The 55,674-nt window shown below is 44.8% G+C and carries 61 protein-coding genes, 1 other RNA gene and 3 pseudogenes (2 of these 65 cut by a window edge); 43 read left to right on the top strand and 22 right to left on the bottom strand.

What is annotated here, in order from left to right:
- A protein-coding gene (locus tag ICW23_RS05360) for a phosphatase PAP2 family protein (RefSeq protein WP_095241682.1) crosses the window boundary here: on the top strand, positions 1-353 show its 3' portion. The gene continues 259 nt to the left of window position 1, outside the view; 353 of the gene's 612 nt are visible here — the last part of the coding sequence; its start codon lies off the left edge, out of view; it ends in the stop codon at positions 351-353.
- 59 nt (positions 354-412) lie between these two features.
- Positions 413-733, top strand: coding sequence for a YodL domain-containing protein (locus tag ICW23_RS05355; RefSeq protein WP_003153700.1), 321 nt, complete (start codon positions 413-415; stop codon positions 731-733).
- A gap of 40 nt (positions 734-773) precedes the next feature.
- Here the strand turns inward: ICW23_RS05355 and ICW23_RS05350 are convergent, their stop codons facing one another.
- Positions 774-899: a hypothetical protein gene (locus ICW23_RS05350; protein WP_003153701.1), complete on the bottom strand. Its 126-nt coding sequence runs from the start codon at positions 897-899 to the stop codon at positions 774-776.
- Between the two features lie 136 nt (positions 900-1,035).
- On the opposite strand from ICW23_RS05350, the gene deoD reads away from it, so the two are divergent.
- The gene (gene deoD / locus ICW23_RS05345; protein WP_047474591.1) at positions 1,036-1,734 is read left to right on the top strand and encodes a purine-nucleoside phosphorylase; all 699 of its coding nucleotides are present in this window, start codon (positions 1,036-1,038) and stop codon (positions 1,732-1,734) included.
- 83 nt (positions 1,735-1,817) lie between these two features.
- Positions 1,818-2,636, top strand: coding sequence for a M15 family metallopeptidase (locus tag ICW23_RS05340; protein ID WP_045926154.1), 819 nt, complete (start codon positions 1,818-1,820; stop codon positions 2,634-2,636).
- A gap of 47 nt (positions 2,637-2,683) precedes the next feature.
- Here the strand turns inward: ICW23_RS05340 and ICW23_RS05335 are convergent, their stop codons facing one another.
- A complete protein-coding gene (locus ICW23_RS05335) occupies positions 2,684-2,938 on the bottom strand; it encodes a hypothetical protein (protein WP_016936634.1) in 255 nt (84 codons plus the stop codon).
- Between the two features lie 92 nt (positions 2,939-3,030).
- Positions 3,031-3,732: a class I SAM-dependent methyltransferase gene (locus tag ICW23_RS05330; protein ID WP_045926155.1), complete on the bottom strand. Its 702-nt coding sequence runs from the start codon at positions 3,730-3,732 to the stop codon at positions 3,031-3,033.
- Between the two features lie 146 nt (positions 3,733-3,878).
- On the opposite strand from ICW23_RS05330, the gene ctpA reads away from it, so the two are divergent.
- Positions 3,879-5,285: a carboxy-terminal processing protease CtpA gene (gene ctpA / locus ICW23_RS05325; protein ID WP_045926156.1), complete on the top strand. Its 1,407-nt coding sequence runs from the start codon at positions 3,879-3,881 to the stop codon at positions 5,283-5,285.
- A 54-nt stretch (positions 5,286-5,339) separates the two neighbouring features.
- Here ctpA and ICW23_RS05320 read toward each other — a convergent pair whose 3' ends face one another.
- Positions 5,340-6,065 (bottom strand): GntR family transcriptional regulator, encoded by a 726-nt coding sequence (locus ICW23_RS05320; protein ID WP_016936631.1) that lies wholly within the window; start codon positions 6,063-6,065, stop codon positions 5,340-5,342.
- Between the two features lie 241 nt (positions 6,066-6,306).
- On the opposite strand from ICW23_RS05320, the gene bglA reads away from it, so the two are divergent.
- Entirely contained in the window at positions 6,307-7,749 is a 1,443-nt protein-coding gene (gene bglA, locus ICW23_RS05315) for a 6-phospho-beta-glucosidase BglA (RefSeq protein ID WP_188154207.1), read from the top strand.
- A 100-nt stretch (positions 7,750-7,849) separates the two neighbouring features.
- A complete protein-coding gene (locus ICW23_RS05310) occupies positions 7,850-9,331 on the top strand; it encodes a glycoside hydrolase family 30 protein (protein WP_188154206.1) in 1,482 nt (493 codons plus the stop codon).
- Positions 9,332-9,365: 34 nt separating this feature from the next.
- Here ICW23_RS05310 and ICW23_RS05305 read toward each other — a convergent pair whose 3' ends face one another.
- Together ICW23_RS05305 and ICW23_RS05300 are read right to left on the bottom strand one after the other, a co-directional pair.
- A complete protein-coding gene (locus ICW23_RS05305) occupies positions 9,366-10,856 on the bottom strand; it encodes a sodium:solute symporter family protein (protein WP_049628638.1) in 1,491 nt (496 codons plus the stop codon).
- Complete coding sequence (locus ICW23_RS05300; RefSeq protein ID WP_003153716.1) at positions 10,856-11,056, bottom strand: DUF3311 domain-containing protein; 201 nt, start codon at positions 11,054-11,056, stop codon at positions 10,856-10,858. Before ICW23_RS05300 ends, ICW23_RS05305 begins: the two co-directional genes overlap by 1 nt.
- A gap of 185 nt (positions 11,057-11,241) precedes the next feature.
- Here ICW23_RS05300 and ICW23_RS05295 point away from each other — a divergent pair, with 185 nt between their 5' ends.
- Both ICW23_RS05295 and ICW23_RS05290 read left to right on the top strand, forming a co-directional pair.
- On the top strand, positions 11,242-12,165 hold the full coding sequence (locus ICW23_RS05295) for a ring-cleaving dioxygenase (protein WP_188154150.1): 924 nt from the start codon (positions 11,242-11,244) through the stop codon (positions 12,163-12,165).
- Positions 12,166-12,167: 2 nt separating this feature from the next.
- Positions 12,168-12,770, top strand: coding sequence for an alpha/beta hydrolase (locus ICW23_RS05290; protein ID WP_029575225.1), 603 nt, complete (start codon positions 12,168-12,170; stop codon positions 12,768-12,770).
- A 44-nt stretch (positions 12,771-12,814) separates the two neighbouring features.
- Here ICW23_RS05290 and ICW23_RS05285 read toward each other — a convergent pair whose 3' ends face one another.
- The gene (locus ICW23_RS05285; RefSeq protein ID WP_016936624.1) at positions 12,815-13,423 is read right to left on the bottom strand and encodes a nitroreductase family protein; all 609 of its coding nucleotides are present in this window, start codon (positions 13,421-13,423) and stop codon (positions 12,815-12,817) included.
- Positions 13,424-13,552: 129 nt separating this feature from the next.
- Between ICW23_RS05285 and yodB the strand changes: the two genes are divergently transcribed.
- Complete coding sequence (yodB, locus tag ICW23_RS05280; protein WP_016936623.1) at positions 13,553-13,897, top strand: transcriptional regulator YodB; 345 nt, start codon at positions 13,553-13,555, stop codon at positions 13,895-13,897.
- A gap of 38 nt (positions 13,898-13,935) precedes the next feature.
- On the opposite strand, the pseudogene ICW23_RS18900 reads toward yodB, so the two are convergent.
- Positions 13,936-14,271, bottom strand: a pseudogene (locus ICW23_RS18900) (hypothetical protein); the annotation flags it as partial.
- A gap of 103 nt (positions 14,272-14,374) precedes the next feature.
- Between ICW23_RS18900 and ICW23_RS05275 the strand changes: the two are divergent.
- Positions 14,375-14,611 (top strand): hypothetical protein, encoded by a 237-nt coding sequence (locus tag ICW23_RS05275; protein WP_049628635.1) that lies wholly within the window; start codon positions 14,375-14,377, stop codon positions 14,609-14,611.
- Between the two features lie 34 nt (positions 14,612-14,645).
- Here ICW23_RS05275 and ICW23_RS05270 read toward each other — a convergent pair whose 3' ends face one another.
- Positions 14,646-15,110: a hypothetical protein gene (locus tag ICW23_RS05270; protein WP_016936621.1), complete on the bottom strand. Its 465-nt coding sequence runs from the start codon at positions 15,108-15,110 to the stop codon at positions 14,646-14,648.
- Positions 15,111-15,207: 97 nt separating this feature from the next.
- Between ICW23_RS05270 and rarD the strand changes: the two genes are divergently transcribed.
- The 4 genes from rarD (at position 15,208) to bshB2 (ending at position 17,480) form a co-directional block, all read left to right on the top strand.
- The gene (rarD, locus tag ICW23_RS05265; protein ID WP_095241680.1) at positions 15,208-16,104 is read left to right on the top strand and encodes an EamA family transporter RarD; all 897 of its coding nucleotides are present in this window, start codon (positions 15,208-15,210) and stop codon (positions 16,102-16,104) included.
- Positions 16,105-16,171: 67 nt separating this feature from the next.
- Positions 16,172-16,450, top strand: a complete 279-nt coding sequence (locus ICW23_RS05260) for a hypothetical protein (protein ID WP_049628634.1) — start codon at positions 16,172-16,174, stop codon at positions 16,448-16,450.
- Positions 16,447-16,797, top strand: a complete 351-nt coding sequence (locus tag ICW23_RS05255; RefSeq protein ID WP_016936618.1) for a YojF family protein — start codon at positions 16,447-16,449, stop codon at positions 16,795-16,797. The genes ICW23_RS05260 and ICW23_RS05255 overlap by 4 nt, the downstream gene beginning before the upstream one ends.
- Before the next feature lie 17 nt (positions 16,798-16,814).
- A complete protein-coding gene (gene bshB2 / locus ICW23_RS05250) occupies positions 16,815-17,480 on the top strand; it encodes a bacillithiol biosynthesis deacetylase BshB2 (protein WP_015417637.1) in 666 nt (221 codons plus the stop codon).
- 38 nt (positions 17,481-17,518) lie between these two features.
- On the opposite strand, the gene ICW23_RS05245 is transcribed toward bshB2, so the two are convergent.
- Both ICW23_RS05245 and ICW23_RS05240 read right to left on the bottom strand, forming a co-directional pair.
- On the bottom strand, positions 17,519-18,355 hold the full coding sequence (locus tag ICW23_RS05245) for an STAS domain-containing protein (RefSeq protein WP_016936617.1): 837 nt from the start codon (positions 18,353-18,355) through the stop codon (positions 17,519-17,521).
- Between the two features lie 13 nt (positions 18,356-18,368).
- Positions 18,369-19,730 (bottom strand): MATE family efflux transporter, encoded by a 1,362-nt coding sequence (locus ICW23_RS05240; protein WP_188154149.1) that lies wholly within the window; start codon positions 19,728-19,730, stop codon positions 18,369-18,371.
- Between the two features lie 277 nt (positions 19,731-20,007).
- Here ICW23_RS05240 and cdaS point away from each other — a divergent pair.
- The 9 genes and pseudogenes from cdaS to ICW23_RS05195 all read left to right on the top strand — a co-directional run bounded on the left by cdaS (position 20,008) and on the right by ICW23_RS05195 (position 32,238).
- A pseudogene (cdaS, locus tag ICW23_RS05235) lies at positions 20,008-20,632 on the top strand (sporulation-specific diadenylate cyclase CdaS).
- Positions 20,633-20,750: 118 nt separating this feature from the next.
- Positions 20,751-21,962, top strand: coding sequence for a macrolide family glycosyltransferase (locus tag ICW23_RS05230; RefSeq protein ID WP_188154148.1), 1,212 nt, complete (start codon positions 20,751-20,753; stop codon positions 21,960-21,962).
- A gap of 323 nt (positions 21,963-22,285) precedes the next feature.
- Positions 22,286-23,527, top strand: a complete 1,242-nt coding sequence (locus ICW23_RS05225; protein WP_188154147.1) for a C40 family peptidase — start codon at positions 22,286-22,288, stop codon at positions 23,525-23,527.
- Positions 23,528-23,607: 80 nt separating this feature from the next.
- Entirely contained in the window at positions 23,608-24,198 is a 591-nt protein-coding gene (locus tag ICW23_RS05220) for a superoxide dismutase family protein (RefSeq protein ID WP_188154146.1), read from the top strand.
- Positions 24,199-24,275: 77 nt separating this feature from the next.
- Positions 24,276-25,166, top strand: a complete 891-nt coding sequence (locus ICW23_RS05215) for an AAA family ATPase (protein WP_016936610.1) — start codon at positions 24,276-24,278, stop codon at positions 25,164-25,166.
- A gap of 10 nt (positions 25,167-25,176) precedes the next feature.
- Positions 25,177-27,093: a vWA domain-containing protein gene (locus ICW23_RS05210; protein ID WP_188154145.1), complete on the top strand. Its 1,917-nt coding sequence runs from the start codon at positions 25,177-25,179 to the stop codon at positions 27,091-27,093.
- A gap of 227 nt (positions 27,094-27,320) precedes the next feature.
- A complete protein-coding gene (gene sucA / locus ICW23_RS05205) occupies positions 27,321-30,155 on the top strand; it encodes a 2-oxoglutarate dehydrogenase E1 component (protein ID WP_188154144.1) in 2,835 nt (944 codons plus the stop codon).
- A 15-nt stretch (positions 30,156-30,170) separates the two neighbouring features.
- The gene (gene odhB / locus ICW23_RS05200) at positions 30,171-31,418 is read left to right on the top strand and encodes a 2-oxoglutarate dehydrogenase complex dihydrolipoyllysine-residue succinyltransferase (protein ID WP_016936607.1); all 1,248 of its coding nucleotides are present in this window, start codon (positions 30,171-30,173) and stop codon (positions 31,416-31,418) included.
- A gap of 73 nt (positions 31,419-31,491) precedes the next feature.
- On the top strand, positions 31,492-32,238 hold the full coding sequence (locus ICW23_RS05195; RefSeq protein ID WP_016936606.1) for an MBL fold metallo-hydrolase: 747 nt from the start codon (positions 31,492-31,494) through the stop codon (positions 32,236-32,238).
- A 27-nt stretch (positions 32,239-32,265) separates the two neighbouring features.
- Here ICW23_RS05195 and ICW23_RS05190 read toward each other — a convergent pair whose 3' ends face one another.
- Positions 32,266-33,237 carry a bile acid:sodium symporter family transporter gene (locus tag ICW23_RS05190; protein ID WP_016936605.1) on the bottom strand — a complete coding sequence of 324 codons (972 nt, stop codon included), beginning with the start codon at positions 33,235-33,237 and terminating at the stop codon, positions 32,266-32,268.
- 204 nt (positions 33,238-33,441) lie between these two features.
- Here ICW23_RS05190 and ICW23_RS05185 point away from each other — a divergent pair, with 204 nt between their 5' ends.
- Positions 33,442-34,779 carry a sodium-dependent transporter gene (locus tag ICW23_RS05185; protein ID WP_064778100.1) on the top strand — a complete coding sequence of 446 codons (1,338 nt, stop codon included), beginning with the start codon at positions 33,442-33,444 and terminating at the stop codon, positions 34,777-34,779.
- Positions 34,780-34,818: 39 nt separating this feature from the next.
- Here ICW23_RS05185 and ICW23_RS05180 read toward each other — a convergent pair whose 3' ends face one another.
- From ICW23_RS05180 to ICW23_RS05170, 3 genes are all read right to left on the bottom strand, one after another.
- The gene (locus ICW23_RS05180; RefSeq protein WP_016936603.1) at positions 34,819-35,664 is read right to left on the bottom strand and encodes a superoxide dismutase; all 846 of its coding nucleotides are present in this window, start codon (positions 35,662-35,664) and stop codon (positions 34,819-34,821) included.
- Positions 35,661-37,544: a terpene cyclase/mutase family protein gene (locus ICW23_RS05175; RefSeq protein WP_095241670.1), complete on the bottom strand. Its 1,884-nt coding sequence runs from the start codon at positions 37,542-37,544 to the stop codon at positions 35,661-35,663. Before ICW23_RS05175 ends, ICW23_RS05180 begins: the two co-directional genes overlap by 4 nt.
- 95 nt (positions 37,545-37,639) lie before the next feature.
- The gene (locus ICW23_RS05170; RefSeq protein WP_099745019.1) at positions 37,640-39,127 is read right to left on the bottom strand and encodes an aldehyde dehydrogenase family protein; all 1,488 of its coding nucleotides are present in this window, start codon (positions 39,125-39,127) and stop codon (positions 37,640-37,642) included.
- A gap of 182 nt (positions 39,128-39,309) precedes the next feature.
- Here ICW23_RS05170 and ICW23_RS05165 point away from each other — a divergent pair, with 182 nt between their 5' ends.
- Both ICW23_RS05165 and ICW23_RS05160 read left to right on the top strand, forming a co-directional pair.
- Positions 39,310-39,513 (top strand): DUF6501 family protein, encoded by a 204-nt coding sequence (locus ICW23_RS05165; RefSeq protein ID WP_007407979.1) that lies wholly within the window; start codon positions 39,310-39,312, stop codon positions 39,511-39,513.
- Positions 39,514-39,894: 381 nt separating this feature from the next.
- Positions 39,895-40,239: a PH domain-containing protein gene (locus tag ICW23_RS05160; protein WP_003153783.1), complete on the top strand. Its 345-nt coding sequence runs from the start codon at positions 39,895-39,897 to the stop codon at positions 40,237-40,239.
- 44 nt (positions 40,240-40,283) lie between these two features.
- Here the strand turns inward: ICW23_RS05160 and ICW23_RS05155 are convergent, their stop codons facing one another.
- Together ICW23_RS05155 and ICW23_RS05150 are read right to left on the bottom strand one after the other, a co-directional pair.
- Positions 40,284-40,517: a hypothetical protein gene (locus tag ICW23_RS05155; protein WP_003153785.1), complete on the bottom strand. Its 234-nt coding sequence runs from the start codon at positions 40,515-40,517 to the stop codon at positions 40,284-40,286.
- Entirely contained in the window at positions 40,514-40,786 is a 273-nt protein-coding gene (locus ICW23_RS05150) for a hypothetical protein (protein ID WP_016936599.1), read from the bottom strand. The genes ICW23_RS05155 and ICW23_RS05150 overlap by 4 nt, the downstream gene beginning before the upstream one ends.
- Positions 40,787-40,859: 73 nt before the next feature.
- Here ICW23_RS05150 and ICW23_RS05145 point away from each other — a divergent pair, with 73 nt between their 5' ends.
- On the top strand, positions 40,860-41,342 hold the full coding sequence (locus ICW23_RS05145) for an Hsp20/alpha crystallin family protein (RefSeq protein ID WP_016936598.1): 483 nt from the start codon (positions 40,860-40,862) through the stop codon (positions 41,340-41,342).
- Here ICW23_RS05145 and ICW23_RS05140 read toward each other — a convergent pair.
- The gene (locus ICW23_RS05140; protein WP_188154143.1) at positions 41,329-41,562 is read right to left on the bottom strand and encodes a hypothetical protein; all 234 of its coding nucleotides are present in this window, start codon (positions 41,560-41,562) and stop codon (positions 41,329-41,331) included. The two genes, ICW23_RS05145 and ICW23_RS05140, sit on opposite strands and share 14 nt — an antisense overlap.
- Positions 41,563-41,654: 92 nt before the next feature.
- Here ICW23_RS05140 and ICW23_RS05135 point away from each other — a divergent pair, with 92 nt between their 5' ends.
- The 7 genes and pseudogenes from ICW23_RS05135 to ICW23_RS05105 all read left to right on the top strand — a co-directional run bounded on the left by ICW23_RS05135 (position 41,655) and on the right by ICW23_RS05105 (position 47,335).
- Complete coding sequence (locus ICW23_RS05135; RefSeq protein WP_045926174.1) at positions 41,655-42,035, top strand: hypothetical protein; 381 nt, start codon at positions 41,655-41,657, stop codon at positions 42,033-42,035.
- Between the two features lie 88 nt (positions 42,036-42,123).
- Entirely contained in the window at positions 42,124-42,615 is a 492-nt protein-coding gene (locus ICW23_RS05130) for a TraR/DksA family transcriptional regulator (RefSeq protein ID WP_188154142.1), read from the top strand.
- A gap of 145 nt (positions 42,616-42,760) precedes the next feature.
- On the top strand, positions 42,761-43,387 hold the full coding sequence (locus ICW23_RS05125) for an FMN-dependent NADH-azoreductase (RefSeq protein ID WP_003153791.1): 627 nt from the start codon (positions 42,761-42,763) through the stop codon (positions 43,385-43,387).
- A gap of 224 nt (positions 43,388-43,611) precedes the next feature.
- Positions 43,612-43,797, top strand: a non-coding RNA gene (gene ssrS / locus ICW23_RS05120) — 6S RNA.
- Positions 43,798-43,899: 102 nt separating this feature from the next.
- On the top strand, positions 43,900-45,678 hold the full coding sequence (gene recQ, locus ICW23_RS05115; RefSeq protein ID WP_188154141.1) for a DNA helicase RecQ: 1,779 nt from the start codon (positions 43,900-43,902) through the stop codon (positions 45,676-45,678).
- A gap of 235 nt (positions 45,679-45,913) precedes the next feature.
- Positions 45,914-46,780, top strand: a complete 867-nt coding sequence (locus ICW23_RS05110) for a 3D domain-containing protein (RefSeq protein ID WP_188154140.1) — start codon at positions 45,914-45,916, stop codon at positions 46,778-46,780.
- A 162-nt stretch (positions 46,781-46,942) separates the two neighbouring features.
- A pseudogene (locus ICW23_RS05105) lies at positions 46,943-47,335 on the top strand (hypothetical protein).
- Positions 47,336-47,366: 31 nt separating this feature from the next.
- On the opposite strand, the gene ICW23_RS05100 reads toward ICW23_RS05105, so the two are convergent.
- Together ICW23_RS05100 and ICW23_RS05095 are read right to left on the bottom strand one after the other, a co-directional pair.
- A complete protein-coding gene (locus ICW23_RS05100) occupies positions 47,367-48,344 on the bottom strand; it encodes a S66 family peptidase (RefSeq protein WP_188154138.1) in 978 nt (325 codons plus the stop codon).
- A 66-nt stretch (positions 48,345-48,410) separates the two neighbouring features.
- The gene (locus ICW23_RS05095; RefSeq protein ID WP_395941011.1) at positions 48,411-48,914 is read right to left on the bottom strand and encodes a hypothetical protein; all 504 of its coding nucleotides are present in this window, start codon (positions 48,912-48,914) and stop codon (positions 48,411-48,413) included.
- A gap of 189 nt (positions 48,915-49,103) precedes the next feature.
- Here ICW23_RS05095 and ICW23_RS05090 point away from each other — a divergent pair, with 189 nt between their 5' ends.
- Entirely contained in the window at positions 49,104-49,886 is a 783-nt protein-coding gene (locus ICW23_RS05090) for a VLRF1 family aeRF1-type release factor (protein ID WP_016936590.1), read from the top strand.
- Positions 49,887-50,030: 144 nt separating this feature from the next.
- On the top strand, positions 50,031-50,570 hold the full coding sequence (locus ICW23_RS05085; RefSeq protein ID WP_016936589.1) for a DUF420 domain-containing protein: 540 nt from the start codon (positions 50,031-50,033) through the stop codon (positions 50,568-50,570).
- 63 nt (positions 50,571-50,633) lie between these two features.
- Here the strand turns inward: ICW23_RS05085 and ICW23_RS05080 are convergent, their stop codons facing one another.
- Positions 50,634-51,299 carry a lysozyme family protein gene (locus ICW23_RS05080; RefSeq protein WP_016936588.1) on the bottom strand — a complete coding sequence of 222 codons (666 nt, stop codon included), beginning with the start codon at positions 51,297-51,299 and terminating at the stop codon, positions 50,634-50,636.
- 218 nt (positions 51,300-51,517) lie between these two features.
- Between ICW23_RS05080 and czrA the strand changes: the two genes are divergently transcribed.
- Positions 51,518-51,823, top strand: coding sequence for a Zn(II)-responsive metalloregulatory transcriptional repressor CzrA (gene czrA, locus ICW23_RS05075; protein ID WP_173363131.1), 306 nt, complete (start codon positions 51,518-51,520; stop codon positions 51,821-51,823).
- Between the two features lie 28 nt (positions 51,824-51,851).
- On the opposite strand, the gene ICW23_RS05070 is transcribed toward czrA, so the two are convergent.
- A complete protein-coding gene (locus ICW23_RS05070) occupies positions 51,852-52,373 on the bottom strand; it encodes a CcdC protein domain-containing protein (protein ID WP_016936586.1) in 522 nt (173 codons plus the stop codon).
- 224 nt (positions 52,374-52,597) lie between these two features.
- On the opposite strand from ICW23_RS05070, the gene ICW23_RS05065 reads away from it, so the two are divergent.
- The 5 genes from ICW23_RS05065 to ICW23_RS05045 all read left to right on the top strand — a co-directional run.
- The gene (locus tag ICW23_RS05065; protein ID WP_188154137.1) at positions 52,598-53,317 is read left to right on the top strand and encodes an MBL fold metallo-hydrolase; all 720 of its coding nucleotides are present in this window, start codon (positions 52,598-52,600) and stop codon (positions 53,315-53,317) included.
- On the top strand, positions 53,317-53,883 hold the full coding sequence (locus ICW23_RS05060) for a TetR/AcrR family transcriptional regulator (protein ID WP_188154136.1): 567 nt from the start codon (positions 53,317-53,319) through the stop codon (positions 53,881-53,883). The genes ICW23_RS05065 and ICW23_RS05060 overlap by 1 nt, the downstream gene beginning before the upstream one ends.
- A gap of 50 nt (positions 53,884-53,933) precedes the next feature.
- Complete coding sequence (locus tag ICW23_RS05055; protein ID WP_188154135.1) at positions 53,934-54,644, top strand: AraC family transcriptional regulator; 711 nt, start codon at positions 53,934-53,936, stop codon at positions 54,642-54,644.
- A 68-nt stretch (positions 54,645-54,712) separates the two neighbouring features.
- The gene (csaA, locus tag ICW23_RS05050; RefSeq protein WP_060962577.1) at positions 54,713-55,045 is read left to right on the top strand and encodes a chaperone CsaA; all 333 of its coding nucleotides are present in this window, start codon (positions 54,713-54,715) and stop codon (positions 55,043-55,045) included.
- A 331-nt stretch (positions 55,046-55,376) separates the two neighbouring features.
- Positions 55,377-55,674, top strand: the start of a protein-coding gene (locus tag ICW23_RS05045) for a T7SS effector LXG polymorphic toxin (RefSeq protein WP_188154134.1). The gene runs 1,505 nt beyond the window's last position; the window shows 298 of its 1,803 coding nt (coding positions 1-298); it begins with the start codon at positions 55,377-55,379; its stop codon lies beyond the right edge, outside the window.

The following is a 55,674-nucleotide window of genomic DNA, read 5'->3' as shown; positions in this document are numbered from 1 at the left end:
TTGAACGAATAATAAACATAAAAATAAAAGAATTGATCGAAAGAGCCAGACCCGCTTTTGAGCCGCTCGTCCATGAAACCTCATACAGCTTTCCGAGCGGCCACTCCATGAATTCGGCAGTGATGTATCCCGTCATCGCCTACTTTTTAATCAAGCACGTTTCTTTCTTCACGAAAAGAAAGCGGGCCGTCTCCGTTTTTACCGGAGTTCTCGTCATCCTGATCGGGCTCAGCAGAATTTATTTAGGCGCGCATTTTCCGACGGATGTTCTTGCCGGATTCAGTCTCGGACTTTGCCTCGTCTCTCTATTTGCACTCTTTGACGAAAAGTATCACCCATTTCGACAAAAATAGAGACAGGAAAAATGAGAAAAAACGCTAATACTATTAAGAAATAAGAGGGAGGGATCTTGATGCTGTTATCGCTGCCCGTGTTTAAAAAAAAGACTTGTGCCTATGATGTGACGATTTTTCAAACACCCCGCTACGGCGAGAAAAAGGGATACAGGGTCGTCTATCGGACAGAGCTGGCCGCTGACAATCATCAAGACGCACTGGAAAGGGCATTTTCTGTTTTTAATGTGCCTGATACGGTTCCAAACGACTACCAAGCCAGATTCATAGCGACCGGCGATGTCATACTCATAGACGAAGGAAGAAAAGGAAAGACCTATTACAGGCTTAATCCTGCGGGATGGAGCAAAATCAACCGTTTGCTCGTCCAGCCGAGGTAAGACGGAGCCGGCTGAATTTTCAGCCGGCTTCCGTTTTGTTTTAAGGCTTCCGTTTAGCAGCGGAATGCTCTTTTCCATGCGCTTCATCAGCCGCAATCACGTCTGAAACGGGTACGTGATTGTTCTTTTTCTGGCCGGTCACCCGGTTGCGCTGTTTTTTGCCCATTTATGCTCACTCCTTTTCCTTAGGCTGTCATCCCGCATATTCTGCCCAAGATCGCTCTGATCAATGCTGATGATTGTCTCTTACCGTTATTCAGTGTACAATGGGTGGGAGTTTGAATAGGCAGGAGGAAATGGAAATGAGTGTACATATAAACGCAGAAAAAGGTCAGATTGCGGATACAGTGCTTTTGCCGGGAGATCCGCTGAGAGCGAAATTTATTGCGGAAACTTACCTTGAAAATGTGGAATGCTATAATGAAGTCAGAGGAATGTACGGATTTACGGGTACATATAACGGTAAAAAAATATCAGTGCAAGGCACCGGCATGGGTGTTCCGTCTATCTCTATATATGTGAATGAACTGATTCAAAGCTATGATGTTCAAAACCTGATCAGAGTCGGTTCATGCGGAGCCATCCGTAATGACGTGAAGGTGCGCGACGTGATTTTGGCTATGACGTCTTCAACCGATTCACAGATGAACCGAGTCGCTTTCGGAAGTGTGGATTATGCGCCTTGCGCAGATTTCGACCTTCTTCATAAAGCGTACCAGGAAGCGCAAAAAAATAACCTTCCTGTAGCCGTCGGAAGCGTATTCACCGCCGATCAGTTTTACAATGAAGACTCGCAAATTGAAAAGCTTGCGAGATACGGCGTCCTCGGCGTAGAAATGGAAACGACTGCTTTATATACGCTTGCCGCAAAATACGGCAAAAAAGCGCTGTCTATCCTGACTGTAAGCGATCACGTGTTAACGGGAGAAGAGACAACGGCAGAAGAGCGTCAAACGACTTTTCATGATATGATAAAACTGGCGCTGCATACTGTATCGTAAACTTGAGATGAGGGTCATGCTGATAAAAGCAGCCCTCTTCTTTATGCACCGCTCTGATTCAAAAAAAGAAAGGTAAGGGTAAAATGAAGAAATCCACTAAATGGTTCTCGCTTGCTGCTGCTCTCAGCGTAACCGCAATCGTGGGCACCGGCTGCAGCATTTCAGGCGGCGACAGCCATAAGGACACAAAAACAACGGCTCAAACAAAACAATCAGATGACACATCAAGCAAAAAAACAACGAAGACAGAAGACAGCGATTTTGTATTGGAGAGCAAATATTTTAATGACATTAAAGAAGTGAACGGGCTTGAAACCATTCAAAACCCGACAAATACACTTGCGCTCGTGAATAAGACATACACGCTGCCGGGAGATTATAAACCGGAGGATCTCGTCATCCCGAAAGTTGAATTTTCTTTCACTGAGAAAATTGAGAAACGATATATCCGCAAACCTGCCGCCGATGCTTTGGCGGAATTGTTCAACGCGGGGAAAAAAGAAGGCTATGACCTGGTTGCGGTTTCAGGATACCGCTCTTATGACAGACAAAAAGTGATTTTCGATAATGAAGTCAGTCTGAAAGGTGAAAAGAAAGCGAAAGAAGCAGTCGCATACCCCGGGCAAAGCGAACACCAGACGGGGCTTGCCATGGATATTTCCAGCAAAAGCAACGGATATGAGCTGAATGAAGCGTTCGGAAACACGGCTGACGGCAAATGGGTGAAAGACCATGCGTATGAATACGGCTTTATCATCCGCTATCCTAAAGGCAAAGAAAATGTAACAAAGTATGAGTATGAACCATGGCATTTGCGTTATGTAGGCAAAAAAGCGGCAAAAGCCATCCATGACCATCAGTTAACTCTTGAAGAATATTTTAATGAAGTAAAGAAAGTATAATAAGAAAAAGCCCGCTTTTAAAAAATAAATGTAGCGGGCTTTCTTTATTACCAGAAGAGCAAACCTCCAAGCGCAAATCCGGTAATTAAACCAAGGCCGATACCGTAGGCTGCTCCCCAGCCTCCCCAGCCTCCTCCCCAATAACCGAATCCGTACCCTCTGTGACGGCCGCCGACAGGGGCGATATACACTTTACTTTTTGTCACCCGTACGATTCTTCCGACGTGGACTCTGCCGTTTCGTTCTGTAATTCTTGCTACTTTGCCATGGTGCTGCCGGCAAAGATGATAATAGTTTTGCATCTTTTCTCCTCCTATCCAACCTATCTTTCTATGTCAGCTTATGATAGAGTGCGTAAAAAAGGTTGGACGAAAACAGGAGGACAATCGCCGTTTTACTTGTAAGCGACAAAAGCGCAGTGCCCCATATATTCACCGTACTTCTGCATAAGATCGTAATGAGCCGTCAGCGTATCGTAGTGAACCGGCTGGATAACGGGCGATAAATCCATTTCTGTAGTCGGTTCCTGCGCATTGTTTTCATAGAAAGCGGGAATGAAATCCGCTTTTTGAAAGCCTTGCTGAAGCAATATCTGCTTCCATGCCGCTTCATCCTGCAATACGGTAAAACCGTAGAAGTCTTTTAACTGCGTGACAGCGTTTTCCGGCAGGGGTTTTTTCAAAGCTGCCTCAATGCCGATCAGCATGCCCCCTGGTTTAAGGACCCGCAGTATTTCAGACAGCGATGAATCAAGCTTTGAAAAGGTGAGAACTGATTCAGAGAGAACGGCAGAAAACTGATTTTCAGTAAACGGAAGCCGCTCAAGCTCCGCCAAATAGCTTTGAATGGTTAAGCCTTCAGCGGCAAATCGCTTTGCTGCCTTTTCAAGCATAAGGGGATCCTTATCAACACAGGTGACGGGATACAGCAGGTGGCTGAGATAAGCGGCCGTCTGTCCCGTTCCGCAGCCGGCGTCAAGGATCGGCTCGCCAGAAGGAGGAGCCGCTTTTGCGAGAACGGCTTTAGAAAAAGCGAGTCCGCCGGGGTGAGCCCCTCCGACTCCGAATAAGGACAGCATTTCTAAATATTTGCTCAAAGTCCGAATCCTCCTTTCTTCCTCAGCATATGTTGGGAGAAAAGCATAGGTTTGGGTAAACGGGAAAGAAGGGCGCCTCACGTTTGAAGTTGACGAATGAGCGTTCGTCTATGATAATAATGTAAGAATAAAAAGGTGGTGTTTTCTTGAAGCGGCAATTTAAACTGTTTTTTATCATATTGATCACTGCGGTCGCAGCCTCGGCGCTTACGCTGTTTATTACGGGCAATACGACCATTTTCGGACAAGGCTCGGCTGCTTTGACGAACAGCAAATTTGAGAAATTCAATAAAGCCTATGAGCAGATTAAAAGTGATTACTATCAAAAAACAGATGACAGCAAATTAGTAGACGGAGCGATAAAAGGCATGATCAGTTCCCTGGATGATCCGTATTCTTCTTATATGGACCCTCAGGAAGGAAAGTCATTTGAAGAAACAATTTCCGCTTCGTTTGAAGGTATCGGCGCACAAGTGGAAGAAAAGGACGGCAGCATTCTGATCGTATCGCCGATCAAAGGGTCTCCTGCGGAAAAAGCGGGGATTAAACCGAATGATCAGATCTTGAAGGTTGACGGCAAAAGCGTCAAAGGCCTGAATGTAAACGAAGCCGTCGCGTTAATCCGCGGCAAAAAGGGGACAAGCGTCAAGCTTGTGCTGCACAGAGCGGGTGTCGGCGATCTGAACCTGTCGATCAAACGTGACACCATTCCGGTTGAAACGGTGTACTCTGAAATGAAAAAAGGGGACATCGGCGAAATCCAAATCACATCTTTCTCCGAATCGACGGCAAAAGAGCTGAATTCAGCCATTGACAAACTCGAAAAACAAGGAGCGAAAGGATACATTCTGGATTTAAGAGGCAACCCGGGCGGCCTGATGGATGAAGCCATCAAAATGAGCAACATGTTTATCGATAAAGGGAAAAATATTATGCAGGTCGAATACAAAGACGGCACGAAAGAGGTCATGAAAGCAACGAAAGAGCGAAAAGTGACAAAACCGACAGTCGTCCTCGTCAATGACGGCACCGCGAGCGCCGCGGAAATCATGTCAGCTGCGCTGCATGAATCATCGGGCATTCCGCTGGTCGGAGAGAAAACGTTCGGAAAAGGGACCGTTCAGACGGCAAAAGATTACAGCGACGGTTCAACCGTTAAACTGACAATCGCAAAATGGCTGACAGCGGACGGAGAATGGATTCATAAAAAAGGCATCAAACCGCAATATCAGGTTAAGCTGCCTGATTATGCGAACCTGCCGTTTTTAGATGCGAAAAAAACGTACAAATACGGGGATTCCGGAACGGACGTCACCAATGCGCAAAAAATGCTGAAAGCGCTGGGATACAGCGTGAATGTAAACGGCACATATGACAAAGCATTTGAACAAGCCGTCAAACAATTTCAGGCAAAAGAGAAACTGAAAGAAACAGGCATTTTAACAGGAGACACAACGGCAAAATTGATGACAGATCTGCAAAAACAGCTTGCAGACAACGATACACAAATGAAAAAAGCCGTTGAAACATTAAATCAGAACATGAAGAAGTAAAAAAACACCCAGTGCGTCTGTCACGCATTGGGTGTTTTCTGTTTGTAATCCTGCTTACGTCGTTTCCTGTTCAAAAAGGTAGCTGTTCGCCTGAATGAAAAACTGCGATTGTTCATAGTGATAGGTGACTTTTGAAAAGTCGAACGGCTGGCCGTTGGTTAAATGAAAAATCGTTTCAACGCAAAGTTTAGGCGCTCCTGTAAACAGTCCTAAGTACTCCGCTTCTTCTTCATTTAACATTCCCGCATACAAATATAGATCTGAAAAACCGCGCTTCAATCCGAGACCTTCCCTAATATAATCAAATATTGATTCTGATACGATCTCTTTATTCAAATACGGAATAATCGATTTGTTGTAAAATGACTCCTCGATACATAATGTCTTCCCGTCAATATACCGGATACGTTTGACATAATACACCTCGCCGTCAGACGGCATATTCAGATTTTGTGCAGCCTCAGGTGTGGGCTTTCTCACTTCCAGCGCCAATAATTTGGAGGTGACATTAAAATCTTCAAGAGATTCTTTAAATCCCTGATTGGAAAGCAGGCTGATATACCCTTTTCTTTTATTCCGCCTGACAAAAATGCCGCTTCCTCTGACTTGAAACACAATTCCCTTTTTTTCTAATAGATCCAAGGACTTTGTGATCGTGCTTTTGCTCACGTTAAACTGGGTCATTAAGGTTTGCAGCACAGGTAGTTTATCCCCTTGCTGAAGCTGATGCTCTTCTATGTATTTTTCAATATCCATCGCGATTTGCTGGTATTTTAACATATACATTCCTCATTCATTTATTGTCCCGCTTCTTTCAGAATTATAGCATAATCGTTTTGAAAAGCCATTTTGTGAAATAAATATGATTGTTTATGCATTGATAAATTGTACCGGTACAATTATAATGTTTATGTATAATAAAAAAACTGACTTTTCATGTAAATGCAAAGCATTCTTCCAATCTTGCAAAGCGGATCTATTCGGCGTAACAAGCGGCGGTCAAAAAAGGAGGACATGAATGATGGTAACATTGCCAAAAGACTTTTTATGGGGAGGCGCTCTAGCCGCCCATCAATTTGAAGGGGGCTGGAATAAAGGCGGCAAAGGGCCGAGTGTAGTGGACGTTATGACGGCGGGCGCGCATGGTGTGCCCCGGAAAATAACTGATACAATTGAAGAGCGGGAATTTTACCCGAATCATGAAGCCATAGATTTTTATCATCGTTATAAAGAGGACATCGCATTATTCAGCGAGCTGGGACTGAAATGTTTAAGAACCTCTATCGGCTGGAGCAGAATTTTTCCTAAAGGTGATGAAACGGAGCCTAACGAGGAAGGATTGGCTTTTTACGACCGGGTGTTTGATGAATTGCTGAAGTATGGGATTGAACCGGTGATTACGTTGTCGCATTTTGAGATGCCGCTGCATTTGGCGAGGGAATACGGGGGTTTCAGAAGCAGAAAAACAATCGGCTTTTTTGTAAAGTTCGCTGAAGTGTGTTTTGAACGCTATAAACATAAAGTGAAGTATTGGATGACGTTTAACGAAATCAACAACAAGATGGATGTGAATAATCCGATCTTTTTATGGACGAACTCAGGTGTCGCCGTCAAAGAAAACGAAAACGCAAAAGAAGTCATGTACCAGGCTGGCCACCACGAATTGCTGGCAAGTGCATTGGCTGTTTCAAAGGGAAAGGAAATCAACCCCGATTTCAGGATCGGAGCGATGGTATCACATGTCCCGATTTATCCTTACTCATCCAATCCGGAAAATGTGATGCTGGCTGAGGAAACGATGAGGCAGCGCTTTTTCTTCCCGGATGTGCAGGTTCGCGGATATTATCCGAGTTATGCGTTAAAAGAGTTTGAAAGAGAGGGCTACCGGATCCGCTTTGAAGACGGTGATGAAGAGATTTTGAAAAACGGCAGGGTGGATTATCTCGGATTCAGTTATTACATGTCCACTACCGTAAAAAGTGACGTGATAAACGATAATACCGGGGATGTCGTAAACGGAGGATTGCCAAACGGTGTGGAAAATCCCTATATTAAAGCGAGTGATTGGGGATGGGCGATTGATCCGACCGGTTTACGGTACACATTAAACCGCTTATACGACCGCTACCAGATTCCGTTATTTATCGTGGAAAACGGATTCGGCGCTATTGACACGTTAGAAGAGGACGGTTCAATCCATGACGCAGCGAGAATTGAATATTTAGCGTCACATATAAAAGCTTTGGAAAAAGCGGTCACATATGATGGTGTGGATGTAATGGGGTATACACCATGGGGAATTATCGATATCGTATCATTTACAACCGGTGAAATGAAAAAACGCTACGGTATGATTTATGTTGATCGGGATAATGAAGGCAATGGGTCAATGAAGCGATTCAAGAAAGACTCATTTGAATGGTATAAAAAAGTGATTGAAACAAACGGCTCATATGTATTCTAAAGGTGTATGTTAAAAGAGAAGGCTTCTCAAACTGTGTGAAGCCTTCTCTTTATCAGTATATTTGAAAGCGCATTCATAAACCAGGAAGGGAATGATGATAATGTTTTTTAAAAAAGGTCTGTCCATTACGGTTGCTTTTCTTTTGCTTTCCTTTCTATTTTCAAGCAGCTTGGAAAAAAACGAAGCACATGCGGCTGATCGGAAGGCTCCGGACAAAAATAAAGTCAGGGTTTGGTACAGCTCGGAAAAAGATCCGGCTTCCCGTACGTGGTATGACGGGCCAAAAGAAGTGAATTATGCCTTAGACGAACAAACACCCCTGACATTGACAAAAAAGAAGCCTTCTGACTCCGCTGCCGTGTATATTGATCCATCGCACCGTTATCAAAGTGTGTTAGGCATAGGATCATCTTTGGAAGAATCGACCATCCATAATTTATCGAAAATGTCTCCCGGAAAAAGAAAAGAAGTGTTAAAAAAACTGGTTGATCCCAATGAAGGCATCGGCATGGACGTCATGCGCATAACGATAGGGACATCAGATTTTACGGCACAGGAATTTTACACATATGATGATATGCATGAGGGCCAAAAAGATCCACAACTCAAAAATTTCTCGATTCAAAAGGATATTGATTTACACATTACATCAACAATCAAAGAAGCGTTGGCGATCAATCCGAAGCTGAAAATCATTGCCTCACCGTGGAGCCCGCCGGCATGGATGAAAACGAATGAAAACCTCAAGAGGGGAAAGCTGAAAGATCAATATATCGGTGAGCTGGCCGTTTACTTCCGCAAATTTATTGAAGCATATGAAAAGCAGGGAATCCCGATTTATGCGATGACCCTTCAAAATGAACCTTTGCTGGAAATCGATTATCCGAGCATGTACATGCCGCCGTCTCAGCAGCGCAAACTGGCGATAGCCGTGAAAAAGGAATTGAAAAAACACGTAATTGACACGAAAATTTGGATTTATGATCACAATGCAAGCGAGGCGTGGAACTATATTCCGCCGATTTTAGATGATAAAAAAGGAAATCAGGCGGCAGACGGCATTGCTTTCCATGATTATGACGGAGACCTTTCCGTTATGTCGGAAATCGGAAGAAGGTACCCCGATAAATCCATTCACTTAACGGAGCGGTCCGTCTGGGGGACGGCAGGGGCGGACCGGATCGCGCAGTATTTCCGCAATGGCGCGTCCAGCTACAATGCGTGGGTGACGATGCTCGACAGTCAAATCAAGACGCACCATTGGATAGGCACCCCGGACCCGACGCTGTTTATTCAGGATGCTAAAAATCCTGACCGCTATTGGAATATCCCGATCTATCATATGACGGGCAATTTTTCAAAATTTGTCGAGCGCGGAGCCAAACGGATAGAAAGTAATTACGGCTCCAAAAACACCGTCACGAATGTCTCGTTCCTTAATCCTGATCAATCTATTGTGACAGTCGTCATCAACCAGTCATCCGCCGACCAAAAATTCCACGTTGTTTCAGGGAATCGGCAGTTTGAAGCCGTCATCCCGGCAAAAACCGTCGCCACCTACAAATGGCAGCACAAAAAGTAAAAAAGCCGGCACATTGATGTGCCGGCTTTTTTTGTTAAGCGCCTTTTTGATTCAGTTTATCAGAGGGCGCTTTTTTGAATAAGCCGTCTTTGACGGCGTTTGAAGCCGCTTTTTTTACAAAAAACGGGTTAAGGATAATAACGGCTGCCATGTTAGCGGTCAAACCCCAAAAGCCTTCATATATACCGTGGGCGGATTGGGTGATATTTACGGTGAATGTCACGATAAGACCGACGAGAAGGCCGATAATTGTCGCTTCTTTCGTTTGATTTTTCCAAAACAGACTGACGGCGATCGCCGGAAAGATCTGCACCATGCCGGAAACGCCGAGAAGCTGAAGCGTAACGAGCGCAGTCGGGAACAGCATGCCGAATAAAAGCGCGAGCCCGATGACGACAAATACCATTGAACGGGTGATCATCGTCAGCTTGTTTGGTGACACATTCGGGTGAATCAAATCCCGATATAAGTTATTCGCAAATAAGTTTGATGCTCCGATCGCCATAATAGAGCAGGGAATCAAAGAAGCAAGAGCGATCGTGGAATAAGCAAAGCCTTGGGCGACCCCGCCGTATGACGTTTGAATCAGCTTCAATAAAGCGAGCCGCGGATTAGTATCTTCCGGCAGGACAAGAAATGCGATAAAGCCGAGAAAAATAACAAGAATTAAAACAATATTATAAAGCGGAAGAAACATGCTGTTTTTGCGGACGGCATCCGCGCTTTTTGCCGTGAATACACCAGTTGCCGCATGCGCCCACATAAAGAGCGCCAAGGCAGATACGATGGAAGCGGTGATAAACCAAGGAATTCCTTTCGGCCCCGAGTCTGGGATCGTCAGCATTTGCGGCGCTTTTTCCGCCAAGGTGTGAATCATCGGTGTCCACCCGTGAAAATGGATCAGCGGGAGCGACACGACCATAAACAGCATAATCACCCACACCAGAATGTCTTTAATAATTGCCGTAAACGTCGGTCCTTTAATTCCGCTGAAAAAGGTATACAGCGCTACAAGAATAAAGGAGATGATAACGACCATATTAACATTAATGACACCCGTTCCGGCCACCTGAAGCGTATCCTGAATGCCGCTCAGCTGGAGACAGATATAAGGAATGAGCATAAGAACGCCGACAATGGCGACAAGACTGGCCAAAAGCTTACTGTCAAAGCGCTCACGGGCGTAATCGGCAAGCGTCGTTAATTTATGGATTTTTGCCACTTTCCACAGCTTCGGCAGAAAGAAATAAGCAATAAAATACGCCAAAACAGAATACGGAATTGCAAAAAAAGCTACGCTTCCCCCTGTGTAGGCGGTGCTTGTCAAGCCTAAAAACGTATAAGCCGTATAGAGGTCCGCGCCGACTAAAAACCAGACGAGCAGCCCGCCGAACCGTCTGCCCCCGACAGACCATTCTTCAACAGAAGTGCGTGATGATTTGTCTCTCCCGGCTATAAAGCCGATGCAGACAACGGTTAAAACGATGACGGCTGTAATGATCAATGCTGTTATATTTGCGGGCATCAGTCCAGTCCTCCTTGTTTCTTCTGCAGTCTATAAATAAGAAACGAACATAATGGAGTGACTGCGATCCATAAAAGCAGCCAGAAATGAAAAAACGGCAGCCCGATGATGATCGGATGAACCCGATTAGCGACTGACAAAAGGGCCAGCTGGCTGAAAGGGATTAAAATAAGAACGAAAATTAGTGCTTTTCTGACCATTTACTTTCCTCCTGAAACCTGATAATGCTCCTTATCATAGCAGTTGTCAGATAAGATCACAAGGTATTTTTCAGAAAAAAAAGAATTCTATTACTTTTTTAACCGAAACACTTTAGTTGCAACTTCATTCATAGTAAATTAGAATAGTTAATATCTCGAAGTCAAGATATTTAGGAGTGAATACAATGAATACTCAAGGATTGCACCATGTTACCGCATTTGCGAAAGATCCTGCTGAAAATCTGCGGTTTTATACTGAAGTATTGGGCTTGCGGCTCGTTAAAAAAACCGTTAATTTTGATGACCCGGCCACATATCATTTTTATTTCGGCAACCAAAACGGAGAACCCGGCACGATTATTACATTTTTCCCTTTCCAGGGCAGCCGCCCGGGCACCGTGGGAAAAGGGCAGGCCGGAAGAATTTATTTCTCTGTGCCGAAAGGAGCACTCGCGTTTTGGCAGCGCCGGCTTGAAGAAAACGGCATACCTGTAAAAGAGCAGACTATGCTTTCTGAACAAGTGCTTCTCTTTGATGATACAGAAGACCTGCCGCTTGCCATAATGGAAGATGAAAGAAGCGGACAGAGTGAATGGGCTGCTTCGGGCATTACTGAAAAAGAAGCGATTACAGGCATGAGAGGTGTTCTTCTGTACTCGTACCGTCCTGAAGCGACCATTCAATTTCTAATGGAACGCTTCGGCTATTCAAAGACAGGGGAAGAAAATCAGATTGTCAGACTGCAATCGGAGGCACGGATCGGACATATCATTGATGTTGACCTTGCACCGAAAGAAGCAGGTGTCGGCGGTTACGGGACAGTTCATCATGTCGCTTTCCGCACCACTAAAAAAGAGCAGGCGGAATGGAAGAAGATTCTTAATGATTCTCATCTTGCTTCATCTGACATTCTTGACAGATCTTACTTTACATCAATCTATTTCAGAGAAAGCGGCGGCATTTTATTTGAAATGGCAACCGATGAACCGGGATTTATGACGGATGAATCCTTTGAAAATCTCGGTACAGAGCTGAAACTTCCGGAATGGCTGGAAGAGCACCGCGGTCAAATAACCGCTATTCTTCCCAAAATGGAGAAAGGAGAATGATGATGAAACATGTATTTGAACAAGGAACGTCAGAAAATGTTTTGTTGCTTTTGCACGGAACGGGGGGAAATGAACACGATCTTCTGTCGCTCGGACGTTTTATCGATCCGAAAGCAAGCTTGCTCGGCGTCAGAGGATCAGTGCTTGAAAACGGCATGCCCCGTTTTTTTAAGCGGCTGAAAGAAGGCGTATTTGACGAGAAAGATTTAATTGAACGGACGGAAGAATTAAAGAATTTTATTGATGAAGCGGCGCAAATGTACGGATTCAGCAGAGAAAATGTGATTGCTGCCGGCTATTCAAACGGCGCCAACATTGCGGCAAGTCTTTTGTTTCATTATAAAGACGTACTGAAAGGGGCGGTTCTTCATCATCCGATGGTGCCGATTCGCGGAGTGAAGCTCCCTGATATGGCAGGGCTGCCTGTTTTTATCGGTGCAGGGAAGCGGGATCCGCTTTGTACAAAAGAAGAATCGGAGGAGCTTTATCAATATCTGACTGCTGCTGGTGCATCCGTTTCTCTTGTTTGGCAGGAGGGCGGCCATCAGCTCACACAGCAGGAAGCCGAGCAGGCACGAACCTGGTACAGTGAGCGATTCCTATAAAAAAACCCTTAGTCCGTTTAAGCGGACTAAGGGTTTTTTTCATCTTACAGCCAAGTTGACACTTGTGATACAGGGATCCGGTTGCTTTTGTGCGCAGGCTTAACGGCTTTACCGATTGAAATCAGCATGACGGGAACAAAACGTTCGCTCACGTCGAATTCCTTCACGAATTGCTCTTTATTAAATCCGCCGATCGCGCAAGTATCATAGCCTTTAGCTTTTGCAGCAATCATCAGCTGCATCGCCGCTAAAGAAGCGTTTAAAAATGCTGAATCACGGGCAAACTGTTCATTTTGGTATGCACCGTTAATCTGGCTTAACAGCGTCTGTTTGATCTCTTCTGTAATATTGCCTTGCTCAGCCAGTTCAGCATAAACGTCTTCACCATTTTCGTTTGCTTTCAAGTCGCCTAATACGGCAATGACAGCTGAAGAGTCAATAATCTGTTTTTGATTAAAGGCAACCGGAAGCAGGGCAGCTTTTGCCTCATCACTGTGGAATACTTGGAAATGCCAATGCTGAAGGTTCCAGGCGGAAGGGGCTTGCGTTGTAATGTCCAGAAGTTCTGTTAATTCCTCTTTTGTAATCACCGCATCTTTATCGTATTCTTTAACGGATGCGCGTTCTTTCAAAACGTCTAATACGGATGTCATCTTGTTTCCTCCTTCGGATAAACGTGTTATTATAATAGAAAAGTTAGAAGCTTACTAAATGTAACTTGAGAACTAATTTTAATGGATTACAGAAAACTTGTCAATTCATAGATGAAGGGATGAACTCACATGGGATATACAATGTGTCCTAAAATGGAATCCGCTTTTTCTCTTTTGGGAAAGCGCTGGAACGGCCTCATTATCCATGTACTGATAGACGGGCCGAAACGTTTTAAAGATATGACCGAAACCATACCGACGATCAGCCAAAAAATGCTCGCGGAGCGGCTCAAAGAGCTGGAACAAAATGAGATCGTCGAGCGCCAGGTGCTGCCTGAAACGCCTGTCAAAGTCATTTATAAGCTGACTGATAAAGGCATGGCCCTGCAAGCCGTTTTTCAGGAAATGCAAAAATGGGCAGACAGTTTTTGCGAGCCCGGGGGACCTGTCAAAGACGAATCATGTCATGAATAACAAAGGCTGCCCAAGGCAGCCTTTTCTTAATGAAATAGTCAATATTTGTCAAAATCATTGATGTCAAAATTGCTCAGATCGAGATTTAAGCCTTTTAATTGCCTCAATAAAGCATCGAATGTAAGGGAATGACTATTTTTACATTCCGCCGGAACATCATCTGGAGAAAATCGTTTCATCCCTCTTTCAATCCACTGTTTCCGGTACAATTGAAATGCCGCTTCAAGTAAATGATCAGGCGTTACAATAAACCCTAATCTTACATCATGGTCTTCACTGTAGCCGAACTCAAACCCGCAGCAGGAGCAAATATCAAATGTTTTATGATATACGCCATTGCAAACAGGACTTTCCTCTAATCCTTTAAATCCGCATTACAACTCACTAACCAACATCCATCACTTTTATCTATCGCCCAATCAATTTCCGCACTTTATGAATACCTTTAAGAATAAGCAGACATAAAGGAGGAAAAACATGTACCCTCGTCATGCGTTGTATCGCGGGAATTTCGGACCTGCCGGATTTCCGGTGAGAAGTCCTTTTTTGTTCGGCGCTCCTTTATTCGGCGGATTTTTAGGCGGTCTTCTAGGAGGCGTGATTGCCACAGGTTTTACGAGACCCCGGTATCCGTACGGTTTCGCCGGTTACGGATACGGAGGCCCATATGGCGGTTTCGGGCCGGGAGTCGGCGGTTACCCGCCATTTTATTAAAGAAAAAACGGCCTGCATCACGCGGGCCGTTTTTTTATCTTAAAATCTCCACTTCCGATAAATTGTAGTCTTCCAGTTTTGAAAACATGACTTCAATCATCCCGTCTTTATAGACTGCCTTTGTTCCTTTCCGTTTGACGAGGCTCGGAAGAACAATTTCTTTTTTTCCTTCCGCCAGACTGCTGTTCTCTACCACGAGGCTGTGTGACGTATGCTTAATCCTAATCCGGTCGAGTTCATCCTGCTCAGCGGGAATTTTCGCAAAAACATGATCGGATGTTTCAAACAGGTCAATTTCCGGCTTGGGCGGTTCTGCTTCGACCGGCTCGGCCTTTTGGGACATCGGGTCGCGAAAAGGGAACTGCCCGGCATAACCGGCGCCGAATACACTTTCCATTACTCGGTTGACATATGTCTCGACATCTTTCGGATCTGCATTTTTAAACGTTTCTTTAGAGAACTGATTTTGGAAGGGAAAATATCTGTTCCAATCAAACACGGCATCTCACCCTTTCTTAACGGACAACATAGTATATGCCCGCCGTAACCTTCCCGTGATATAATATAATCTGTTTACAGAAAGGAAGGGGAAGGCCGTGCAAGGGAATACCGTAAGAAAAGGGATCATTTATACCGCTTGTTCATTTGCCATGTGGGGGCTGTTTCCGGTCTATTGGAAGCTGCTTGAACATATACCCGCATTGGACATTTTAGCTCACAGAATTATATGGTCGTTTGTTTTCATGTGTGTGCTTTTAACTGTGCTTAAAAAGTGGAAAACCGGATGGCGTGAACTGTGTCTTTTAAAATCTGAAGGGGGCCTGCTGGCGCTTTTTTTCGCTTCTGTTTTAATATCCATTAATTGGTTTGTGTACATATGGGCAGTTAACCACGGCTTTTTGCTTGAAGCAAGTCTCGGTTACTATATTAATCCGCTCGTTTCCGTTCTTTTGGGCATCCTATTTTTTAAAGAAAAGCTGAACAGACTGCAAATAGCAGCTGTTTCGATTGCCGGAGCGGCCGTGATCATATCGGCGTTTCAGTATGGCGCAGTTCCTTATATCGCGTTGCTGCTTGCGTTCAGTTTCGGCCTGTACGGCCTCTGCAAAAAAAGAACCCGCATGTCCAGCACAATCGGACTGACTTTGGAAACGCTCCTGATTACTCCGGCTGCTCTTATTTATTTAGGTTATGCGGCTGACGGGAGCACTTCCGGGTCCTTGGGTGCAGAAACATGGGCGCTCCTTTTTTTCGCAGGCGTATTTACAGCCCTGCCGCTGTTACTGTTTGCAGAAGGGGCAAAGCGACTGCCGCTGTATCAAGTCGGCATTTTGCAATATATATCGCCCACCATTACCCTTATGCTCGGCGTATTTGTATATCATGAGCCGTTTTCCGGGCAAAAAGCGTTTACCTTCATTTGTATATGGGCAGCATTGCTCTTGTTTACCTTTTCACAGATAAAATGGAAACGGCCGTTAAAAAGCCGCTAAGCCTTTCGCTTTCCAGTGATAGCTTAAATTATGTATAATCATTACGAGTATGTAAAGGAGCTGTACAATGGGCACTGATAAACACATCGTAAAAGCCTATCAGGCGCTGTGGAACAATCGCACACTCCCGGCTTCAACCCTTGAAGAAGCGGAGAAGGCAATTGATCTGGAACTGCTTGATCAAAGAACACATCCGAGGCTCCGAAAGACGCCCGAGGAAAAATTTGCTCTGGCGGTGCAGCGAATTGTAGATTCCCGGCTGCAGCCGATTGAGAAATATGAATTGGTTGAACTACATACGAAGCGATTGCAATTTTTAAAAGAAGAAAGAGGGGAGCAGCTATGAAAGCGATCATAAAAGAAGATGTGCAAACTTCTTTAGAACGATTTGCCGATCGTCCTGTATATATCCATTTGGAAACAACGACCGGTTCTTATTCAGCGCATCTGAATGAGAAAAACATGACGGTTGTAGCCTATATACGCAATGCAAAAGTGACGTACCATCAGGCGAAAATCAAAGGGAACGGCCCGTACCGCGTCGGTTTGAAAACTGAAGAGGGCTGGATTTATGCAGAAGGCCTGACTGAATATACAGTAGATGACGAAGACCGTCTGTTAATGGCAGGGCATCTGCCGGGCGGAAAATTGGCGATTTCGCTTCAAATCAGCGAAAAGCCGTTTACAGTTTAAAGAAAAGGGTGAAAATCATGAAAGAACACGTACTCGTCATCCTGCCTCACCCTGATGATGAATCATACGGAGTGGCAGGGCTGATTGCTTTACACAGACAAAAAGATATTCCCGTTACGTATGCATGCGCAACGCTTGGAGAAATGGGCAGAAACATGGGGGATCCCTTTTTCGCAAACCGTGAAACATTGCCGCTGTTAAGAAAGCAAGAGCTGATAGACGCATGTAAAGCAATGGACATCACTGACCTGAGAATGCTCGGGCTTCGTGATAAAACACTTGAATTTGAAGATGACGAGTGGCTTGCGGATATGATGGAAGAGATTATCGACGATGTAAAACCGAGTCTGATTGTCACATTCTATCCGGGACACGGTGTCCATCCGGATCATGATGCATGCGGCGAAGCGGTCATCAGAGCGCTTTACAGAAAGAAAAAAGAGGACCGCCCGCGCACGCTTTGCATGGCCATCACCCGCAACAGGGAGGAAGCCGTCGGCAAGCCTGATGTCATTCTTGATATTAAAGAGGTCGCCGATATTAAAATGAATGCCTTAAAAGCGCATCGCACTCAAACAGAAGGTATGCTGAGAGAGCTGGAAGAAAAAATAAAAAATAACGAGCCGGTTCTCCAAACCTGGTTTGAAGAAGAAGTGTATTGGACATATCCGTGGAAAGACTGATAAAAAAAGGGATAAGGCGTTTCAGCCTTATCCTTTTTTTATGTCAGATCGGAAGCGATCGCTTCTGCAAGCGAAGACCGTATTGATAAATTTGAAAAACTCAGGCCGAGCTGCACCGCGGTTTGGGCGATTTCAGGCCGGATTCCGGATAATGTCGCTTTCACGCCGAGCATTCCGAGTGATTCAATTAAAGTGAAAAGCTGTTGGGCAACCATCGTATCAATCATGGCCACGCCTGATAAATCAATGTACAGCTGCGTGATCCGTTTCTCAGAACATTGGTGCAGCGTATTTTCTAAGATCATTTTGGCTCTTGCCGTGTCAATATCCCCGATCAGCGGCAGCAGTCCGACATTGTCAAAAAGCACTATGACAGGCGAACTCAGCTCGGTGATCAACTCCTTTTGCGCTTCAAGCTGAATGTGTGTGTTTTTATACATCTCTTCTATGAAAATATGAATGACCACATCAAATGATTTAATCAGCGTGTGGAATATATCTTCAGCATCTTCTTCTGTGACGGTGTCTGAATGCAGTTTGGTAAACTGCTTTACATGGCCGACATACAAATCACGAACTCTGATAAACTCGCGAATGATGTAATGGATCGGAGTTTTTAAATGTTCTTTATCCTGTGCAGCTTCGAACGCCCACTTCTCCAATGCCGCTGTATAAACTTCCTTCTTTTCAGAAAAAATCCGATTGATTTGATAATTAAACGTCAGATTTTGTTTTTTCAGGTTCGTGATTACCGCCGGGTCAGAAGAAGCATAAACAGAATCAGGATCCGTATCATGAAGGGTATCAAACCATGTCTGACTGATTTCCTCCGCCCGTTCGGTTAAATAATCGTACAGCAGTTTATGTGTTGGCATTTCTGTTCCTCCTCTATGAAATCATCATTTTTTTCACATCACGCTTTTGCAGCTTGAGCAGTCTGAAGAATAATCCGACAGCACCTGCGGCGAGTCCCACAATTAAACCGATCCAGTAGCCGTATGCCCCGAGGCTCGTATAAGTGCCGACTGCGTAACCGAGAGGAAGCCCGATGATCCAATACGAAACAAAAGCCGCACCGAGTGTATAATTGACATCCTTATATCCTCTCAGAGCGCCTTGTATCGGAGCTGCCACGGCATCAGAAAGCTGGAAAAACAAAGCATAGATTAAAAAGTGCTGCGTCAACATAAGCACGTCCGGTTCTGATGTATACATTCCGGCGATTTGCGGTCTGAACAGCAAAATGAAAGCAGCCGTGCATAAAGAAAAACAAAGGGCCATCACAATGCCGATATAGCTGTATGACCGGGCATCCCTGTAGCGTTTTGCCCCTGCTTCAAAGCCGACTAATATGGTCAGCGCCATGGATACGCTGAGCGGCAGCATATACAAGAGGGAAGCAAAATTCATTGCCGCTTGGTGTGCTGCAATCGTCACCGTCTGGAAATGGCTCATAAGCAGTGTGACAGCCGCAAAAATGCTCGTTTCAAAAAATACGGCAAAACCGATAGGCAAACCGATTTTCAAAAGCTTTCTGCATTCAGACGGAGAAAACCGGTACAGTTTCCGAAATACAGAGTACCCGGCAAACGGCTCAAATCTTGAGACGATAAAAAAGCTGATAACGCAAATACACCAGTAAGTCAGGGCGGAAGCAAGCCCCGCACCGACTCCTCCCAATGCCGGCATGTTGAATTTCCCGAAAATAAACACATAATTCAAGACAAAATTGATGGGCAGTGAGCAGAGCGTAATAAGCATAGTGACTCTCGTTTTGCCCAGTGCATCGATAAACGAGCGCAAAACGGCGTACACAAACAAAGGGAAAATGCCAAGGGATAAAAACCCTAAAAAGTGTTTGGCGATCGTCCGGACACGAGGTTCCAGGCCCAAATGTCCCAAAATCACATCAACAGTGAAAAAGCCGATAAGGATGACCGCCGCACTGAGAATGGCCGCTACGTAAACGGCCTGAATGACGGAAAACGGCGCTTCCTTTTGTCTGCCTGCTCCTAACAGCTGCGACACAACGGGCGTAACGGCCATCAAAATTCCTGCCAGTCCCGTATAAACCGGTGTCCACAGGCTTGAACCGATTGCAACGCCGGCTAAATCCGCGGCGCTCACTTTCCCTGACATCACCGTGTCCAAAAAGGTAATCAAAGAAAGACCGACCTGTGTTATCAAAATCGGAATGAAGATATGTAACAGCTGTCTGACCTTTTGGCCGATCGTGTTCGTTTCTCTCAAGTTAGGTTCCCCGTTTCTTTATTTTAACGAGAGAAATTATAACATTTTATGTATAAAAAGCAATGAAACCCGGCCTACTCTTTTTTATCCGGTTTCGGCTTTTTAAACATTTTGGCATAAATGAATGAAAGTGAAATGACACCTAAAAAGGTGCAGATATACTGCAGCAGCCTTGTGAGTTCCATACAAATCCCGCCTCCTTTCTTGATTATCGTGCGCATTGAGGCGCATATCCATGCGCGCGATGCAGAAAATAAGGAAAAGGAGCTGATGTGACATGCGCCACACTCAAATGACGGAAAGTGCGTTTACCGCTGCCGTCCAAACGTATCTGAAACAAATTACGGAGGATGCCGCAATGATACTGCGGACATTGGATGAAAAAGATCAATGCCTGCTTTGCGAACTAGATGAACTTGGACATACGTTTCAGGAAATGCAGGCTGTCGCTTCGTCATTTTACCTGCAGACATATATTGAACATTTCACGCCTTCTTATACAGAGCTGGCGAGAGCCGTGCAGCACCTGGCAGAAGAGAAGCACGGAGCGCTGATTGTGATTGAACGGGCAGATCCGCTGGACGGAATGATACAAAAAGGGACAAGTCTGCATGCTGAAATCAGTTCAGCTTTAATTGAGAGTATTTTTTACCCCGGTAATCCGCTTCACGACGGGGCCGTATTGGTCAGAGAAAACCGGGTTATATCGGCGGCCAATGTGCTTCCGCTCACAACAAAAAATGTCGGCGTCAAATACGGGACACGCCACAGGGCCGCGATGGGTCTTTCGGCCGTGACTGATGCGCTCGTGCTCGTTGTTTCAGAAGAAACGGGGAAAATGTCCTTTGCTAAAGACGGCGCTGTATCCGCTTGTTTCGCCGCGGGCGCTTCATACGAAATAATAAGAAAATGGGAATATTGTACCCATTTAATATTAATAAGGTGAACATCTTTACCTTTTTCTGTATTGATGTTATCGTTTAAATATACATAAAATTTAAAAGAATAGGGAGTGGGAAGATGGCACATGTATTGATGATCGGCTTTCCGGGAGAAGGCCATATCAATCCGTCTTTAGGCGTCGTAAAAGAATTGAAGGCAAAAGGGGAACATGTCGTATATTACGGCGTGAAGGAATATGAGAATAAAATCGCGTCAAGCGGAGCGGAATTCCGTGAATACGAAGATTTCCGAAAAGATGAATTCGGAAAAAACGCAACGGGTGATGAACAGCGGGACGCTACAGAGTTTTTACTATTAATGATTGAGACTTCCAAAAAAGCCGCACTCCGCATTCTTGAGGATGTAAAAGATGAATCCTACGACTACATCATATACGATCATCATTTTCTGGCAGGCAGGCTTGTGAGAAACATGCTGAAACTGCCGGCATATTCACTTTGTACGACATTTGCGATGAATGAAGCATTTATTAAAGAAGTCTTCTCAAATATAAACCTTGTATCAGAGGAATCATCCCATTATCCGGCTTATACCGAAGCGGTCAGCCAGCTCAACGAAGAATTCAGCACAGACATTAATACGCCGTATGATATTTTCTCAAATGACGGCAGAAAAACCATCGTGTTTACTTCAAGAGCATTTCAGCCGAAAGAAGAAGAGTTCGGAGATTCTTATCTCTTTGTCGGTCCGTCCATAACCGACAGGGAGGCGTCCCATGATTTCCCGTTTGAACAGCTTGAAGGGGAAAACGTCCTGTTTATTTCAATGGGAACGATTTTTAACAACCAGAAAGAATTGTTTAATAAATGCTTAAAAGCAGCCAGAAGCTTTAACGGGAAAGCCGTCATGTCAATCGGCAAACATCTTGACCCGGCTGAACTGGATGAAATTCCGGAGAATGTCATTGTAAAGCCTTATGTTCCGCAGCTTGAGATTTTAAAGAGAGCGGACTTATTTATCACGCACGGCGGAATGAACAGTACGAGCGAAGGCCTTTACTACAAAACCCCGATGATCGTCATTCCGATGGGCGCAGATCAGTTCGCCGTCGGAAGCCAAGTGGAAAAAACGGGAGCGGGCAAGATGTTTAAAAAAGAAAATGTGACAGTGGAATTGCTTACTGAAGCAATAAAAGAATTGAGTGAAAATCCTGAATACCAGAAAAAAGCTGATGAAATCGGAGAATCCCTGAAAGCGGCCGGCGGAGCACAGCGTGCAGCGGAATTGATATTAGAAGACGTGAAAACTGCCGTGACCCGGGTGCTGTAATCGCCCATTACCTGCTTCCTTTACAAGGAAGCGGGCTTTTTTTTGCTTGCTTTTCGGGAGGATTTTTCCTGCCGCAAAGAGAATTGTATGAAAAACAGACAAGAAAGGTGGAATGTCGCGGAAATAAGCCATGTTATGAAAATGATTCCAAAGTCATTTGTGAAATGGTCTCTATTTATGTAAAATGTGTGGCATTAGTGATGATTTAAGGTGTAAATGAAACGGAAATGATGTCGACTTCTGCATGAATCCTGTATAACAGGCGGCGTTTGAAGAAAAGGAATGCCCCTTTCAGCAATGATAAATAGGAGGTTTTTCGTTATATGAAGAAAAAAATCGCAGCCGGTCTGGCTGTATCTGCAGTAATGACTTCAACCTTCGCCGTGCATCCCGCTGAAGCAAAAACCATTCAAGTAAAAAACGGCGATTCTCTTTGGAAGCTTTCCCGACAATATCATACAAGCATTTCAGCCCTCCAGGCGGAAAACAAATTGAAATCAACGATACTTTACCCCGGACAGCGGCTGAACATTCCAGACGGCAGCAGCACACATAAAACAAATCAAAAGAAAAAACGAAGCACGGGCGCTTACACGGTTACATACGGAGATTCCTTATGGGTGATCGCAAAAAAATACCGCATGAGTGTTTCGGAGCTGAGAAGCCTGAACCGTTTGAGCTCAGATGTCATCTATCCCGGCCAAAAACTGAAAATTAAAGGGTCTGCCCCCGGCACAGACAGAGGCGGCAAACAGACAAAACCTGATAAAGCCGCATCAGGGACTTACACTGTAAAACCGGGTGACTCGCTGTGGAAAATCGCCAATCAAATCGGCATCACCATCGCTGAACTGAAAAAGCTGAATCAATTAACGTCAGACTTGCTGTATCCGAACCAAGTATTAAAAACCAAAGGCTCTCCACATAACGGAAACAGCGGCACAACACCGCCATCTCATCCAAATCCTTCTGAGAAGCCGTCCACATACAAAGTAAAAGCAGGCGATTCACTCTGGAAAATTGCCAATCGGTTCGGCATCACCGCCCAGCTCATCAGAGAAAAAAATAAACTGACAACTGATGTGCTGCAAATCGGACAAGTTCTCGTGATAAACGGGACGGAAAAAACAGAAGACCCTGTGCGCCAGCCGGAAAACAAGCCGGCAAAGCCAAACAAACCTCATACTCCCGAACCTCCGGTGACAGGGTCGAAGATTGACAGAATGATAGGCGAAGCAAAAAAATATGTCGGCGTGCCTTACCGATGGGGAGGCAATACGCCTGCGGGATTCGATTGCAGCGGCTATATCTATTACCTTTTAAATAAGGTAAGCTCTGTTTCCCGTCTGAGCACCGCCGGATACTGGAATACAATGAAACAAATCAGCCAGCCGTCAGCAGGAGACTTCGTCTTCTTTACGACATATAAATCAGGTCCTTCTCATATGGGAATATATTTGGGCGGAGGAGATTTCATTCACGCAAGTTCCTCCGGGGTTGAAATTTCAAACTTAAGCAATCCATATTGGAAAAAAGCTTATTTAGGAGCGCGCAGTTATTTTTAAAAAAAGCCTTTCGGGGCTTTTTTTGTTTACCATATTTATGTTTTGACAAGACTGATGGGTAAAAATAAGGGGGAGAAAGCATGAACCGTCTCTTGCTTTTTCTCATGCTCGCATCAATCACGCTTGGCGGCTGCGGAGGCAGGCCCAATCCAGTTCCGCCCAAAAAACATGAAGAAAGCCGCGCATTGGAGGCGTCAGCATACCGCGAGCATGCCGGACTCATCAATCAAAAAGGTAAAAACATCGGATATATTGAAGTGAAAGATTCTGATGAGGAAGGGTCAGACATCCATATATCAGCAGGACATCTGCCGCCGGGCGCTTCTCTCGGGTTTCATATTTATGATAAAGGGGTGTGCCAGACACCTGATTTCGAATCAGCCGGCGGCCCGTTCAACCCTTTGAACAAAGAGCACGGCTTCAACAATCCGATGGGGCATCACGCCGGGGATCTCCCCAATCTTGAAGTGGGGGCTGACGGTAAAGTGGATGTCATAATGAACGCGCCGCAGACTTCTTTAAAAGAAGGAAGCAGACTCAGCCTGCTTGACCGGGACGGGAGCGCGTTCGTCATTCATGAACATACGGATGATTATTTAACAAACCCGAGCGGAAATTCCGGAGCCAGAATCGCCTGCGCTCCTCTGACAAAAAGCGCCCGCAGGGAATGAGCCCTTTTGTATTGAGTATACAAGGGCTTTTTTAGTATACTCGGTTATGGAATATGAATGGAAAGGAAACATCACCTATGACTTCAGAATTACAGCACTTATCACTGCCCCAAGATATACAAAACAAACTGCAAGCTTATCAGAATCATCCCGTTTCCCAAGAATTTCAGGATTTAATCGGATCCTCGGGCTATGAGGCCGAAGATAAAGCGATTATATTCGATGCGATCATCGCTTTGACAATGGGAAAAAATATCTTATTAAAAGGACCTACGGGTTCAGGGAAAACAAAATTGGCGGAAACGCTTTCGAACTATTTTCATAAACCGATGCATAGCGTCAACTGCTCCGTAGACCTTGATGCAGAAGCGCTTGTCGGTTATAAAACGATTGAAAATGAACACGGAAAGGCGACAATTGAATTCGTTCCCGGACCGGTAACAACGGCAATGAACGAGGGGCATTTTTTATACATTGACGAAATCAATATGGCAAAGCCTGAAACCCTTCCGATTTTAAACGGCGTGCTTGATTACAGAAAAATGATGACGAATCCGTTTACAGGAGAAGTGATTAAGGCGAGCGAAGGATTCGGTGTCATCGCCGCAATTAATGAAGGCTACGTCGGCACCGTGCCGCTGAACGAAGCCCTTAAAAACCGCTTTGTCATTATTGATGTTCCGTATATTAAAGGAAGCCTTCTGAAGCAGGTTCTGACTTCTCAGTCTGTTTTAAAAGATGAGAAATTAATTGAACGTTTCATGACATTGTCTTCTGATTTAATCGCACAAGCGCATAACGGACAAGTATCAGAGGAAGCGGCGTCAATCAGGGCTCTCATTGATACGTGCGACTTGGCTGCGTATATTCCGCCGAAACGGGCGATTGAAAGAGGCATCGTGGAAAAGCTTGATGACGACAGAGAGAAAGCCGCTGTCAGAAATATTGCAGAAACGCTGTTCGAATGAGGGATATACAATGAAGTTTATCAAATTTAACGACAGCACGATCGATTCGTTTTTGTTCATGATGCTGACTGATCTGGCCAAAACACTGACCAGAAGCAGTGAAGTGGAAGTAGAATACGGCGTGCAGTCTTACTACAATCCCTTTGAAAAGAAAATTTACATGAGCCACTTTTGGAAAGACAGATCAGCCGGGGATATGGAAGCTGGCTTGAAAAGCGATGTGTATTTGCGCGCTGTCGGAACACGCAGCAGCTCATTCCGTGAATTTGCCGGGTTTTTAAATGACGTCCGCCGGCACTTCACCCGCCAAAGCTTTGCAAAGCAGCTGTTCATGCTGCTTGAAGATATCAGAATTGAAGAGCTGATCAAAAAAGAGCGGCCGGGAACGAAACGTGTATTTCAGAAGCGGAGAGAAATGTACAGGAAATACTTCACAACACAGCTGACATTGAACTTGGAACGGAGTATTTTCACCGACGCTTTGTATTGCGCGATGTTTGTCAAACTGACGGCTGAGTCTCCGCTTGAAGACATTCCCTCCATGCAGGAAGATATTGATATGATGATACCGTATATTGAACGCCAGCTCATCCGGGTGTATGAGGCCGAATCTACGCAACAGATTGCAAAAATAACAGAAGACCTCATGGAAGGCCTTGATGAAGTGCTGGAGAAAGATATGCTGAACACCTATTTCTTTCTGCCGGAACTTGATTACGAGAAAGCGGCTGAAGAGCCTTTATTCGAAAGCATCAAAAGAGCGCCGTCATTAAGCGACGATATCACGCTTCCTGAGTCTTCCGACGGAGATGAAGATATCCATGAAGAGAAAATGAATACGTGGCACCGGGAAACTGAAGCGCCGTCAAAAAGTTTCCTTCAATTTGATATTGAACACGGCGCGAAATCAGACCTTGGGAATGACGCCGCCAGAGAAGGCGATGACGGTGATCAGGCGCTCGGCTCCGTTCAAGGCTCAGCACGCCAGACGAAAAGAGAGGATTATTCCCAACTGGAAGCGCTTGAATCCAGACAGGATGAACACGGGGGAGCGGGACTGGCTGACGGAAAAGAAAACAAATTTGCCTTCCCGGTTTACCAAACACCGCACAAAGCGTCTCTGGAAGATGAACAGTCTTATAAAGAGCAGGCGAAAACGATAGAATCCTATCAAAAGCGCCTGAAGCAGATGATACAAAAAACACTTGAGCACAAAAAAACGCTCCCGCGGACCGATCTTCATGCAGGCAGGCTGAACCGCAAGCTGCTCCGCTACTTTACGGAACGGAATCCGCGCCTTTTCTATAAAAAGCAGGATCCGTCTTCAGAAATTGACGCTGTGTTTACATTGCTTGTCGACTGTTCGGCCAGCATGTTCGACAAAATGGATGAAACAAAGAGAGGGATCGTCCTTTTTCATGAAGCATTGAAATCAGTGTCCGTTCCGCACCAGATCGTCGGTTTTTGGGAGGATACAAACGAAGCGACCGAAACGAGCCAGCCGAACTTCTTCAATACGGTGATTCCGTTTGAAGAGTCGCTGCTGCAGGCGGCGGGTCCTTTGATCATGCAGCTTGCGCCGGAGGAAGATAACAGAGACGGATATGCCATCAGACAAATGACAAAACAGCTGATGAGGCGGAGTGAGGCACAAAAATTTTTAATCGTGTTTTCAGACGGGGAGCCCGCAGCGTTCGGCTACGAGCAAAACGGCATCGTCGATACGAGCGAGGCTGTCATCGAAGCGAGAAAAAGAGGGATCGAAGTCATAAATGTTTTTCTGTCCAATACCGCGATAGAAGAATCCCAGATGAAAACCATTCAGGATATGTACGGAAAGTACAGTATTTTTGTTCCGGATGTCGATCAGCTCCCCGATGTGCTGTATCCGCTCTTGAAAAAACTGCTTCATAAAAGCATAGGATAAGCTTTTTCCTATGCTTTTTCGCTTTTTATTTTAAAATGATTTAATTTTTTCGTTATGGATCTGTTTTTTTTACTATTTTGTGAACAATCAAGGTAGAATCCAAACACAATCAGTGGTAAAATATCCTTGGAAGCGTTTTTATTACATAATTTTGGGCACAGCGTTCAAAAGTTATTTCAAGATAGTGAAATGATCACTTGATTATCTAGGTTGGGGGTAATATTCAAATGTTTCAAAATAATATGAAACAAAGAATGAATTGGGAAGATTTTTACGGACCGAACCTCGGCTACGCACTGGAGCTGTACGACCAATATGCTGAAGATCCAGACAGCATTGATCCGGATCTGAAAGACATGTTTGACGAACTCGGCGCTCCGCCAAGCCAGATAAAAGAGGCATCGGGAACAAAGGAACAGGGACGCGTCACCGCAGATCTGATTCAAAAGATCGCAGCAGCAGTTAAACTTGCAGAAGATATTCGAACCTATGGCCATCTGAACGCTTCCGTCAATCCGCTCAGAAAGGATCAAAAAAAGAGCGAGCTCTTTCCGTTATCCGAGTACGGGCTTACAGAAGAAGAACTGAAAGCAATACCCGCGTCTGTCATCTGTAAAGACGCACCTGCCAATATAACGAACGGCTTAGAAGCCATCCAGCATTTACGCAATACGTATAAAAGAACCATCTCCTTTGAATTTGACCATGTGCATGATTTTGAAGAGCGCGCATGGATTACAAAAATGGTCGAATCCGGAGAACTCTTCCGGAAAAATTCACCGGAAAAACTGTCAGCCGTTTTAGAAAGACTGACGGAAGTAGAAGGATTTGAACAATTTTTACACCGGACATTCGTCGGTCAGAAACGTTTCTCAATTGAGGGATTAGACGCGCTTGTGCCGGTTCTTGACGACATTATCTCCCAGTCTGTGAAAGCAGGCACAACCAATGTCAATATCGGAATGGCGCACAGAGGCCGTTTAAATGTCCTCGCGCATGTGCTCGGAAAACCATATGAGATTATTTTCTCAGAATTCCAGCACGCGCCGAATAAAGATCTTGTACCGTCTGAAGGCTCGATCGGAATCAGCTACGGCTGGACGGGAGATGTAAAATACCACCTCGGTGCAGACAGACAGCTTCAGGATGCTGAAACCAAAAGCGCGCGGATTACGCTCGCGAATAACCCGAGCCACCTGGAATTCATCAATCCGATTATTGAAGGAAGCACGCGGGCGGCACAGGAAACAAGAACGCAAAAGGGGTACCCGGTTCAAGATGAAACAAAATCGCTCGCCATTTTAATACACGGTGACGCAGCGTTCCCGGGAGAAGGAATTGTCGCTGAGACGCTGAACTTAAGCTCTCTGAAAGGCTATCAGGTCGGAGGGGCCATTCATATCATTGCCAATAATATGATCGGCTTTACAACTGAAAGCGATGAATCCCGTTCTACAAAATATGCCAGTGATTTGGCGAAGGGCTATGAAATCCCGATCGTTCACGTCAACGCGGATGATCCTGAAGCATGCCTGTCAGCCGTTAAGTTTGCGGTCGAATACAGGAAGCGTTTCAATAAAGATTTCTTAATCGATTTAATCGGGTACAGACGGTACGGCCACAATGAAATGGATGAGCCGTCCACGACACAGCCGATGCTGTATGACGCCGTCAGAAAACACCCGACTGTCAAGCGGATCTTTGCGGAAAAACTCGTAAGTGAAGGCCTGATCAGCGAGGAAAAAGCGCAAAACATTGAAACGGCAGTGACAAAACGCATTGAAGACGCCTATAAAAAGGTGCCCGCCAAAAAAGAAGACGCCGTACGGGAAATCGAATTGCCGGAGCCGGTGTCCAACGGTTTTCCTGACGTTGACACAGCCATTGATTTTGATGTTCTCCGCAAGCTGAACGGCGAACTCATCAACTGGCCGGAATCCTTTAACGTGTTCGGCAAGCTGAAAAGAATTTTGGAAAGACGCGCCAAAGCGTTTGATGATGATCGTAAAGTGGAATGGTCATTGGCTGAATCGCTTGCGTTTGCTTCCATTTTGAAAGACGGCACGCCGATCCGGCTGACCGGACAGGATTCAGAGCGCGGAACGTTCGCTCAGCGAAACCTTGTGCTGCATGACAGCGAAACAGGAGAAGAATTTGTTGCACTCCATCATTTAGACGACTGTGCTTCTTCATTTACGGTGCATAACAGCCCGCTTTCTGAAGGGTCGGTTCTCGGCTTTGAATATGGGTACAACGTGTATTCACCTGAAACGCTCGTGATGTGGGAGGCGCAGTACGGGGACTTTGCCAATGCGGCTCAAGTCTATTTTGATCAATTCATCTCTGCAGGACGGGCAAAATGGGGACAAAAATCAGGATTAGTCATGCTGCTCCCTCACGGTTACGAAGGACAGGGGCCTGAACACTCCAGCGGCCGCGTCGAGCGGTTCCTGCAGCTGGCGGCAGAAAACAACTGGACGGTGGCCAACCTGACAAGTGCGGCTCAATATTTCCATATTTTAAGAAGACAAGCGAAAATGCTGCTTCGTGAGGAAATCCGCCCGCTTGTGATCATGACACCGAAGAGCCTGCTGCGCAATCCGAATACGGTATCTGAAGTGCAGGAACTGAGCGAAAGCAGATTCAAGCCGGTCTATGAGCAGTCCGGTCTTTCCCACGCTTACGAAAAAGTGACTCGCGTCGTGTTATCAAGCGGAAAAGTGTCAATTGACATCAGCGATCACTTTAACAAAATGGAAGGCGATAAAGATTGGCTTCATATTGCCAGAATCGAACAGCTGTATCCGTTCCCGGCAAAAGACACGAAAGAACTTTTCGCCAAACTGCCGAACCTGCAAGAGATCGTTTGGGTTCAGGAAGAGCCGCAGAACATGGGGGCATGGAGTTATATCAGCCCGTATCTGACGGAAATTGCGCCAAAAGGAGTAAATGTCCAATACATCGGCCGAAGAAGACGATCCAGTCCAGCAGAAGGAGATCCGACAGTCCACAAAAAAGAACAGGAACGCATTGTATCTGATAGCTTGACTCGCAAAAACTAAGGGGGAAATGTAAAAATGGCGGAAATTAAGGTACCTGAATTAGCAGAATCAATCTCAGAAGGAACGATAGCCCAATGGTTAAAGCAGCCCGGTGACTATGTAGAACAGGGTGAGTATTTGCTTGAACTGGAGACGGACAAAGTAAATGTTGAATTGACAGCAGAAGAATCGGGTGTTCTAAAAGAGGTATTGAAAGATTCGGGTGATACCGTCCAAGTAGGAGAAATTATCGGCACCATTACAGAAGGCGCTGGCGAAAGTTCTGCACCTGCCCCTTCAGAAAGTGCTTCAGCCAATGAACAAACGAAAGAGGAAGCAAAAGCTGAACCGGCTGCTCAAGAAGTCAGCCAGGAAGCACAATCAGAAACAAAATCAAAAACGGTTGCGTCTCCGGCTGCACGCAAGCTGGCAAGGGAAAAAGGAATTGACCTTTCACAAATTCCGACGGGGGACCCGCTCGGCCGCGTACGCAAACATGATGTGGAAGCTTATGAAAAGCCGGCTCCAAAACCTGCGGCACAGCCGAAACAGCAGGCTCAAAAAACACAGCAAAGCTTTGACAAACCTGTAGAAGTTCAAAAAATGTCCCGCCGCCGACAAACGATCGCGAAACGATTGGTTGAAGTGCAGCAGACTTCTGCAATGCTGACGACGTTTAATGAAGTGGATATGACGGCCGTTATGAATTTAAGAAAACGCCGTAAAGACCAATTCCTTGAGCAAAATGAAGTAAAACTTGGTTTCATGTCTTTCTTCACAAAAGCTGTCGTGGCAGCATTGAAAAAATATCCGCTCCTTAACGCTGAAATTCAAGGCGATGAGCTGATCGTGAAAAAGTTTTATGATATCGGTATCGCTGTCGCGGCTGAAGAAGGGCTTGTCGTCCCAGTCGTGCGTGACGCTGATCGTCTGACATTCGCCGGCATTGAAAGAGAAATCGGCGAGCTTGCGAAGAAAGCGCGAAACAATAAATTAACATTAGGTGAGCTGCAAGGAGGCTCCTTCACGATCACAAACGGAGGTACATTCGGCTCGCTTATGTCAACACCAATCCTAAACAGCCCTCAAGTCGGAATCTTAGGTATGCATAAAATTCAGCTGCGCCCAGTAGCGATTGATGCCGAGCGCTCTGAAAACCGTCCGATGATGTACATCGCTTTATCATATGATCACAGAATTGTAGATGGCAAAGAAGCGGTCGGATTCCTTGTCACCATTAAAAACCTGCTTGAAGATCCGGAACAGCTGTTGCTGGAAGGATAATTAGTGTCAGATAAAAAGTACACTGCTTTTACAAGCGGTGTACTTTTTTTATTGAGGAAGAGGAGAAATGCAGATGAAAAACTGTTATCCGCTTGAGATTGAATTTGAACATAATGGAGAAGGGCATTCTATCACGCCGGTTCTTCTGCAAGACGAACATGACACGATTTTAATAGACTGCGGATATCCCGGTTTTACAAACCATCTTCAACATGCTGCTGCCCGGCACGGTATGCCGCTTCATTCATTGACAAAAATCATTGTAACGCATCACGACATAGATCATATCGGCTCACTCGCTGCATTGCTCCGATTGTATCCGGATATCAGCGTGACAGCACACGAACATGAAGCGCCGTATATTGACGGCTCCAAAAAATCGTTACGGCTTGAACAGGCTGAATCAACGTTTTGTTCATTGCCAGAGGAAGCAAAACCTCATGCAAAACAGTTCATCCGCTCGCTTCAATCAGCCGAATCGGCTCCGGTTCACCGGACAGTTACTGACGGCGAGCTGCTTCCTTGGTGCGGAGGCATTCGCATTGTGGCCACGCCGGGTCATACACCCGGCCATATCAGCCTTTATCTGCCTGCCGAAAAAATAATGATCACAGGCGATGCGGTCGTTATTGAAGACGGAAAGCTGAACCTTGCTCATCCCGGCTATACGTTACATATGGGAGGTGCGGTCCGTTCCGTGGAGCGGCTGCTCGATTACGATATCAGCCAATTGATTTGTTATCATGGAGGTTTATTTCAGGGGAATGTAAAAAAAGCGCTTTTGCGCCTGTTTCGTGATCTGCAGAAAAAACAAGGATAGAGCGGCAGCCGCCCTATCCTTGTTCAGTTATGAAAGCGGAATCTTTGCCGTTTCATCCTCTTCTGCGCTGTTTTTCCCTTTTTTCTTAGACCAGTAGGTGGCAAGAGCAGATCCTGACAGATTGTGCCATATGCTGAAAATCGCACTCGGTACGGCTGACAGAGGGGAGAAGTGTGCTGTCGCAAGCGCCGCGCCCAGTCCGGAGTTTTGCATCCCGACTTCGATCGCAATCGCTTTTTGCGAAGCATAATCCATTTTGAACAGCTTTGCGGTCAGGAATCCTAACAAATATCCGATTCCGTTATGTAAGATGATGACTGTCACAATCAGCAGCCCTGATTGGAGCAGATGTTCACGATTTACGCTTACAACAGAGGATACAATCGCTACGATGCCGATTACCGACACGAGAGGAAGCGCGTGAACGGCTTGGCCGACTTGTTTTTTGAAGAGCAGCTTCACAATTACACCGAGGATGATCGGTAAAAGCACGGCTTGCATAATGGAAACAAAAAGTGAGCCGAAAGAAACAGGGAGCCATTCTTTTGCAAACAGCATTATAAGTGCCGGCGTTACAATAGGAGCAAGCAATGTTGAGATTGTAGTGACCGCAACTGAAAGCGCCGTATTGCCTTTTGCCAAAAAGGTCATAACATTTGAGGCGGTGCCGCCCGGACAGCATCCGACCAAAATGACGCCCGCTGCAATTTCTGCGGGGAGGCGGAGCCCGGCTGATAAACAGAAAGCCGTAAGCGGCATAATCGTAAACTGAGCAACGACCCCGATGATGACATGCCAAGGTTTCCTGATTAATTCCTTAAAATCGTCTGTTTGAAGAGTAAGCCCCATTCCAAACATAATAATACCTAGAAAAACCGTCATATAAGAACTGATCCAAGAAAACAAATCAGGATAGGCAAATCCTAAACCAGCAAAGACGATCACCCATAAGCCGAAAGTTTGTCCCGCAAACCCGCTTATTTTTTTCATCCATTCCATAAACACAGCTCCTTTTTCATCCAATCAATCAAGTCAGAAAATCTGACTGACTTTTCTGTATTCCATTATAAATAATATTCTGAATAATTCAATATTAAATATAAGTTTTTTATAATTATATTATGTCAACTAATATCTTCTTGACTATTCAGACATATATTCTTACAATTGATTTTTATACTGAAATGAATTGGGAGTGCTGAAGTGAAAGAAGCTAATCAATGGTCATCTAAGCTGGGATTTATTTTAGCTACGGCCGGCTCTGCAATCGGGCTCGGCGCAATATGGAAGTTCCCTTACGTAGCGGGAACCAGCGGAGGCGGCGCTTTTCTGCTCGTTTTTATTTTATTTACGATTTTAATCGGACTGCCGCTTCTGCTTGCTGAATTTATTATCGGCAGAAAAACGCAAAAAAACGCCGTTGAATCTTATAAGGCGCTTGCGCCGGGGAAAAAGTGGCATTGGATCGGATATCTCGGAATCATTACGTGTTTTATTCTATTATCCTTCTACAGCGTAGTGGGGGGATGGATATTAATCTATATTATAAAGGGCTTTACAGGCGGTTTATCGCTCACATCCGGATTTGATACGTTATTTATCGATACCATTTCAAACCCTTATGCAGCGGTTTTCGGCCAGCTGCTGTTTATCGTGCTGACGATTTTAGTTGTTGCAAAGGGGGTAAGCAGCGGCATCGAAAAAGTAAGTCAGGTGCTGATGCCGGCTCTGTTTATTCTCTTTATTCTTTTAATGATCCGCTCCGTTACGCTTCATGATGCAGCGAAGGGGTTAAAATTCTTCTTCATGCCCGATTTCGGCGCGATGGACGCCAATACCATTTTATATGCGATGGGACAGTCATTTTTCTCGTTAAGCGTCGGAGTATCCGTAATGGTTACATACAGTGCGTATTTAGAAAAAGAAGAAAATATTGTTCAATCCGCTGTATCAGTGACGGTATTAAATGTCCTTGTTGCCGTGATGGCGGGCGTGGCGATTTTTCCGGCGGTGTTTTCATTCGGCCTCAAGCCGGATCAGGGCCCGCAGCTTTTGTTTAACGTGCTTCCGACCGTCTTTAACCATATGCCGTTCGGTATCGTGTTTTTACTCGCCTTTTTGCTGCTGTTTTTATTTGCGACACTGACATCGGCTTTTTCAATGCTTGAGATTTTGGTTGCCGTTTTGTCAAAAGGCGATTCGGCAAAACGAAAGCGGTATGCATGGATTGGGGGACTTGCCATCTTTATTGTCGGCGTGCCTTCTGCGCTGTCATATGGAATGTTGAGTGATGTTTCAATTTTTCACCGCAGTATTTTTGACGCTGCGGACTTTCTCGTCAGCAATGTCTTAATGCCGCTGGGCGCGCTTTTAATTGCTGTTTTCGTCCCGCTGAAAATTCCGAAACAGGCGCTGTTTGATGAACTGAAAAGCGGTTCAGGCATTAAACGGAAATGGTTTGCAGTCTGGCTTCTGTTAATCCGTTATGTGTCTCCTGTAGCCATTATTATCGTTTTTCTGCACGTGCTCGGTATTTTTTAAATGAAAAGAAGCAAGCCCCCGTTCAAAACGGGGGCTTTTTTAATAAAGCGGCCACATTACGCGGTGCGCTTGCTCGAACCGTTTCTCCGCCTCCCGCCAGTCAACGACATTCCACCATTGATCCACGTAAGCCGCGCGGTCGTTTTTATATTGTAAATAATAGGCGTGTTCCCATACATCTAAAGGGAGCAAAGGAATGACGTCCCATTGGCTGTAAAGCTGATGCTTCTCAGCTGCCAAAATCTCCAGCCGCCCCGAGCGCGGTGCCCAGACAAGGATAGCCCAGCCGGCTCCTTCGACTTTTTTAGCTGCCTGAGAAAATTGTTCTTTAAAAGCAGAATAGCTCCCGAATGATGAGTCAATCATTTGAAAGAGAGCGCCCGTCGGCCGTCTTTTTCCGTTTGGGTTCATGGAAAACCAGAAAATACTGTGCAAATAATGGCCGGCGCCGTGAAACGCCAATTGCCGCTCCCAATGCGCCACTAAGTCGTACTGTTTCATCTGCCGCGCTTTTTTCAGCTCCAGTTCAGCATGATTCAGACCGTCAACATAGCTCTGATGGTGTTTTGTATGGTGAAGTTTCATGATTTCCCTTGAAATATACGGTTCCAGCGCGGAATAACTGTAAGGCAGCTTAGGCAGTACATGCTTGCCGATCGGCACAAAAGCTCTGGGCTCATCCGGCTCTTCCGATTGGGTAATGTCCCGGTAAAGTCCTGATGCCTGTTCGTACCATTCCGCCTCCGTTAATCCGTCATCCTGAAGAGTGTGAAAAATACGGTCGATTTGTGCCGCGAAGCGATCGAACCGGCCTTGCTGAATGACTTGTTCCTTCAAGGTTTCACACCAATTCAGCATCTCGGTTTGATAAGCGTGCCGTTTCATTTTTCTTCCTCCTTTTCACTCACTTTCATAAAAGTGCTGAGCGCAAGCAAAGAAAATACATACGGGTAGCTGTGATACTTGATGTAAAATTGTTTCGGAAGGCCGATTCCAGTCGGATAGCTGAAAGGAGCTCCCTCGTAATGCCGGTTTTCAATAAGAAAAGATATGCCTTTTGTGATGGCCTGGTGATGCGGTTTTTCGTATTGCAGCAAGGCTTCCGCAGCCCATGCCGTCTGTATAACCGTTCCGTAAGAAAGGGGGACATAAGTTTTGATTTCTGCGCTTTTACAGGATTCTCCCCAGCTTCCGTCCTCATTTTGAATAGACTTCAGCCAGCGGATCGCTTTTTTTACGGCCGGGTGGTTTTGGCTGACACCGCAAGCTTTCATGCCCGTCAGCGCAGCCCATGTTCCGTAAATATAACAGACACCCCATCTGCCGTACCATGAACCGTTCTCTTCTTGATGGCGGAACAGCCATTGGACGGCTTTTTCAATCTGAGGGTGATCCGAAGAAAGCCCCGCTTCCCCTAAACAGTGAAGCACCCGTCCGGTTAAGTCGCTTGTTGAAGGGTCAATGGCAGCTTCCTCAGCCGATTCAAGCGGGAGCAGGCGGATCAGCGGATGATTGACATTTTTCTCAAAAGCAGAGAAGCCCCCGTCACTGTTTTGCATGGACAAAAGCCAGCTCAGTCCGCGTTCCCATGAGCCGGGATAAAGTTTTCGCGGGATGGCTTTGAGCACTGCCGCTGTGTCATCACAATCAGGATTATTCGTATTGATGTTTGAAAAACCCCATCCTCCCGGTTCTGCATGCGGGTTGTGGACGGCCCAATCCGCCACTTTCGTCTGCTGCCGTTCACGCAGAAAGCGGGCGGCGCTTGTTATCATCTGATCGTTATCTGAAATGCCGCTTTTCATGAGCGCATAGTTGAGAAGCGCCGTATCCCAAACGGTCGATGTTGAATTTTCCAGATACGGTATATTGCCGCAAGACGTGAGTAAAGCTTTCGTGCCGGCAAGCGCTTTTCTGATAACGGGGGAGTGGCGTGATACACCGAGAGCGAGCAGGCTGTACACCATAAAAATAGTGGCGCTCGCATAGCTGTACAATGTGCCGTCTTCTTCAATCCGGTCAAGCATATACGTTTTGGCCGTACGGAGACCAAGCTGGTGAAAAGCGGCGGGAATCTGTAAAAGCCGTTTCCAATGCGCAAATAGAGAAGAGAGATCTCTGTCATCTTCCTGATCGGAACGAAGCCATGTAAACGGATTTTTGGTCATATGCGGATCTAAGTGTGCGAGAGAAGGAACGTTGGGATTTTTCAGTGAAAATCTTTTATTAAGCGTCACAGCCATCGGCACAAAATGGATCCGCGCGTATGTACTGAACTGATAAAAATGCAGCGGAAAAGACGGGGGAATCACTAAGAAAGATAATGGCAGGTGCAGTGCGGGCCACGGATAAAGGCCGTTTGCCGCAAGCATCCACTTTGTCATGAAATGTACGTTCCGCAAGCCGCCGTTAGAGATGATAAAACGTTCGGCCTGAATCATATGCGCTTCAGAACGGTTATATAAGCCGGAAGCCAGCAAGCCGACATAGCCCTGTACAGTGGCGGTCACATTTCCCTTCCGTTCATCGGGATAATTGGCAAATGTTCCGTCCGGACGCTGCTTTGCGCGGATGCCTTTTGCAAGCTCAGCGATCAGTTCTTTATCATTGTCTCCGAGAGAAGTGAGAAGGAGGATCAGAAAGGCGTTTGTCAAAATCGGGCCTTCAAAACAAAATGACCATGAGCCGTCAGCATTTTGCTTTTCTCTTAATAGGGAGATGGTTTTCTTTTGGCGGCTTCTGACTTTTTCACGAATTGTGCTCACACTCGCTCAACTCCTTCAGAAGCATATATATTCATATGCAAAAAGCGGCATGACACAAAAAAGAAACTGCTGGCAGGCAGCAGTTTCTCGTTTTATTAATCTTCCAGACTGATCCAGACGCTTTTCACTTCTGTATAATTATCCAGCGCGTAAGAGCCCATTTCCCGTCCGAGGCCGGATTGCTTATAGCCGCCGAAAGGAGAGGCCGCGTCGAATACATTGTAGCAGTTGACCCAGATGGTGCCGGCCTGGAGACGGTCAGCAATGTAATGGGCGTTTTTCACATTCTCAGTCCAAAGTCCGGCTGCAAGGCCGTATTCCGAGCGGTTCGCACGCTCAATGACTTCATCTACCGTATCATACGGAATAGCGGCTAAAACCGGGCCGAAAATTTCTTCTTTTGCGATGGCCATGCTGTCATCCACGTCCGCAAATACTGTCGGGGAGACAAAATACCCTTCTTCAAACGGACAGCTTCCGCCTGTAACGGCTTTGGCGCCTTCTGCTTTTCCTTTTTCAATATAAGAAAGCACGCGTTGATGCTGTTCCTTACTGACGAGCGGACCGATTTGCGTATCTTGGTGAAGACCGGCTCCCTGCCGAAGTGATTTCGCATATGAAACCATTTCGCTTACGACCTCATCATATTTATCTTTGTGAATGAAGACACGGGAGCCGGCACAGCATACCTGCCCCTGATTAAACATGACCCCGTTTAAAGCGCCGGGTATGGCTTTTTTCAAGTTGGCGTCAGGCAAAATGATGTTAGGTGACTTACCGCCAAGCTCCAGCGTTACGCGCTTGATACTTTTCGCGGCTTTCTCCATAATCTTTTTGCCGATTTCTGTAGAACCGGTAAAAGCGAGTTTATCGACATCGTCATGGTTGGTCAGCGCTTCCCCGGCCGTCTCGCCGAACCCGGGAACAATATTGATGACGCCGTCAGGGAAGCCCGCCTGATCAATTAATTCAGCTAAATAGAGGGCGGTCAGCGGTGTCTGCTCCGCCGGTTTCAAAACGATTGTACATCCTGTGGCAAGGGCGGCGCCCATTTTCCACATCGCCATAAGGAGCGGGAAGTTCCAAGGGATAATTTGCCCCACGACGCCGACAGGCTCATGGCGGGTGTAATTAAAATATGAGCCGGCGACCGGAATCGTTTGTCCGGTTATCTTTGTGGACCACCCGGCATAATAACGCATATGCTCAATTGCCAGCGGAATATCTCCATTCGTCGTTTCATTAATCGGTTTTCCGTTATCAAGTGTTTCAAGCTGCGCGAGTTCAGTCTTGTGCTCTTCCATTAAATCAGCAAGCTTATACATCAGCCTGCTTCTGGAAGCGGCCGGCATTGTGCGCCATTCGCCGTGATCAAAGGCTTTGCGTGCCGCTTTCACTGCACTGTCAATGTCTTCTGCCTGTGCCTCGTAAAGCGTCATCAAAGTTTCTCCGGTTGCCGGATTCGGTGTGACAAAGGTTGATCCTGAAGCGCTCGGAACAAATTTTCCGTCAATATAAAGCTTCTTCGTGCCTTGCAAAAATGTTTCCAGCCTTTTTGTGATCTGCATCGTTAAAGAACTCATTCGTAACAAACCTCCCGAAATTTTTTATGGTCTGTTTTGAGCATCTTGATGTCCGCGCAAAGTAAGCGCATACAGTCATTCTATAATACAGACCCAGGTAAAATCAATTGATAACCGTTATTGCAATTCACAAGAAAAAACAGCTACAATAAGCTTATCGATGAAGAAAAGGAGTTTTACAGATGATTCATAATAATTGGCAGACAAAAGAAAGCGTTAAAAAGGTAAAATGCGTACATACAGATGCGAAAAAATACATTGTCAAAAACGTACTGACGCCCGGCAAAGAGTATGAGGTCAAAAATGAAACAGAAGAATTTATTTTTGTCGTGGACAACACAAATAAAGTCGGCGGCTTCTACAAAGAGTATTTTGAAGAAGTCTAAAGCTGAATGAATTTATTTTGCTAAAAGCTTTAGCATGTTCAGAAAAAGGCACGGACAAATAAGGAACAATTGAAGATACAGATCGTTGATGTTTTGTTGAAACCGCGGCATTCAGAGGCCGCGGTTTTTTACGGCGATAAGAAAAAAACTGACTTTTCGAAAAAAATATGGTTTTCTTGAAACCTTTTCTTCTGCAAAACCGTATTACTTCATAACAGAGCACCTTTCGCGAAAAGGCTTATCCGATGAACGTTCTGAAAATGTAATCTGTTCGTAATGGTTTAAATGCTGTCTATGTCGTATTCTTATATAGGGATAAAGAACTTATTTTTTTATGTATTTGATAAAATATAGTATAGAAGCAGAAAGTGGGGTTCTTCATTGGGAATTTTTTCTGTCAGCAGATCAACCGACACAAAAAAGCTGGAGGCTTTGCTCGTTGAGGGAGAACGGATTGAAACGATCTATAAACTGCGGGTTGACCAAATATGCTTTACAAATAAACGAGTGATTTTCTTTGATAATAAAATGTTCTCCAAAAAGAAAGTGCGCGTCTTCCTTCCATATAAAACAATTGAAAGCTTCGCCATTCAAGAAGCAGGGATGTTTGATCCTGATACGGGCCTCGTATTAATGACAAGGGGAAAAACATTCGAATTGGAATTTGCAAAAGAAACGGACTTGACCGAGGTTCAAGCCATTTTAACAAAATACTTATGCAGCTAAATATGACATAAAAGCCATCCGAATGCAGGCGGATGGCTTTTTTATTAGATAATGCTTGTTTTTCCGGAGTTCGAATCAATGAGATCCGGATCAGCAATAGAACTGATGGGGATATAAATCGGCGCCAAATCACCGTTTTCTTCACCGAAGCCATAGTTAATCTTATTGGATAAAAAATAATCGATTTGCTGATACGGGCCGATCGTAATGGAAGAGCCGCGGTCGACCGCATTCACTTTAAAGCCCCCTACATTTACCAAAACCGGCGAAAACATCATAATGGGTCTCCTTTCCCGGCGGGGATTTTGCCGCATGCTGACTCGAAGGTAGACGGAGCATCAATTTGATCTCTGTCATCCACTTTCCCATTCGTGCCGAAAAAGCCGCTAGCATCCCCGAAATTCTGTCCGTACCCCTGATTCTTTTTATCGGAATTCTGCCATTCCGCCAGTAAATTCTGTCCGACATTCACCGCTGAAGCATTTTCAAAGGAATTAATTTTCAACATGAAAATATTAATATTGATATATGGAGTTGGTTGAACCACAGGCAAACCTCCTTTAATACAGGTGTATGCCGGCTGTTATGACCGTATGCTTAGACAGGAGGACGATAAAAAAATGGATTTCGACAAGATGAAGCAATGGATGGAAATGGCGCAAAACATGTCTGGCGGTGATTTTTGGAAAAACATTTTTGATGATGAACAATTGAAATCATTTCAAAACGGTCATTCTCATTTTCCCTTTCAGCAGGGAGATGGGCAAATGAGAAGAAATGAGGATGCTTTTCCTCTTATAGATATAGTGGAAACCCATGATGAACTCCAATTTTTGCTGTATCTGCCCGGCTATCGGAAACAAGATGTTCAGCTTTTGTCTTACGGAGAATATATTGTCGTAAAAGGCACGAGAAAATCCTTCTTCAATGAACAGGATTTTAAACAGAAGACCGGAAAATACGGCGATTTCGAAAAAAAACTCGACCTTCCTCATTCCGCTCAGGGAACGAAGGGGATGCAGGCGGTATTCAAAGACGGAATTTTATATATATCAATTGCTAAACATTTGGGGGATGCAAGCCATATTATTATCGAAGGCTGACCTTATTTGCGGTGCCGTCTATCAGATCTGAATCATCAATACTTATGATGGGGATAGCGACAACAGTGCAATCTCCGCTTTGTTCACCATATCCTTCATTTCTTTTATTAGCGGCAGTGCGCCTCAGTATAACGGAAGAACCGGTGTTAAATGCCGCTCCGCTGCTGATTCCGTTTATTTTTATATGCTCAAAGTTAATAACCGATGGAAAAAACATCATCATTCACCTCCTTTTTGTATACCATGTTTATATATTCGCAATGCGGGACACCTAGAACTTTCCAAGAGTGACGGGGAAAGAAGTGATTTTCTTTGAAAAAAATAATGAAAGAGCTTTTCAAAAAAGTATGTGAAGAAGAATTAGACAGGCTTCAGAAAGTGGAACAGCAGCTTGATGAGCTTCAGAATAAATGTCATTCTGAACCGCAAACGGTTGAAGGGGAAAAAACGTATGTCCATATCGAGAGCGTAAAAGTGGACAAAGTGGAATACAACATTGACTTTGAAAAGCTGAATATAGGAGAGCTGAGCGGAATGCTGAATATCGGCGCCACATACCATACGCCGGAGCACCAACTCAAAAAAGCCTGCCCTGAAGAATTTCGGGACAACCAGGATAATGATCCGGTGAAAGAAAAAAGACAGACAAAACAGCAGACACCGAGTGTCAACATCAGGGGGAGAACACATTGAGACCCATTGTTTCAGCCGCCTTTTTTGAGGGTATGTAATAACTGAACTGAGAGCAGCAGGAATACAGACGAAAAAGGAGATGCTGAATATGTCATTATCAAAAGAACAGCGGGACAGCCTTTATCATAAATTAATCGATTTAAAGGACGGTCTTCAAGGAGAATCAAAAGAAAAACATTCAATGAGCGAAGACACGGGAGAACTGTCAAACGGAGTAGATAATCACTTGGCTGATCACGGAAGCATTTATTTGGACAGGGTTACGAATCAGACCTTGGATGAAGTCGATCAGAATCTTTTAGATGAGGTGAATGCCGCGCTTGAGCGGATGGATAAAGGAACATACGGAATATGCGAAAAAACGGGAAAAGAAATCCCTTATGAAAGGCTTGAAGCCGTTCCGTACGCCAGAATGACCGTCGAAGCGCAACGGGAAGCAGAGGGGGATGTGAAAACAGACGCCCCTTCATATGAAAGGGAATTTCATGAGCAGGTGAAAGACCTCTCAAATAAAGAAACCGTTGATCAAAAAAACTCACAAACTTACGAAATTCTGGAACGCGAGCAGGATTCACAATAATATCAGCAGGTACATTCACATGTACCTGTTTTTTTATTCCATAAAAAAATCTCAGAATCGAAATAAAAACGTTGACTTTATATAAAAAAGAAAGTAACATACTATTTGTAAGTGAATATTAAAAGATTACCGGGAGGAATTTAGAATGTCTCAAGTATTATTTGTAAAATCAAGTGACCGTACGGCTGAAGAAGGCGTATCAGTAAAATTATATGAAGCGTTTCTCGCTGCTTATAAAGAAAACAATCCGAATGATGAAGTAATTGAACTTGATCTTCATAAAGAAAACCTTCCTTACCTCGGAAGAGATATGATTAACGGAACATTCAAAGCTTCAAAAGGAATTGAAATGACAGACGAAGAGAAAAAACAAGCGTCAACGGCTGACATTTACTTAAACCAATTTGTCAAAGCTGACAAAGTCGTGTTTGCATTCCCGCTTTGGAACTTCACAGTGCCTGCTGTGCTTCATACTTATGTTGATTACCTGTCTCGCGCAGGGGTTACTTTCACATACACGCCTGAAGGCCCTAAAGGTCTGATGGGAGATAAAAAAGTAGCGCTCTTAAACGCACGCGGCGGTGTATATTCTGAAGGACCGATGGCATCTCTTGAAATGTCATTAAACTTCATGAAAACCGTTCTCGGCTTCTGGGGAGTTCAAGATCTTCACACAGTTGTCGTTGAAGGCCACAATGCTGCGCCTGATAACGCTCAAGCGATCATTGAAAAAGGACTGCAAGAAGCGAAAGATCTGGCTGCAAAATTCTAATCTAATTGCCGAAAACTCTTGCACCCAAATAGGGTGTGAGAGTTTTTTCTATTATATATAGAAGAAACTGGTGACAACTTTCGCAGCAATCTTATATTGATATATTGATATTTTGTCGAAAAAACAACTTTTATGGAGAAAAAAGCATTTTTTGCACAGAAAAAAGGTTTTCTGTAAAAGAATTAACCCCCTTGCCAAAATACGACTGATGGTGTAGGATATAAGAGAAGCTACATTGTTCGTATTGTTAATTAAGTTTTAACCTTTAAGCTGTAATAGGGAGTTTTATATCGAAGCTGGAATGTCATGCCTCCATTGCAGAGGACGACAGGAACGCTTCTGCAAACACCCACTTTGAGGAGTGGTGGTTTAAAACTTTCTTACTTGCGTACGGCATACGTAGCGAAAGCCATTTCCCTTGCGGAGATGGCTTTTTATTTTGACCTTGAGCAGCGTACTTTATCAGTATGATAAAATAAAAGAATCAAAGACAAAGTGAGGTTTTACGACATATGCTGGATAAAGCCGAATCCCTTCTGGCGCATTATTTTGGCTACGACAGCCTTCGCGCGGGGCAAAAACAGGCGATACAATCAGTTGCAGAGGAGAGAACAAACACGGTCTGCATTATGCCGACGGGGGGCGGAAAATCAATCTGCTATCAGATTCCCGCACTGCTGTTTGAAGGAACCACAATCGTTATTTCCCCTCTTATTTCCTTAATGAAAGACCAAGTCGACGCGCTTGAAGAAGCGGGTATCGCGGCAGCTTATATTAACAGCACTCAGACAAGCCGTGACATTCATGAGCGCCTGACCGGTTTGAAGGAAGGGGCTTACCGGCTCTTTTACATCACGCCGGAGCGTTTGACTTCTCCTGAATTCATTCACATCCTGCAGAATATTACGGTTCCTCTTGTCGCCATTGACGAAGCTCACTGTATATCGCAATGGGGGCATGATTTCAGGCCGAGTTACCGGAATATCGAAATCCTTTTTAATGAATTAAAAGAGCCGCCCGTCATCATCGCATTAACGGCGACGGCTACGCCTGAGGTTCATGATGATATCTGCAAGCAGCTTCACATCAATAAAGAACAAACTGTATATACCGGTTTTGCCAGAGAGAACTTAACATTCAAAGTCGTAAAGGGCGAAAACAAAGACCGGTTTATCGAGCAGTACCTGGAAAGAAATAAACACGAAGCCGGCATTATTTATACAGCAACAAGAAAAGAAACGGACCGTTTATATGAGAAATTAAAACGCAGCGGCATCAATGCCGGCCGTTATCACGGCGGATTGGCGGATGATGACAGAAAAGATCAGCAGGAGCGGTTTCTTAACGATCAGATACAAGTGATGGTTGCTACGTCCGCTTTTGGAATGGGAATCGATAAGAGCAACATCAGATTCGTTCTGCACGCGCAGATTCCGAAGGATATGGAGAGCTATTACCAGGAAGCCGGGCGAGCCGGACGCGACGGCCTCAATAGCGAGTGCGTGCTCTTGTTTTCGCCGCAGGATATTATGGTGCAGCGTTTTTTGATAGATCAATCGGCTGCCGGAGAAGAAAAACAAAAGCAGGATCTCAAAAAACTGAGGCAGATGGTGGATTACTGTCATACCGAAGATTGCCTGCAGCGGTTTATTCTGAAATATTTCGGCGAGAATGAGGCGGAAGCTTGCGGAGCATGCGGCAATTGCACTGATACAAGAAGCGCGCATGACGTCACTAAAGAAGCGCAGATGGTATTGTCATGCATCATCAGAATGAATGAACGTTTCGGAAAAACGATGGTGGCGCAGGTGCTTAGCGGGTCAAAAAATAAAAAAGTGCTGGAAAACGGCTTCAGCAGCCTGTCCACTTACGGCATTATGAAGCATCAAACCGCAGCGGAAATCAGTGATTTTATCGAATTCCTTATTTCAGATGAATACATCAGAATGGCAGACGGGACTTTTCCGACGCTTCTGGTCACCCAAAAAGGAAGAGACGTTCTGCTTGGAAAGAGCGCAGTCGCGAGAAAAGAAGCCTTACAGGCCGCCGCCGTCACCGAAAATGATGAATTATTTGAGATTCTCCGGCGTCTCCGCAAAGAGATCGCAGCGGAACAGGGCGTGCCTCCATTTGTCGTGTTCTCGGATCAGACGTTAAAAGAAATGTCTGCGAAACTCCCGAAAACGGATCATGATCTTCTTTCCGTAAAAGGGGTCGGGGAACAAAAACGATTGAAATACGGAGCGCTTTTTTTAGAAGAAATCCGAAATTATGTAAGAGAAACAGAGTGAAAAAAAGTTTTTATAGAAATTTGCACATTGTGTTTTACAGCCGCGCCGGAAAAATCAGAAGCTTGAAAACCCTTGCTGTATCAAGGTTTCAGCAAGACTTACCAAGTGAGAGAAATGTTTCATGTAAAGGAACTGTAATCTAATTCAAATCGTTTTGTTATTGAACTGACATTTTCATATGTTACGATATCACCTGTTAGCCGCCAATAAAAAGCTAACAAGGGAGGATTTACTTATGAAGAAGACGATTATGTCCTTTGTCGCAGTTGCAGCAATTTCAACAACTGCATTCGGAGCTCACGCTTCTGCTAAAGAAATCACGGTGCAAAAGGGTGACACGCTCTGGGGGATCTCGCAAAAAAACGGAGTGAACCTAAAGGACTTAAAAGAATGGAATCAGTTATCTTCTGATTTAATCATTGAAGGAGAGAAACTGACTATTTCTTCAGTAGAAACAACCACATCTGGGCAGTACACAGTGAAGCAGGGCGACAGCCTCTGGAAAATTGCTCAGAAATTCGGAACATCAGTCGGTAATCTGAAAAGCTTGAATAACTTGCAATCAGATATCATTTACGCAGGCACAACATTAAAGGTGAAAGGTCAGGCGCAGGCTGCACAGCCGGCTCAAGCCAGCCAGCCGCAAACTGAACAAAAACCAGCTGCCGAGACAGAACAGCCAAAACAAGAAGCTGTCCAAAAAGAGCAGCCTAAACAAGAACCTGTTCAAGAACAACAACCTAAACAAGAAGTGAAGGCTGTCGAAGCAAAACAGCAGCCTGTTCAATCAAATACAAACCAACAAGAGCCTAAAAAGCAGCTGACAATGACTGCAACTGCTTACTCCGCTAACGACGGCGGCATTTCCGGTGTAACGGCAACCGGTGTTGACTTAAACAAAAACCCTGATGCAAAAGTCATCGCGGTAGACCCTAGTGTCATTCCGCTTGGCTCTAAGGTTTATGTTGAAGGTTACGGAGTGGCAACAGCAGCAGATACAGGCGGCGCAATTAAAGGAAATAAAATTGACGTATTTGTTGCAAAGAAAAGTGACGCTAACAACTGGGGCGTCAGAACAGTAAATGTTAAAGTGTTAGACTAGTTTCATATAGAGATGAAGAACACAAGGCGAAATGCTTTGTGTTCTTTTTTTCTTCCCTTTTTTGTCTGTGTATAATCGTTATATGCTGAAAAAGAAAAAGCGTTCCCCGAATATGATATAGAGAGAATGAGTTTGAAAGCGGCATCTGAAGGGATGAATCGAATGGAGCCGGAACTTATATTGTTGTGGAATACCTTTACAGAATCACCGATATTTCAAGCAGGAATATGCACCGCTTGCGCCATTGTGCTGGTTATCGGATTGTCTATGCCGGCTGTCAGGCTGTTTCAGGCGCTTGAAAGAGGGAAGGGAAGGCCCGCCGTTATTGAAAAGGTGAGACATACCGGCGTAATGATTAATGGCAGACACGAGCTTGTACTTATTTTAAACGTAAAAAACCAAGACGGAACGCATGATAAACGTGAACTGGCATATGCCGCGTGTCATGAAGAAATCAGCCGTTTTTATGAAGGAGCTTCCGTATGAGTGACGTCAGCGGCTGGCGGACGAATTATGATCGCTCCGCGAACGCCGCGGCATAAGGCGTCAAAATAAAAAGACGGGGCGGTTTTCCCGTCTTTATGTATTAATGCCGATCGATCCATATCCGTCCGCCTTCTGAGCCGGCTTCTATTTTGCATGTTCCTCCGATCGGGAAAGTCATCATAGGAGAAGTATGGCCGAAGTCAGCGTTTGCGATAACGGGCATAGACGACAGTTCTTTTTTTGTACGGATGACGGCGCAGAGAGCCTCTTCAGACACATTTGAAGCATGCTGGAACCGTCCGATGACAATTCCTTTCACGGCTGAAAAAGCGGGAAGATGAATGAGTGACTGCAAATCCCGATCAAACATATGAATGTCAGACATATGATCATCTTCTATAAACAGAATCACTTGTTCCATATCCGGAAAGTATTCCGTGCCTTGCAGAAGATTCAGGGTGCAGAGGTTTCCTCCGATCAGTGTTCCTTCCGCATAACCGGGTTGAATAACGAGCGGACCCGGATTCGGATAAAAACGTCTGTCCTCCTGGTTCATATACCATTTATCATCACTCCACTCGGCCGAAGGCTTTACTTCATACGGCTTATCAGAAGCGCAGCAGGCTAAGAAAGAGTCAATCGTATAGTCCAATCCTTTTTTCATGGCGAATGAAGAAAAATGGGGGCCGGAATATGTAACAAGCCCGGTTTTTTGATAAATGGCATGGCCAAGGGCGGTAATATCTGAATAGCCGCAAAGGATTTTCGGGTGCCGCTTGATGTTTTCATAATCAAGATAACGGAGCAGCTGATTTGATTGGAACCCGCCGAGTGTCGTCAAAATCGCTTTGATGTCAGGATCAGCGAAAGCTTCGTGCAGATCCCGGACACGCGATTCAATGGATGATGAATCAAATTCATTTATTTCTTTCGCATGCTCTGAAAAAGACACACAAAAACCCAGCTCCTCCAATTTTGTCTTCGCGGCATTTATATTTTCATCTGTCATAACGGACATGCTCGTTGCCGGAGAAACAATACGAATGCCGTCACCTTTTTTCAATTTTTCCGGATACAAAAAAAACCCCTCCTTATATGGTTTTATCTATTACACCATAGAAAAGGGGGTTTTTATATCACTTTTTTACAGGTCGACCCATTTAATGCCGCCTGATTGTGTATCCTTGTCAATCCAGACATCAAATTGATGCTTTTCATAAAAATGAACGAGTCTGTCGACATGATCCCAATCACGCTTAGCGATGTCGCCCGTCACTTTCGGGATATTCTGCTCCCTGGCGATATGTTTTAAAAATTTCATGCAGATCGAACCGTAGCCGTGGTTCGGCGGGCCTTTAATGTCCCCGATATGAATGGCATTTTCATAATAGGAAGCAATCAGTGAAAAACATCCTCTTCCCCGGTAGGCTGATTCACAGTCAGTCAGCATAATCTTACATGTTTGGCCATCATCAATCGAGGAAACAATGATCCAATCGTCATTGTTCGATTGATCAATACCAAGCACTCGCGCGTCTTTTGATACATCTATCAGATTCTCCCGCATTCTGAAAATCTGAAATTCAAGCTTATGAAGCTCTTTTTCCAGCTCTTTCTGATCTCTTTCTTCTGCAGTAAACAAAATCATACTCCTTTCACAGCGTAAAACGTCATAGTCAAACACAAGTATCCATTGTAGTAAATGATGTCTTGGTTTGTAAATGGGTTTTGCAAAAACTTTTTTAGAAAAGTCTGCCGTATATATGCAGATTGACGTTTTTAAGGAGGCCGGGATAGGGAAAGGAACAGGGAGAAGCGGAAAAAGGAGGAATCTATGATGGCAATTGAATCACTCATCGGCAAATTGAAGTACGTAATGACGGAATCTCCTGATAAAATGCTTTCCTTATATGTAAATACGGATATGAGAAATCCGGATCAGCAGGGGGGAGAGTGGAAAATCGCTTTAAAAACCGGTTTTCGGAGATTAAAGGAGTATCTGTCTGTCAGTGATCCAAAAGAAGAAAAATCCCTCGTCCGCATCATGGAACGTGTCTATCAATATATCGATGGGCTCGGTAAAGAAATGCCGCGAAGTCTCGTATTTTTTGCATCGGGAGAAAGCGGTATCTGGGAGACGATTGAGTTGCAGGTGCCTGTCGAAACACGGTTTTATTGGGAAGAAACGGCCGTTCTTGACCAATTGGAACTTCTCCGTGAACAATATCCGAGCACGGCTTTTATTCTCACCCAGCAAAATGAAGTGAAGATTATCGAAATCGTACTCGGAAAAATTGAAGGGGTGGAGCATTATCAATACGACGTCATCAATGAATCCTGGAAACCGCAGGATGTAAGCGAGAGCTCCGCATCAATGGCCGAAGATGCTGCCAAAGCCCACGTCGAAGAAAATCAAAACAGGCTGTATAAACGATTGGCTTCAAACCTTGATCAAAAGGCCGCATCACATAAATGGGAGCGCCTCGTAATCGCGGGAGATAAGGAAACAGCCGATATTCTCGATCAGCATATGAACAAACCGATTGATCGGGTCATTCCAAAAAATCTGTTGAATGAAAACGAACATAAGGTGATAGAAGAACTGTTGAAGGAAGCATAATATGACGAAAGGCCGGGTCTCAAACACCCGGTCTTTTTAGGGCTTAAGTTTGTCTAATTTCTGACGAAGCGGGCGAAACCGTTGACATCAAAGCTGAATTCTCATACCATTTGGATAGTCAGTAAAATTGAGAGAGGTCATAAGATGAATCAGACAGAAAACAACAAACCTAAAAGTTATACCGGTATCGTGCTGACATTGACCGTTTTGATCAACGGGTTAATTGCGGTGCTGTTTTTTATGCCGAAATCGGGTCAGGTCAGCATTGCCAATATTCATATTCTGCCGATGTTAAATGCCATTTTTAACAGCTTTACTTTTATCTTTTTGCTGGCAGCGCTCTTTATGATTAAGCAAAAAAATATTCAAGCGCATAAACGCTTTATTTTGGCGGCGTTTACGACGACTCTGCTGTTTTTGATCTGCTATGTCGTGTATCACTCAATAGCTGAGAATACTTTATTCGGCGGCCACGGCATCATTCGGGGGATTTATTTCTTTATTTTGATTACGCATATTTGCCTTTCCGCCATCATTGTGCCGCTTGCGCTGTTTACGCTGATCAGAGGTTTCAGCATGCAGGTGGAGCGCCACAAAAAAATCGCCAGATGGACGATGCCGCTCTGGCTGTATGTCAGTCTGACGGGTGTCATTGTATACTTAATGATATCGCCGTATTATTAAAAAAAAACCGTGCTCCGCGCGGTTTTTTTCTATTGAAAAAAGGCGCCTCAGACAAGGCGCCTTTTACTCTTCAAGCGTTTCAAGTGTTGTTACATTTAAGGATTGTTCAACGGTTTTTGTTTTTGCTTTTACTTTTTCTGCGTACGTGTAATCACCATAGCAGTAGGGATAACGGAAATTGCCTTTGTTCCCTCCGCAAGTGTAAAGTTTCGGATTCTTTTTGACCTGCTGCTCGGAGTATTGTTTTGCCAGTTCCTCAGTATGCGATCCTCCATGTTCAGCCACAAAATCAATATAGCCGGCTCCCATGTTGTAGCTTTGTATAATCGTATCCAAGTCTACGCCTTTTCTCTTGCCTGTTTGGTACATGAGAGTGAATTGTTTGATTCCCTGTTTGATACTGGTTTGAGGGTTTTTGATTTGATTTCGCTTTAAACCCAGAGATTCTGAAGACTGCATGGGATCATTTCCTCTTCCTTTTGACTCCTGATATATCATGCCGAGTACCAGCGATGTATATCTAGTGAGCCCTTTTTCATCCAGCTCGTCCTCCACAAGCGGTTTGTAATCCGTCAGCCGTTCAAGCACGATCGGTTTGACATCAAACGGAAGACTTTTGAGCAATTCATTATTTGAAAATAACAGGATGAGAAAGAAGGACACCATGACAAAAACACATATCATCATAAGACCCGCAGCAGCGAAACAGCCTTTTTTCTTTTTCTCCACTGTGTTTCACCCTCAATTTCAGGAGCATTATGACTTTTTCATTATGACACAGATGAATGCGCGAAACCAAGCAGAAACCCGTATTTGAAACATAAATTTAAAATAACGGTTCTTTTGTCAGGCACAGGATGTATCTGCATCAATTGACATTTGGTATAATTGGGCTACTTGAGAAAAGAAGGGTGAGGTATATGACTGAATTTCACGAATCCGGAAACATGAATGACCCCGCTGTCGATTTAGATGAGGAAACATTATTTTTGGTTGCCCAGACTTTTAAGGCGCTGTCTGATCCGACCAGAATCCGAATTCTCCATTTGCTGTCACAGGGTGAGCACGCGGTAAACGATATCGCAGAAAAGCTGAATTTGCTGCAGTCTACCGTTTCTCATCAGCTGCGTTTTCTTAAAAATCTGCGCCTCGTCAAATCACGCAGAGAAGGAACATCCATCTATTATTCTCCTGAGGATGAACATGTGTTAGATGTGCTTCAGCAAATGATTCACCATACGCGGCACGATTAAAAAACATCCCTGCTTTTAGACAGGGATGTCAGCCGTATTGACTGTTATTTGTCTGGTCTCTGCTCGTTTTTAAAACATAAAAAGAGAAGCCGCTGTAATAAACAGCGATGAAATAAAAGACACTGATGGTCAGCGGATCGGCGCCGACCGTTTGGCTGTATGCCTCCGGATGGGTAAAATCCGCTGTGACCCGGTAAATTTCAATAACCCGATAAACAAATCTCGATAGGAATAACGTTAATAGAATAAGTTCAATCCACAGATGAGTCCGAAAATACATTTTTCCGCGGCGCTCTTCAAAAGAAATGTTTCGTTTGGCAAACAGAACCAGAAGCCAGCCGCAAAAAGTGCCGAATATAAGATACCCGTATAAAGCCGGGTGTGTGATGCTGAAAAACGCCAGAGCGGCGGCCAGCAATGAAAATAAAATCATTCTTGTATAAAGCCAGCGGGGTTTCAAAGGCTGAAAGCCGACGGACCGTTTCACCTTTTTATATAGAAAAAAGGCAATCATTAAGACAGGGCAGATGCTTTGAAGTGTGATATGCATGATGTGGAACTCCCCCTCCGTTGAGTAGTGTATGCTTATCCGGCTGGTTTTAGTAGTCTGATTTATTCGCAGGCTGAAAGCATCTTTTATCACAGTATGCGTGTTTCTTTTTTTGGCATGAGAGAAGCGCCCGCGCCTTTTTTAAGATTTAAACAGAAAACGCTTGATAAACTAACGGTATTAGTTATAATAAAACTAACAACATTAGTTTCAGGGGGATATTGATGAGAATCTTACAATACGGAAACGTTTGGCAGCTGACCTTTTTTCCTGCGCTTTTCCCGGTGAATTGTTATTTGGTTGAGGAGGAAGAAGGGGTAACCCTGATTGACGCCGGCCTTCCCAACAGCCATAAAGGAATCAAACAAGCTTTGCAGCAGCTTGGGAAACCGCTGAATACCATATTGCTCACCCACGCGCATGTAGATCACATCGGTTCGCTTGACTCATTATCTGCGGAATTTCCGGATGCTGATGTCTGTATTTCTGAACGTGATTCTTTCTTGCTGAAAGGTGACACTTCATTATTTGAGCATGAAGCACAAACGCCGATAAAGGGAGGAGTGCCCAAAAATATTCAGACCGAACCTGATCGCCTGCTGAAAGGCGGCGAGCGGATCGGATCTTTGCTTGTCATTCCCGCTCCCGGTCATACGCCGGGGAGTCTTGCTTTTAAAGATTTGAGAGATGATATGCTGATCGTCGGAGATGCCTTTCAAGTACGGGGAGGCCTTGCGGTTTCAGGAAAGCTGAAATGGAGATTTCCGTTTCCCGCCTTTGCCACCTGGAATAAAGAAGAAGCTGTAAAAACAGCAAGAACGCTTATCGCTCATCAACCAAGCTGTCTGGCCGCCGGTCATGGAAATGTTCTCTATCATCCTGCTGAAATGATGGCTGAGGCTGCTGATGAAGCCGAACGAAGTCTGCGGGGAGGCCGATTATAATGTCACCGAGAGTCGGAATGAGCCTGGACATGATATTGAGAGCCGCAGCAGGCATCGCTGACGAAAAAGGGCTGAATGAAGTGACGCTTGCGGCCGTTGCAAAGTCCTTAAACGTAAAACCGCCTTCCCTTTATAATTTTGTCAATGGTCTTCAAGGAATTAAGACAGAGCTGGCCGTCTCCGGTTTAACCATGTTATATGAAAACATGGCGGCATCCTCAGAAGGACTGACAGGTGAAAGGGCCATGCTTTCACTTGCTGATGCCTATATCAATTTCGCTGAAGCCAATCCCGGATTATATGAAGCAACATTTCAAAAAATAAAAGACGGCCGAATGGAGAATCTGTCCAGCCAGCTTGTGAATCTTGTTGTCAGGCTGCTGACAGCAAACGGTTATGCATGTCCCGAAAACGCAATCCATGCCGCAAGAGGACTGAGAAGCCTGCTTCACGGCTTTGCTGCGCTGAGGAAACAGAGTGCATTTGAATTGACTGAATCAATTAAGGAAAGCCGGAAGTTTGCTGTTGTTGCTTTTTTAAGAGGTTTACAATTAAATAAACAATAATATTATTATGTAAACTAAAAACGAAACAGATCATCCAAAAGGAGGGGCAAATGGATTCATTACAGAACATCGTTTGTGAGCGGCGCACTTATTCACATATTTTTGATTCCCATGTTCACACATACTGTCAAATACTCTTTCCTCTCGAAGGACAGCTGGACTTGGAAACAGAAAGACGTGAGGTGAGATTAAAACCGGATCAAATGCTGTATATTCCGCCAGGACATGAACACCGGTTCCGTTCTTTGGAGCGAAATGAATGTCTCGTTCTTGATATGCCGGCATATTTTTTAAGCGGCTCATTTGACCCCGGTGTGATCAATAAGCTTGATTCCTTTTGGACTTCGATTCGGTTTCTGCTGACAGAAGAGGCAAAGCAGCAGTCGTCTCATTCATTGAGTCTGCTCGCAGAATATATTGCTGGAAAGATACAAGAAAGCCGTACAAATGATTCAATCACGTATATCCGCCGAAATCTCTCAAAGACTTTTACTATTAAAGAGCTTGCCGCAATCGAACATTACCACCCGGCTTATTATTCTGACTGGTTTAAAAGGCAGACGGGGAAAAGCCCGCAAGCTTATATTTCCGAGCTCCGTCTGAAGAAAGCGGAACAATTGCTTATTGAAACAAAATGCCGGCTGACAGACATCAGTCATGAGGTCGGCTTTCAAAATTTGTCTTCTTTCACCAGGTGGTTTGTCAGACATAAGGGAATAACACCGCGCGCCTATCGAAACACCTTTCAAACAGATAAATAAGCCCAAAGATCGGTTAAATAAACTGTGTCTTTTTTTGGTATCATGATTGTAAAAAAGGAGTTTTTGATATGGCAGTCATCGAAGATTTTATGAAGCTTGATCTCAGAATAGGAACGGTCGTAAAAGCAGAAGTATTTCCGGAAGCAAAGGTCCCGGCTATTAAGATGACAATAGATTTCGGCGGAGAAATCGGCATAAAGCAATCAAGCGCCCAAATTACAAAACGGTATGAACCAGGTGATTTGACAGGCAGGCAGGTTACCGCTATTGTCAACTTTCCGCCGCGGCGGATCGCCGGATTCAAGTCAGAGGTGCTCGTTCTCGGCGGCATCCCGGAAAAAGGAGACGTCGTCCTGCTTACGCCCGAGCAGACCGTACCGAACGGAACGAAAATCGGATAATAAAAAAAGACGTTTGCAGAAGCAAACGTCTTTTGCGTATTGAGGCGATACACCACACGCCACATTCGTGTGCGCCGCAAGGGCATGTGCATCGGCTTACACAATTCAGCTCATCGCTATATGAATATAGCATGTCGGCTGTAGAAATGCAAGAGATATTTTAATATATGTTATATCTGGCTTTGTTTTGCCGATCACCATGACTACTTGGTGTAAGGTTTTGTTCAAATTCTATGATCTTGCATAAAACAGTGCGGCAAATGAAAGAGGTTCAGCTTATCTTATATCCTATGGTAAAATTTAGACGGAAAGAAGCGGAAAGAAGACGTAAATGAAGGTATTTGAAGCAGCCTCGTTCATTTCAGCGGCGGAAAAGCGGGCGAAAGAATACGATCAGATTAGAGAACAATTTATCAATCTCAGAAAAGAGTTTCAGGGAATGGCTGATCTAGATGAAATTGAGTTTTCAGGTAAAGGCGCTGACAACATTAAAGCCTTTTTCCAAGATCACGCTGGTGTCACAGACAGCTGGCTTGATCTGATCGATATGAAGATTGCTTTTCTTAACAGCATTTCTGGAAAAGTAACTGATGCGGGACTATCCGATTCGTTTGTGGAAGAGTCATTTT

This window comes from Bacillus sp. 1021 (assembly GCF_014534735.1).
Lineage (GTDB): Bacteria > Bacillota > Bacilli > Bacillales > Bacillaceae > Bacillus > Bacillus siamensis.
The sequence above is the reverse complement of the archived record's forward strand: the minus strand, read 5'-3'. Positions and strand labels throughout refer to the sequence as shown.

Excerpts from the sequence above, each read along its gene's own strand:
- ICW23_RS05350 (WP_003153701.1), bottom strand. The coding sequence starts at position 899 with ATGGGCAAAAAACAGCGCAACCGGGTGACCGGCCAGAAAAAGAACAAT.
- ICW23_RS05130 (WP_188154142.1), top strand. The coding sequence starts at position 42,124 with ATGTCATTATCAAAAGAACAGCGGGACAGCCTTTATCATAAATTAATC.
- ICW23_RS05095 (WP_395941011.1), bottom strand. The coding sequence starts at position 48,914 with ATGATTTTGTTTACTGCAGAAGAAAGAGATCAGAAAGAGCTGGAAAAA.
- ICW23_RS05140 (WP_188154143.1), bottom strand. The coding sequence starts at position 41,562 with ATGATGTTTTTTCCATCGGTTATTAACTTTGAGCATATAAAAATAAAC.
- ICW23_RS05260 (WP_049628634.1), top strand. The coding sequence starts at position 16,172 with ATGGGCACTGATAAACACATCGTAAAAGCCTATCAGGCGCTGTGGAAC.
- ICW23_RS05170 (WP_099745019.1), bottom strand. The coding sequence starts at position 39,127 with ATGAGTTCTTTAACGATGCAGATCACAAAAAGGCTGGAAACATTTTTG.
- ICW23_RS05110 (WP_188154140.1), top strand. The coding sequence starts at position 45,914 with ATGAAGAAGACGATTATGTCCTTTGTCGCAGTTGCAGCAATTTCAACA.
- ICW23_RS05165 (WP_007407979.1), top strand. The coding sequence starts at position 39,310 with ATGATTCATAATAATTGGCAGACAAAAGAAAGCGTTAAAAAGGTAAAA.
- ICW23_RS05230 (WP_188154148.1), top strand. The coding sequence starts at position 20,751 with ATGGCACATGTATTGATGATCGGCTTTCCGGGAGAAGGCCATATCAAT.
- ICW23_RS05275 (WP_049628635.1), top strand. The coding sequence starts at position 14,375 with ATGTACCCTCGTCATGCGTTGTATCGCGGGAATTTCGGACCTGCCGGA.
- csaA (WP_060962577.1), top strand. The coding sequence starts at position 54,713 with ATGGCAGTCATCGAAGATTTTATGAAGCTTGATCTCAGAATAGGAACG.
- ICW23_RS05215 (WP_016936610.1), top strand. The coding sequence starts at position 24,276 with ATGACTTCAGAATTACAGCACTTATCACTGCCCCAAGATATACAAAAC.
- ICW23_RS05310 (WP_188154206.1), top strand. The coding sequence starts at position 7,850 with ATGTTTTTTAAAAAAGGTCTGTCCATTACGGTTGCTTTTCTTTTGCTT.
- yodB (WP_016936623.1), top strand. The coding sequence starts at position 13,553 with ATGGGATATACAATGTGTCCTAAAATGGAATCCGCTTTTTCTCTTTTG.
- czrA (WP_173363131.1), top strand. The coding sequence starts at position 51,518 with ATGAATGACCCCGCTGTCGATTTAGATGAGGAAACATTATTTTTGGTT.
- ICW23_RS05300 (WP_003153716.1), bottom strand. The coding sequence starts at position 11,056 with ATGGTCAGAAAAGCACTAATTTTCGTTCTTATTTTAATCCCTTTCAGC.
- ICW23_RS05210 (WP_188154145.1), top strand. The coding sequence starts at position 25,177 with ATGAAGTTTATCAAATTTAACGACAGCACGATCGATTCGTTTTTGTTC.
- ICW23_RS05290 (WP_029575225.1), top strand. The coding sequence starts at position 12,168 with ATGAAACATGTATTTGAACAAGGAACGTCAGAAAATGTTTTGTTGCTT.
- ICW23_RS05190 (WP_016936605.1), bottom strand. The coding sequence starts at position 33,237 with ATGGAATGGATGAAAAAAATAAGCGGGTTTGCGGGACAAACTTTCGGC.
- recQ (WP_188154141.1), top strand. The coding sequence starts at position 43,900 with ATGCTGGATAAAGCCGAATCCCTTCTGGCGCATTATTTTGGCTACGAC.
- sucA (WP_188154144.1), top strand. The coding sequence starts at position 27,321 with ATGTTTCAAAATAATATGAAACAAAGAATGAATTGGGAAGATTTTTAC.
- ICW23_RS05340 (WP_045926154.1), top strand. The coding sequence starts at position 1,818 with ATGAAGAAATCCACTAAATGGTTCTCGCTTGCTGCTGCTCTCAGCGTA.
- ICW23_RS05255 (WP_016936618.1), top strand. The coding sequence starts at position 16,447 with ATGAAAGCGATCATAAAAGAAGATGTGCAAACTTCTTTAGAACGATTT.
- ICW23_RS05090 (WP_016936590.1), top strand. The coding sequence starts at position 49,104 with ATGGCAATTGAATCACTCATCGGCAAATTGAAGTACGTAATGACGGAA.
- ICW23_RS05305 (WP_049628638.1), bottom strand. The coding sequence starts at position 10,856 with ATGCCCGCAAATATAACAGCATTGATCATTACAGCCGTCATCGTTTTA.
- ICW23_RS05060 (WP_188154136.1), top strand. The coding sequence starts at position 53,317 with ATGTCACCGAGAGTCGGAATGAGCCTGGACATGATATTGAGAGCCGCA.
- ICW23_RS05065 (WP_188154137.1), top strand. The coding sequence starts at position 52,598 with ATGAGAATCTTACAATACGGAAACGTTTGGCAGCTGACCTTTTTTCCT.
- ICW23_RS05155 (WP_003153785.1), bottom strand. The coding sequence starts at position 40,517 with ATGATGTTTTCGCCGGTTTTGGTAAATGTAGGGGGCTTTAAAGTGAAT.
- ICW23_RS05195 (WP_016936606.1), top strand. The coding sequence starts at position 31,492 with ATGAAAAACTGTTATCCGCTTGAGATTGAATTTGAACATAATGGAGAA.
- deoD (WP_047474591.1), top strand. The coding sequence starts at position 1,036 with ATGAGTGTACATATAAACGCAGAAAAAGGTCAGATTGCGGATACAGTG.
- ICW23_RS05180 (WP_016936603.1), bottom strand. The coding sequence starts at position 35,664 with ATGAAACGGCACGCTTATCAAACCGAGATGCTGAATTGGTGTGAAACC.
- ICW23_RS05225 (WP_188154147.1), top strand. The coding sequence starts at position 22,286 with ATGAAGAAAAAAATCGCAGCCGGTCTGGCTGTATCTGCAGTAATGACT.
- ICW23_RS05355 (WP_003153700.1), top strand. The coding sequence starts at position 413 with ATGCTGTTATCGCTGCCCGTGTTTAAAAAAAAGACTTGTGCCTATGAT.
- bshB2 (WP_015417637.1), top strand. The coding sequence starts at position 16,815 with ATGAAAGAACACGTACTCGTCATCCTGCCTCACCCTGATGATGAATCA.
- ICW23_RS05070 (WP_016936586.1), bottom strand. The coding sequence starts at position 52,373 with ATGCATATCACACTTCAAAGCATCTGCCCTGTCTTAATGATTGCCTTT.
- ICW23_RS05220 (WP_188154146.1), top strand. The coding sequence starts at position 23,608 with ATGAACCGTCTCTTGCTTTTTCTCATGCTCGCATCAATCACGCTTGGC.
- ICW23_RS05320 (WP_016936631.1), bottom strand. The coding sequence starts at position 6,065 with ATGTTAAAATACCAGCAAATCGCGATGGATATTGAAAAATACATAGAA.
- ICW23_RS05055 (WP_188154135.1), top strand. The coding sequence starts at position 53,934 with ATGGATTCATTACAGAACATCGTTTGTGAGCGGCGCACTTATTCACAT.
- ICW23_RS05085 (WP_016936589.1), top strand. The coding sequence starts at position 50,031 with ATGAATCAGACAGAAAACAACAAACCTAAAAGTTATACCGGTATCGTG.
- ICW23_RS05125 (WP_003153791.1), top strand. The coding sequence starts at position 42,761 with ATGTCTCAAGTATTATTTGTAAAATCAAGTGACCGTACGGCTGAAGAA.
- ICW23_RS05295 (WP_188154150.1), top strand. The coding sequence starts at position 11,242 with ATGAATACTCAAGGATTGCACCATGTTACCGCATTTGCGAAAGATCCT.
- ICW23_RS05285 (WP_016936624.1), bottom strand. The coding sequence starts at position 13,423 with ATGACATCCGTATTAGACGTTTTGAAAGAACGCGCATCCGTTAAAGAA.
- ICW23_RS05335 (WP_016936634.1), bottom strand. The coding sequence starts at position 2,938 with ATGCAAAACTATTATCATCTTTGCCGGCAGCACCATGGCAAAGTAGCA.
- ICW23_RS05245 (WP_016936617.1), bottom strand. The coding sequence starts at position 18,355 with ATGCCAACACATAAACTGCTGTACGATTATTTAACCGAACGGGCGGAG.
- bglA (WP_188154207.1), top strand. The coding sequence starts at position 6,307 with ATGGTAACATTGCCAAAAGACTTTTTATGGGGAGGCGCTCTAGCCGCC.
- odhB (WP_016936607.1), top strand. The coding sequence starts at position 30,171 with ATGGCGGAAATTAAGGTACCTGAATTAGCAGAATCAATCTCAGAAGGA.
- ICW23_RS05145 (WP_016936598.1), top strand. The coding sequence starts at position 40,860 with ATGGATTTCGACAAGATGAAGCAATGGATGGAAATGGCGCAAAACATG.